Raw genomic sequence first — 57,671 nt, forward strand, 5'->3', positions numbered from 1 at the left:
CGAATTCTACAGCGTTACACGCTGCTGTCAACACCTCATTTCCTGCTTCGATGACTTGAAGCTGACACTTTCGAAATCGTTTAACTCTTTGAATCTCAAGGAGTTTTCCGTTTCGACTGCGCCGGAACTGGGGCGCATTATAGGCAAACAAAATGCGCCGTCCAGCACTATTTTCAAATTTATTCAGATTTCAATGTAATTCGAGCAAACGCCTTCTTGCCAGCCTGACAAACATGCGTGGAGCCCAGCACATATATATAGGAGCGATCCACGACCTCACCATCTATACGCACACCACCCGACCCCAACAAATCACGAGCAACAGCAGAGTTCTTCACCAGCCCGGCCTTATTGAGCACAGCCGCAATAGGCATGTCTTCCGCCGCAACCAATTCAATCTCCGGCAAGTCATCCGGCAACTCACCGTCTTTCATGCGATTACCCGCACCACGGTGCGCATTGGCTGCAGCCTCTGCACCATGGAAACGCTCCACAATCTCTTCAGCCAGCTTGATTTTGATGTCACGTGGATTGGCACCGGCCTCAACCTCAGCCTTAAGGCCATTGATCTCATCCATGGAACGAAAGCTGAGCAGCTCAAAGTAACGCCACATCAATGCATCCGGGATAGACACCAACTTGCTATACATCACCCCCGGTGCTTCTTGGATGCCCACGTAATTACCCAAGGATTTGGACATCTTCTTGACGCCATCCAACCCCTCAAGCAAAGGCATCGTGACAATGCACTGCGCCTCTTGCCCATAACCGCGCTGCAACTCACGACCCATCAGCAAATTGAATTTCTGATCGGTACCGCCCAACTCGACATCCGCTCGCAAGGCAACCGAGTCATACCCTTGCACCAAAGGGTACAAAAACTCGTGAATGGCAATCGGCTGATTCGTGGTATAGCGCTTATCAAAGTCGTCGCGCTCAAGCATGCGCGCTACGGTGTATTGGGACGTCAGACGAATAAAATCCGCAGGCCCCATCTGATCCATCCAGGTAGAGTTGAACGCCACTTCGGTTTTCGATGGATCGAGAATCTTGAAGACCTGGGTCTTGTAGGTTTCGGCGTTGTCGAGTACTTGTTCGCGCGTCAGCGGAGGACGCGTCGCACTCTTACCACTTGGATCACCAATCATCCCCGTAAAGTCACCAATCAGAAAGATGACGTGATGTCCCAATTCCTGAAACTGGCGCAGCTTATTGATCAGTACGGTGTGTCCCAAATGCAGATCGGGTGCAGTAGGGTCAAATCCAGCCTTAATACGCAGCGGTTGGCCACGCTTCAACTTCTCAACCAATTCAGACTCGACCAGTACCTCTTCGGCACCACGCTTGATTAGCGCTAGCTGCTCTTCAACCGACTTCATATCAGACCCGTAAGGCTCAAATTCAAAGGGATCCAACCATACAAGATCACCCGCTAAATACAAGTTCTGGCAGGCGTACGGGTGGCTATCTGTCAGTTAATGTGTGGTCAACTTGCTTCAAGGGCGTTTTGGTTATATTTTATACAGTTATTTCATCTTCACCGTGTCAGTCATCTTTTCCAATTCATCCTTTATCTCAAAGTCAAATTACCTATGACCAGTCAACCGCCTAAAGCGCCACCGCTTTATCCGAAGACCCACCTTCTCGCCGCAAGCGGGATCGCAGCTTTATTGAGTTTGGCGCTGCTGGTGTTTCCCTCCAGCGAAGTAGAAGCCAAACGCACGACTCTAAATCTGGAGCTGGAAACCCCTGCTGAACAACTGACACAAGATCAAGACGCCGCCGAACTCGTTCAGGCCACAAATGAAGCTACACCCGCCCCGTTTACCCAAATAGATCAGCAAGACAGTACGCCCGCTGCGACTGCAAAAGTTGAAGACAAGAAAGAGCCGAGCCACCGCGAAGTAGTTGTCGCCAAAGGTGACACGCTCTCTACGCTTTTTGAGAAGGTGGGCCTTCCCGCCTCATCAGTGCATGAGGTTTTGGCCAGCGACAAACAAGCCAAACAGTTCAGCCAGCTTAAACATGGCCAGAAACTAGAGTTTGAGATGGGCGCAGACGGCCAGCTCAACAACCTGCACAGCCGCGTCAGCGATCTTGAAACAATCACCCTGAGCAAGACGGCAAAAGGGTATTCGTTTCGCCGTGTTACTGCGCAGCCGACAGTGCGCACAGCTTACGTTCACGGCGTAATCAGCAGCTCGCTTTCTGCTTCCGGTCAGCGTGCCGGCCTGCCCCACAGCATGACGATGGATATGGCCAAAGTATTCGGTTATGACATCGACTTTGCCCAAGACATTCGTCCAGGTGACCAGTTTGAGGTTATCTACGAGCAAAAAGTGGTCAACGGGAAAACAGTGGGTACTGGCAACATCTTGTCTGCACGTTTCACCAACCGCGGCAAGACCTATACAGCCGTTCGCTACACCAACAAGCAGGGCATCAGCAATTACTACACGGCTGATGGCAATAGCATGCGCAAGGCATTCATCCGCACACCGGTAGATTTTGCCCGCATCAGCTCACGCTTTTCTTCCGGGCGCAAACACCCGATCCTGAACAAAATTCGTGCTCACAAAGGCGTGGATTATGCTGCTCCACGCGGCACTCCCATCAAGGCCGCTGGCGATGGCAAAGTGTTACTTGCAGGCCGGCGCGGTGGTTACGGCAACACCGTGATCATTCAGCACGGCAACACATATCGCACGCTCTATGGGCACATGCAGGGGTTTGCCAAAGGCGTCAAAACTGGCGGCTCCGTCAAGCAGGGGCAAGTGATTGGCTACATTGGCACCACCGGCCTGTCGACAGGTCCGCACTTGCACTATGAGTTTCAGGTCAACGGCGTCCACGTTGACCCGCTTGGGCAAAAGCTGCCAATGGCTGACCCGATTGCCAAAAATGAACGCGCCCGGTTCATGCAACAGAGCCAACCGTTAATGGCCCGCATGAATCAGGAAAAAGCCACAATGCTTGCTTCGAGCAAGCGCTAAGCCATGGCGCTCTACATAGGGGTAATGTCCGGCACAAGCCTTGATGGCATGGACATCGCCTTGATTGAGTTAGGGGCGAGCATAAAGCTTCTCGCCTCTCACTACACCCCCATGCCTTCGTCATTACGCGCCGAATTACTCGGCCTTTGCACCAGCGGCCCTGACGAAGTTGCACGCTGCGCCATTGCTGAAAATCATTGGGTTGAGCTTGCAGCGCAAGGGGTGCACGCACTTCTCGCACAACAGCAGCTCTCTCCAAAAGACATCCGGGCGATAGGTAGCCATGGCCAGACCATCCGGCACGAACCCGCCCTGGGCTTTACGGTACAAATCGGTAACCCAGCGTTATTGGCCGAGCTAACAGGTATTTGTGTGGTCGGTGATTTCCGTCGCCGGGATGTAGCAGCTGGCGGCCAGGGTGCGCCGCTTGTGCCTGCATTTCACGAAGCCCTGTTCAATAACGAGGGTAGCTATCGAGCCGTATTGAACGTAGGCGGGTTCAGCAACCTAAGCTTGATAACACCTACCGAGCCTGTAGCTGGTTTCGACTGCGGCCCGGGAAATGTCTTGCTGGATGCCTGGATACAAGATACACGCGGCGACCTCTATGACCGCAGCGGCCAGTGGGCGGCCAGCGGCACTGTGGAGCCCATCCTTCTCAAGAGCTTGTTAAGCGATCCATTCTTCAAGACACAGGGTCCGAAAAGCACCGGGCGTGAGGTCTTTAACCTGAATTGGCTGAAGCATCACCTCGTCAGCTTGCCAGCATTCCCCGCTGAAGACATTCAAGCAACCCTGCTCGAACTCACAGCGCTTACGATCGTGAACTCACTGCAAATAGCCCAACCGCGCACCGACGAGCTTCTGGTATGCGGTGGTGGTGCGCACAACACCGCGTTGATGACACGGCTGGCTTCGCTTCTTCCACATACCAAGGTCAATAGCACCCTGATCAAAGGGGTGGATCCCGATTGGGTAGAGGCCATGGCATTTGCATGGCTGGCCCATTGCTGTCTGGAGGGTATTCCCACCAACCGCCCCAGCGTGACGGGTGCACGCGGCATGCGTATCCTCGGCGCTATCTATCCCGCCTGAACACCCACTCCATAAACGGCAGACAGCAAAACGCCGCGTATCGACGCGGCGTTTAGCGTGCTTCTACTACCCGATCAAATCGAGAATGACGAGCCACAACCACAGGTCGTAGTGGCATTCGGGTTCTTGATCACAAAACGCGAACCTTCCAGACCTTCCTGATAGTCCACCTCAGCACCCGCCAGGTACTGGAAGCTCATTGGGTCAACCACCAGGCTCACACCCTCGCGCTCGACGATAGTGTCATCGTCTGCAACGTCCTCATCAAACGTGAAACCGTACTGAAAACCTGAACAACCGCCGCCCGTCACAAATACGCGCAGCTTCAAACGATCATTACCCTCTTCATCGACCAGGCTCTTCACCTTGTGCGCAGCACCTTCGGTGAATTGCAAAGTCATGGGGGTGAAGGATTCGACGCTCATGCTGACTATCTCCCGGCGCTATGCCGCCATAATGCGTGATGACGCGCATTATCCGCTTCTCCTAGAAAAGCGGTCAACTATTCATAAGTAGCAGCGGCAAGCTGGGCACTTACCGCTTGAGCATATCTGCTGGTGTTAAGGCAGCATTCCGGCATGGGACAGGCCCAGACGCTCATCCAGACCAAACAGGATATTCATGTTCTGTACAGCCTGGCCCGACGCCCCCTTGACCAAATTGTCGATGACCGACAACACCACCACCAGATCACCATCCTGCGGGCGGTGAATGGCGATACGGCACACATTGGCGCCTCGCACACTGCGAGTTTCAGGGTGGCTGCCAGCGGGCATCACATCCACAAAAGGCTCATTGGCATAACGCTTTTCAAACAACGCCTGCAGATCCACAGAACGATCGGCAACAGTGGTGTACAACGTGGAATGGATTCCGCGAATCATCGGCGTCAAATGTGGAACAAATGTCAGCCCGACATCTTTACCGGCGGCCCGACGTAGCCCCTGACGTATTTCAGGCAGGTGACGATGCCCTTTAACGGCATAAGCCTTCATGCTTTCGGACGTTTCTGCATACAGGGAACCTACACTAGCGCCTCGACCAGCCCCGCTGACGCCCGATTTACAGTCGGCAATCAACACCGATGTATCGGCAAGGCCAGCTTCCAGCAGAGGTAAAAAACCTAGCTGGGTGGCCGTCGGATAACAACCCGGCACAGCAATCAGACGGGCTTGCCTGATTTGTTCACGATTCACCTCCGGCAAACCATAAACAGCTTCCTTGAGCAGCTCAGGCGCGCCATGCGGCTGACCGTACCATTTAGCCCACTCATCAGCATCTTGCAGACGAAAATCGGCCGACAGGTCGATCACCTTGGTACCTGCCGCAAGCAATTCACCCGCCAAGGCATGAGCCACACCATGCGGCGTCGCGAAAAAAACCACGTCACATGCCGCCAGTGTCTGAGTATCCGGCACGCTAAAGGTAAGGTCGTCGTAATGACCGCGCAGGTTGGGATACATATCGGCAACCGGCAGGCCCGCTTCGGATCGAGAAGTGATCACCACCACTTCAGCCTGCGGATGCTGTGCCAGCAAACGCAGCAATTCGACCCCGGTGTAACCCGTGCCGCCGACAATACCGACCTTGACCATAACCTGCCCCTCAACGAACCCACTGGAAAGCCCTCGATAATAGGGACAGCGCGTCCCTGCGACAACCGCCAAGGTGACTCACAGACGCTCTACTACTACTATTTGATCTACCGTGAACCTGGGAATAACTAAAAATGCTTTATCTATGGCTAAAAGCCTTCCACATCATCAGCATCGTCTGTTGGTTTGCTGGCCTGTTTTACCTGCCTCGCCTGTTTGTTTACCACGCACAAAGCGAAGATTCCGTCAGCAAAGAGCGATTCAGCGTAATGGAGCGCAAGCTGTATCGGGGCATCATGGGACCCGCGATGATCGCCACAATCATTTTTGGCGGCTGGTTGATCAGCCTTAACCCTGGCGGCTACTTCAGCCAGGGCTGGATGCATGCCAAATTGACATTGGTGGTGCTGCTAATCGGCTATCACCATATGTGTGGCGCACAGGTGAAGCGCTTCGCCCGTGGAGAAAATACCCGCAGCCATGTGTACTTCCGCTGGTTCAACGAAGTACCTGTCCTGTTTCTGATCGCTATCGTCATTCTTGTGGTGGTCAAACCGTTCTAACTCATCTCATCTTTCAACGAGGTTATCCGATGTCACTGCCTGCCCTGCTTGAACAACGCTTACGCCTGCCGGTGGTGGCCGCGCCGATGTTTCTGATTTCCAACCCGCAACTGGTACTTGCCTGTTGCCGTAATGGCGTAGTCGGCAGTTTTCCGGCACTGAACCAGCGCGACAGCCTGGGGTTCAAGGCCTGGCTTGAGGAAATCGAAGCAGGCCTTACGCTACTGGATAACCCGGCGCCCTACGCTGTGAACCTGATCGTGCACAACAGCAACCCGCGGCTTGAAGCAGACCTTGCCATTTGCGTCGAGCACAAAGTGCCCATCGTGATCACCAGCCTGGGCGCCGTCAAAGAGGTGGTCGACGCCGTTCACAGCTATGGCGGCGTGGTCTTCCATGATGTCACCACCCGCCGTCACGCCGAAAAGGCCGCGCAAGCAGGTGTAGATGGCTTGATTGCCGTCGCTGCTGGCGCAGGTGGGCATGCGGGCACTTGGAGCCCTTTCGCCCTGGCAGCAGAAATACGCCAGTTCTTCGACAAAACGCTCCTTCTCGCAGGCTGCCTGAACCATGGCCACGAGATATTGGCAGCTCAAACAATCGGCGCCGATTTGGCTTACATGGGCACGCGCTTTATCGGAACCTGCGAAAGCCATGCTCCTGAGGCTTATAAAGAGATGCTGCTCGCATCCCACGCGGCCGATATCATCCACACCCCGGCCGTGTCAGGCGTACCTGCCAGCTTTATGCGGCAAAGTCTTGAAAACGCCGGCTATGACTTGGCGGCGTTGCAAAGCAAAACGGAGTCAGGAAACAAACTGAAACCGCTCAGTGATGAAGCCAAAGCCTGGAAAACCGTGTGGTCGGCAGGTCAGGGCGTAGGCGAAATTTCCGACTTGCCTTCAACAGATGAGCTGATCGCACGCCTGGAAGAAGAATACCGTCAGGCGTTAAGCGAAACTCAACGGCTATCCGAGCATTGGCCGCACCGTTGAAACAGCGAAGCCCGCCACTCGGCGGGCTTTAATTTTTAGCTACCGGACAAGGAAGTAGTAATGCCAGAAATTAGCCTGGAAAAATCACCTCAAACGGTTTACGGCACGCTGGATCCATTGGGGTTCAACGGTCGCATTGGCCGTATGCGAATGCTGGCGTGGACACTGGTGCTCACGGCAATCGCTGGCGCCGTCCTCATCCCGTCCATGCTGATAACCCACATTTCCTACACATTGGGGATCACCTGCAGCCTGACGGTGATGCTGGCCTATTTGATCATCAGCCTGAGAATAAGCGCGCAGCGCCTGCATGACCTCAATTGGTCAGCGTGGATGCTCTTGCTGCATCTTGTGCCCGTCGCGACCCTGATTCTCTCCTTCATGCTGGTATTGATGCCGGGTACAACGGGGCCGAATCAGTATGGTCCGCCACCTCCCCCTAACAGCACTGCAGTCAAAGTCCTGGCCTGGGTTTCGATCACTCTTGCGATCCTTTCAATAATCGCGACAATCCTCGCCTTCACACTTGGCCTCGCGGCCTCGTTCATCAACGCAGCCAGCACCAACAGCCTGTAGACTGCGCTTTTTAATAAACGCGCTAACGCCAGGGACATCATTGTCACCGGACTGAACCGTTGCGATGGAGAACAGCATGACCCGTTACGCTTTGATCACTGGCGCCTCAAGCGGCATTGGCCTGGCCCTGGCAGAAGCCCTAGCCCGTCGCGGGCGCAGTTTGATCCTGGTTGCCCGCCAACGGGATGCACTGGAGGCCATCGCCCTCGAATTCACTCAGCGCTTTGGCGTAGAAGTGCTGATCCGCGCCTGCGATTTGGGTGAGCCGCTGAGGTTGTCGGGCTTCCTGCTGGAGCTGGAAGAAGGTGACAGACAGATTGATTTGCTGATCAATTGCGCGGGGATCGGCACCTGCGGTCCTTTCCTGGCGCACGACTGGAGCGCTGAGCAAGACTTGATCGAACTCAATGTGCTGGCACTTACTCGGCTGTGCCACGCCATCGGCAATATGATGGCGGTACAGGGCGGCGGGCAGATCCTGAACGTTTCATCGATCGCGGCGTATCAGCCGGGTCCTTGGTTGAGCACCTACTTCGCGAGTAAAGCGTATGTACTGCACTTTTCGGAGGGTTTGCGCGAAGAGGTCAAGAAAACCGGGATCAAGGTGTCAGTGCTCTGCCCCGGCATCACCCGCACCGGTTTTTTTGAGGCAGCGAACATGAACGCCGAACCCCTCAAACACAATCGTCATGCACTGAGCCCCGAAGAAGTCGCGCTCTATACCGTACGCGCACTTGAAAAGAACAAGGCCATCATCATGCCGGGCTGGCGAAATCGCTGGCTGACCCGTGTGCCTCGCGTACTGTCGCGCTGGATGACACGCAAAATCGCCGCCTCGGTTAACAAGTCGTACTGTCCTCGTTAAGGTAGCTGGCCGCCCAACGATCCCCTGAGTACACTCAGAACAGACTTCACTTACGGAGATACAGCTTTGGATACTCTGTTCACCAAGATCATCAACCGTGAAATACCCGCGAAGATCATCTACGAAGATGATCAGGTACTGGCCTTTCACGACATTGCGCCACAAGCGCCTGTGCATTTTCTGGTCATTCCGAAAAAACCAATTCGCACCCTCAACGACCTGACCGAAGAAGACAAAGCACTGGCCGGTCATATTTTGTTCACCGCCCAGCGTCTGGCCGTGGAACAAGGCTGCGAGAAGGGTTTTCGCGTTGTCATGAACTGCAATGAAGATGGCGGCCAAACGGTTTACCACATCCATATGCATGTGCTGGGTCAGCGCCAAATGAACTGGCCTCCGGGCTGATTCAGCGACAATCATGCGCGGGAACGCCAAACGCTCCCGCGCTTGCCCATGATCCAACGCAAACCCTGCCTGCCCGATTGGGGTAAACTGGCCGCCGTGATTTTTCCCGGAGGTAAGCATGACTACCCAACGTCACTACTCGCCGATTGACCGCCTTCTGTTACAAGCTGATACCGCAATGCGCACCTTGCTGCCTTTCAGTGGCCAGCCGTATCGCCCCTCGCCTGCCATCGTCAAACCTGAAAACCCTCTGGGGGAACAGGCCACGCGTCATGTGGCGGGCCTCATGCGGATTAACCATACCGGCGAAGTCTGCGCCCAGGCCTTGTATCAGGGCCAGGCCCTGACCGCCAAACTGCCGCATGTGCGCGAAGCCATGGAACATGCCGCTGAAGAAGAAATCGATCACCTGGCCTGGTGCGAACAACGTATTCGCCAACTGGGAAGCCATCCGAGCGTGCTAAACCCGCTGTTTTACGGCATGTCTTTCGGAATTGGCGCGGTGGCGGGTCTGATCAGCGACAAGGTCAGCCTGGGTTTCGTCGCCGCAACCGAAGATCAAGTGTGCAAGCACTTGAACGAACACTTGGCGCAACTGCCGCCCGAGGATGAAAAGTCGCGGGCCATTCTTGAACAAATGCGCATCGACGAAGAACACCATGCTGAATCCGCCCTGGACGCTGGCGGTTATCGTTTCCCGGCACCCGTGAAGTTTGGCATGAGCCTGATGGCAAAAGTCATGACCAAAAGCACCTACCGCATTTAATCGCCCTCGCGCAACGTACGCACAAAAAAGGCGGCTTACCTCACGGTAGCCGCCTTTTTTTGATGCTCGCTGCTTACGACATGTTGCGCGCGTAAAAGATTTCGAGCATTTCGTGCTTCACACGCTCAGTGACCTGAGCGCGCTGCTCGGTCGAAAGGTTGCTCGTGGCATCGCCGAACAGGTAGTTATCCAGTTCGAAGTCCTTGAGCAGCATCTTGGTATGAAACAGGTTCTCTTGGTACACATTCACGTCAGTCATTTGATAACCGTCGCGCGTGTCTTCGGAGAGGTAGTTCTGGATCGAATTGATCTCATGATCGATAAAGTGCTTTTTGCCTTCCACGTCACGGGTAAAGCCGCGCACGCGATAGTCGACCGTCACGATATCCGAATCAAACTGATGGATCAGATAGTTGAGAGCTTTAAGCGGTGAAATAACGCCGCACGTCGACACGTCGATGTCCACACGGAACGTCGCGATGCCGTCCACCGGATGAATCTCCGGATAGGTATGCACCGTGATATGACTTTTGTCGAGGTGACCCAAAATGGTCTCTGGCAGCGGGCCTGGGGATTCTTCGATCTGGCTTTCGGTAGGTGTTACCGGCTGCTCGGAAATCAGAATAGTCACGCTGGCGCCTTGGGGATCGTAATCCTGACGGGCGATGTTCAGGATGTTGGCACCAATGATATCAACCACATCTGTAAGGATCTGCGTCAGGCGTTCTGCGTCGTACTCTTGATTGATGTACTCAACGTATGCCTGCTGGTCTTGCGGGGTTTCCGCATAGCAGATGTCATAGATGTTGAAGCTCAAGGTCTTTGTCAGGTTATTGAACCCGTGGAGCTTGAGTTTGCTTTTCACCGTAATAAAACTCTCTATGTCGATGCGGCTCGGCCGCGTGATCCAGCATGCCCGTCAAGTGCGTGGGACGCACCTGCGTAGGACGGTTAACACCTCTTCGCGATGGCGATTTTGGTTATCTGTTCGGACCCGCCGCCGGGATGATTCCCCGCCACGACCCTTAAAAAAGTGGCGCATTATGCAGACGTCAGCGACTGATCGCCAGAGTCTGCAATGCTTTTATGAAAATTGAATGTCCACTCAGCCCAGTTCGATTATTTCGTAGTCGTGGCTGATGGCGACCCCGGCCGCGCCCAGCATGATCGACGCCGAGCAATACTTCTCGGCAGACAGTTCGATCGCACGTTTGACCTGTGGCTCTTTCAACCCGCGGCCCTTGACCACGAAGTGCAGGTGGATCTTGGTGAACACTTTCGGGTCTTCAGTGGCGCGCTCCGCATCCAGGAACGCCTCGCAGCTTTCGACTGCCTGACGCGATTTCTTGAGAATGCTCACCACATCAAAGTTGCTGCAACCGCCAAGGCCCAGCAGCAGCATCTCCATGGGGCGCACACCCAGGTTCCGGCCGCCGCTTTCTGGAGGCCCGTCCATGACGACGACGTGGCCACTGCCCGATTCGCCCAAAAACATGGCCTCGCCCGCCCATTGAATGCGTGCCTTCATCGCTCAGACTCCACTGTCTTAAAAGGGGCGCCAGCTTATCACAGCGCCTAAATTCGATGACCGACCGCCAGCGAGGGTTTGTCTTACAGCGTTCAAGGAAATTTCTGCATTAGGTAAAGAATTCGTCTGTTAAGCTGGCGCCAATTAGCTGGCGCCAAGCCGGCAAGCGCTCTATATAAAAATAGATCTGACCCTTACCGTGCAGGCTTTACGGGACACAACCATGGTTGCCCTTACTCCCATACCCAAGATCAAAAACCTCGACAAATTTCTGACTCATTGCCAACGCAAGCGTTATCAAGCCAAAAGCAACATCATTTGTGCCGGTGAACGCTCGCAGACGCTGTTCTTCATCGTCAAAGGCTCGGTGACCATCGTGATCGAAGACGACGACGGTCGCGAGATGATCATTGCCTACCTCAATGCAGGGGACTTTATTGGCGAATTGGGGTTATTCGAGCAACCGGGCCTTGAGCAGGCGCGCAGTGCCTGGGTCCGGGCCAAGACGGAATGCGAAGTAGCAGAAATCACTTACGCCAAATTCAGGGAATACGCGCATCAGGAACCTGAAATTCTGTACGCCCTCAGTGGCCAAATAGCTCAACGACTGCGTAACACCACGCGCAAGGTCGGTGATCTGGCGTTTTTTGATGTTACGGGGCGCGTTGCACGCTGCCTGCTTGAATTGTGCAAGCAACCTGACGCAATGACTCATCCTGATGGCATGCAAATCAAAGTCACGCGCCAGGAAATCGGCAGGATTGTCGGTTGTTCGCGGGAGATGGTCGGGCGTGTGCTCAAGGACCTGGAAGAGCAAAACCTGGTCAGCGTCAAAGGCAAGACCATGGTCGTGTTCGGTACGCGTTAAGGCGTGAGCAAGGGCAACAGAATGCCTTGATAGCGGGCCTGTAACTGTTCGAAAAAATCAGGTGCCGCAAAGACCTCATGCAAGGCGATGTGGCTGTCCGCACGGCAACGCTGTTCCAGTAAACACAGCTCATTGAAGCGATTGACCGATGCCACCATCGATTCACGCTCGTCATCCAGCAACAATGCGCCATGAACTAGCCCGACCGGGCGCTGCCCGCCCTGACTTTGACGCCAGCGCTGAGCGGTGCCCACCAGCTTGCGTCCGTTCAGGTTGACGTTGAAACGGCCATCGCAGAAAGCCCCTTCAATTTCTCCCAAGGACGCAATGCCGCCCAATTCGGTCAAAAGATCGCAGATCGGTTGGCACAAACGGCGATAAGCCGTTTCGATTCGTCCCTGATCACCCTCGCTGCGTGGCGGAGCGTAAACCAGGGCGATGTTGACCGTAGACGCCGACTGCGGAACCGGCTCACCGCCCGTCTCACGCAACAGGATCGGCCAGCCGCTGGCAGCCAGTTCAACACTCGCACTCTCGAAGCCGGGCAGTCGAGCCAAACGCTTGGGCATGACCAGCGCCCGATCGGTAGGCTGCCAAAACAGCACCCCGGCCTCACGCTCACCCGCGCAAACCGACGCCAATAAATCCTGTTCGGCTTTGAGGCCGGCTTCGACAGAAAGACGCTGAGTGCTGGTCATGGAAGTCCTTGGAAAACAGAGACCGGGTTTAATCCGCTGTCGAACTCGATAGTGGCGTACCGCGCTCCGGGAAGAACAACCGTTGCAGTTCAGCGCCCGGATTTTCAGCGCGCATGAACGCTTCACCGACCAGGAACGAATACACCTCGCTGATTTCCATCAGCTCGACATCGGCACGGTTCAGAATTCCGCTCTCGGTAATCACCAGTCGATCACGCGGCACACGCGGCAGCAGGTCCAGCGTGGTTTCCAGGCTTACGTCGAACGTATGCAAGTTGCGGTTGTTGATGCCGATCAACGGTGTATCGAGGGTTTTCAACGCACGTTCCAGCTCATCGCCATCATGCACCTCAACCAGCACATCAAGCCCGACACTTTTGGCAACACTGGCCAGCTCGGCCATTTTGACGTCATCCAGCGCGGATACGATCAACAACACGCAGTCCGCACCCAACGCGCGGGCTTCAACGATCTGATAAGGATCGATCATGAAGTCCTTGCGAATGACCGGCAGCTTGCACGCGGCACGCGCCTGCTGCAGGTATGCATCGGCACCTTGAAAGTAATCGATGTCGGTCAGCACTGACAGGCAGGTGGCGCCGCCTTTTTCATAACTTTGCGCAATCTCGGCAGGCACGAAGTGTTCGCAAATGACACCTTTGCTCGGGGATGCCTTTTTGATTTCGGCAATCACGGCCGGTTGTTTCAGCTTGGCTTGCGCCAGCAAAGCGTTGGCAAAGCCCCGGACTGGATCGGCCTGAGCGGCCTGACGTTCAAGCTCAGCCAGACTGATGCGCGTGCTGCGTTCGGCCACTTCCTGAACTTTACGCGCCAGAATTTTTTCCAGAACGGTTGGCACACTCATGCTTCATTCTCCTGCTTGAAAATCGCGGTAAACGCGCCCAGTTCTTCCAGCTTCTCCCGGGCCAGCCCGGTGTGCAGCGCATCGTGCGCCAGCGCCACACCCTCTTTCAGAGTGTAGGCAAGATCGGCTGCGTATAACGCAGCACCGGCATTGAGCACGATCATCTCAGCGGCCTTTTGCCCGGCCTCGGTTTTACGACGCCCCAACGCATCGCGAATCAGCTCCAGCGATTGTTCAGGGCTGTCGACCACCAGACCAAACAGGCTTTGACTCTTGATGCCCAGATCTTCGGGCTGAACCCAATACTCAGTGATCTCACCTTTGCGCAGCTCAGCGACATACGTAGGCGCGGCAAGACTGAACTCGTCCAGCCCGTCCTGCGAATGAACCACCAGCACATGTTTGCTGCCCAGACGCTGCAACACTTCAGCCAATGGACGGCACAATGCCTGATTGAACACGCCGACCACCTGATGCAACACGCCCGCCGGATTCGTAAGCGGGCCGAGCATGTTGAACAAGGTGCGCAGGCCCAAATCGCGACGCGGGATGGCCGCGTGCTTCATGGCGCCATGATGGGATTGAGCAAACATGAAACCGATGCCCACACTGTCGATGCAGCGTGCCACTTGCACCGGGGTCAGGTTCAGGTAAACACCCGCGGCCTCGAGCAAATCGGCACTGCCGCTTTTGCCGGATACGGCGCGATTACCGTGTTTGGCAACGGTGCAACCGGCTGCCGCGATCACCAGCGCGGATGCTGTGGAGACGTTGAAAATATTCGCACCATCGCCGCCGGTGCCAACAATATCCACCACGCCCTCGAGCGTATTGAGTTCAACTTTGTCCGCCAGCTCGCGCATAACAGTAACGGCACCGACGATTTCATCAATGCTTTCACTCTTCATGCGCATGCCCATCATGAAGGCGCCGATCTGCGCCTCGGTGCATTGGCCGGTCATGATGTCGCGCATCACATCGCGCATTTCCTCGGTGCTCAGGTCGAGGTGACCGACGATACGGTTCAGGGCAGTCTTGATATCCATATGAAGTCCTTAGCGCGTGCCGCCGGTTTGTTTAAGAAAATTGGCGAACAGTTCATGACCTTGTTCGGTCAGGATCGATTCAGGGTGAAACTGCACCCCTTCGATGTTGAGGGTTTTATGGCGCAAGCCCATGATCTCGTCGACCGAACCATCGGCATGTTGCGTCCAGGCCGTCAGCTCGAGGCAGTCGGGCAATGTCTCGCGCTTGACCACCAGCGAGTGATAGCGAGTAACGGTCAACGGGTTGTTCAACCCCTGGAACACCCCCGTATCGAGGTGATAAACCGGACTGGTCTTGCCATGCATCACCTGACGCGCTCGCACCACGTCGCCGCCAAAGGCCTGGCCGATGGATTGATGCCCCAGGCACACGCCCAGAATTGGCAATTTGCCCGCAAAGTGCTGGATGGCTTCCAGCGAGATGCCTGCCTCATTCGGCGTGCACGGGCCGGGCGAGACCACAATGCGCTCGGGCTTGAGCGCTTCGATCTCGGCCACGGTCAGCTCATCGTTGCGCACCACCTTGACCTCTGCACCCAGCTCGCCGAGGTACTGCACTACGTTGTACGTAAAAGAGTCGTAATTATCGATCATCAGCAACATGGCTAAGCTCCTCAGGCGTCGGACGCGGGGGTTTGTTCGGCGAGCGCTACGGCACGAAACATCGCGCGGCGTTTATTCAGCGTCTCTTCCCACTCCAGGGCCGGTACCGAGTCAGCGACAATGCCGCCACCCGCTTGCACATGCAATTCACCGTTCTTGATCACCGCCGTACGAATGGCGATGGCCGTGTCCATATTGCCGTTCCAGGCGAAGTAACCGACCGCACCGCCATACACACCACGCTTGACCGGCTCCAGCTCGTCGATGATTTCCATCGCACGGATTTTCGGCGCACCCGACAACGTGCCTGCCGGGAGAATCGCCCGCAGCGCGTCCATCGCCGTCAGACCGCTTTTTAGCTGTCCGGTGACGTTGGAAACGATGTGCATCACGTTGGAGTAACGTTCGATCACCATTTTTTCGGTGAGCTTGACCGAGCCGATTTCAGAGACCCGGCCGGTGTCATTGCGCCCCAGGTCGATCAGCATCAAGTGTTCGGCGATTTCCTTGTCATCGCTGAGCAGGTCTTGCTCCAGCGCCACATCCGCTTCTTCGGTTGCTCCCCGCGGGCGGGTGCCAGCAATCGGGCGCACGGTAATCAGGTTGTCTTCGACCCGCACCAGCACTTCAGGCGAACTGCCCACTACGTGGAAGTCACCGAAGTTGAAAAAGTACATATAAGGTGTCGGATTGAAGCAGCGCAGCGCGCGGTACAAATCAATCGGCGCGGCCTTGAAGTCGATGGACATCCGCTGCGATGGCACAACCTGCATGCAATCGCCCGCCAGGATGTAGTCCTTGATGGTGTCGACGGCTTTCTCGTAGTCGCTCTGGGTAAAGCTGGAGCGGAAAACCGGATCAGCAGCCTGTTGTGCCGTGAAGTCCAGACCGCGGCGCGGCGCAATCGGCTGGCGCAGTTGCTCAAGCAAGGCTTCAAGCCGCGCCTGACCGTCTTCGTACGCATCAGGCTGTGCCGGATCGACCAGCACAATCGCGTGCATCTTGCCTGCCAGGTTGTCGAACACCACCACGGCATCCGACACCATCAACAGGATGTCCGGCACGCCCAGCGGATCAGGGTTCGGGCATTTGCCCAAACGTTTTTCCACATACCGCACACAGTCATAACCGAAGTAGCCCACCAGCCCGCCATTGAAACGCGGCAATCCGGCAATGGTCGGCACGTTGTAACGGGCCTTGAAGGCTTCGACAAACGCCAGCGGATCATCGGCCTCGCAGGACTCGATCTCAACACCGTCGTGGGTCACGCGCACCTGATGGTCGTGTACCCGCAATACGGTGCGGCACGGTAAACCGATGATCGAGTAACGCCCCCACTTCTCGCCGCCCTGCACCGACTCCAGCAAATAGGAGTTGGGCTCATCGGCCAATTTCAAGTAGATCGACAGCGGTGTGTCGAAGTCGGCAAGGGTTTCGCGGGCAAGCGGGATACGGTTATAGCCGGCAGCGGCCAAACGCAGGAATTCTTCACGGATCATGAGGTGCCTCGTGGTCTGAGAGTCAAACAGTCAGGTATGCAAACGTGCCGGATCTCCGGCCAGATTCAAGTCAGGCGCGCCAACGCCAACGGGCCAGGGCCTTGATAACTTTCATCCAGAGTTTGCGAGTGACCACCACGATGGAATCTCTACGAGAGGGGTGAACAGAAGAGCCCAACGGTATCTCAGCCGCCGAATCTAAGCAACCGGCTATCAGCTCCTGCAAATTGCCAATCACCATGTCAGGCGACTCTTCTTCAATCGGGCGACCGTGGTTGTAGCCGTAGTTCAGGGCCACGCAACGCACGCCAGCAGCTTTGGCTGCCAACACGTCATTGCGTGAATCACCGATAAACATCGATTGCTGCGGGGTAACCCCGGCCATTTTCATCACAAACAGCAGCGCGGCGGGATCAGGCTTTTTCTGTGGCAAGGTGTCACCGCCAATGATCCAGCGGAAAAACCGGCCCAGCTTCAACTCATCCAGCAGCGGCGCCACGAAGCGTTCGGGCTTGTTGGTAATCAGGGCCATTTCGACGCCCTGCTTTTGCAGCCACTTGAGGCTTTCACGCACGCCCGGGTAAACCTTGGTGTGCGCATGGCCACCCTCGTAGGCCTCCATGAACACTTCCAACGCCTGCTCAGCCTCGGCATCATCGACGCCCGACGCATCCAGATTGCCTGCCAGCGCCCGGCGCACCAGCATCGGCGCCCCGTTGCCGATCCACATCTTGACGTTTTCGAGCCCGGCAGGCGGACGCCCAAGCGTCTGCAACATGGTTTCCACCGCAGCCGCGAGGTCCGGCACCGAATCAATCAGGGTGCCGTCCAGATCGAACATCACCAGTTTTGGCAGCTGCCCTTGCAGTAGCTGCTCAAAACCGCTCATGGGCGAGCCAACGCAAGCTCGGCGCGCATTTTTTGAATCACTTCTTCGTAATTCGGCGTGTTGAAAATTGCCGAGCCCGCGACAAACGTGTCGGCGCCAGCTTCTGCAATTTCACGGATGTTGCCGACGTTCACCCCCCCATCGATCTCCAGACGGATGTCGCGGCCCGACGCATCGATCAGCGCACGGGCTTCACGCAATTTGTCGAGAGTACCGGGAATGAACTTCTGGCCGCCGAAGCCGGGGTTCACGCTCATCAGCAAAACCATGTCGACCTTGTCCATCACGTACTTGAGCACGTCCAGCGGGGTGGCCGGGTTAAACACCAGGCCCGCCTTGCAACCACCTTCGCGGATCAATTGCAGGGAACGGTCGATGTGCTGCGTGGCTTCAGGGTGGAAGGTGATGTAAGTCGCGCCAGCTTCGATGAAGTCACCGATGATGCGGTCCACCGGGCTGACCATCAAATGCGCGTCGATGGGAGCCGTGATCCCGTACTTGCGCAAGGCCGCGCACACCATCGGGCCGATGGTCAGGTTGGGCACGTAATGATTGTCCATGACATCGAAGTGAACGATGTCAGCACCCGCTGCGAGAACGTTGTCCACCTCTTCGCCAAGACGGGCGAAATCGGCAGAAAGAATCGATGGGGCAATAGCGAAGGGCTGCATGACGCACCTTTTAGTGAGCTAAACACGGTGGCGCGCATTGTATACCGCCGACCGCGACCCGCACACCGCCTCGCAGACGCTACGCGACCGATCGCAGCCTTCGGCGGCGAGTGAGCCCCCAGGGAGCTTCCGGCAATATCTTGCGAACAAAGGCACAAGGCATGCTTTCACAACCCGTCTAGGTTTAAACAACGATCACCACGAGGAAGGCAACGGAATGCCGAAGTCCTACAGCAGCGGGCAACTCTTGAAAGGCCGTAACACCGAGCCCGGCCGTGTTTATTTGCTCACCACCGTTACCGAACAACGCCGCCCGATCTTCAGCGACTTTCACGTGGGACGTCTCGTGGTCAATCAACTCAAGCAGGCGCACGACGATGGCATCGTCAAGTCAATCGCATGGGTTGTGATGCCTGATCATTGCCACTGGCTTGTCGAGTTGCGTCACAAAACGCTGGGAGAAGTGATGTGCAGGGTTAAATCGCGCAGCAGCCTGACCATCAACGAAATGACCTGCGCCAGTGAGCGTGTCTGGCAAAAAGGGTTTTATGACCGCGTCCTGCACGAAGAAGACCTCAAGGCCACCGCCCGCCACCTGATCAAAAACCCGATTCGCGCGCAACTGACTACACGAATTGGGGATTACCCGTTATGGGACGCCTGTTGGGTCTAGGCCTGAACCTGCGCCGTACGCATTTTCTCGCTGCGCCCGCGCAACCACTCAAGGGTCAGCAGCAGTACCACAGAGAATGCGATCAGCAACGTGGCCGCCGCCGCAATGGTCGGGCTGAGGTTTTCGCGAATGCCGCTGAACATCTGGCGTGGCAAGGTCGCTTGCTCAGGCCCGGCCAGAAACAGCGTCACCACCACTTCATCAAATGACGTGGCGAAGGCGAACAAGGCACCAGAAATGACGCCCGGCGCAATCAGCGGCAAGGTCACCCGACGGAACGCCGTCAAGGGCGACGCCCCCAGGCTGGCAGCCGCACGCACCAGGTTGTGATTAAAACCCTGCAATGTCGCAGACACGGTGATGATGACAAATGGCACACCTAACACCGCATGCACCACGATCAACGAGAAGTAACTGTTGCCCAGTCCCAGCGGTGCAAAAAACAGGTAACTGGCCACGCCGATGATGACCACTGGCACCACCATAGGCGATATCACCAGTGCCATGACCAGCGCCTTGCCCGGGAAGTCACCACGGGTGAGACCAATCGCCGCCAACGTACCGAACACCATAGCCAGCACTGTGGCAGCCGGCGCAACGATGACGCTGTTTTTCAGCGCGCGCATCCATTCGGCAGAGGCGAAGAAATCCTGATACCAGTGCAGGGAAAACCCTTGCAGCGGGTACACCAGAAAACTCCCCGAGTTGAAGGACAGCGGAATGATGACCAGCACAGGCAAGATCAGGAACAGCAAAATCAGTGCGCAGAGAATGCGCAAACTGTAAAACCAGATCCGTTCAATGGGAGACATGTACGGGCTCAGCATGGCGTTCTCCTTAATTCAAACGCAGGCGGGTGGCACCCACCAGCCAGTTGTAAATCAGGTACAGCACGACAGTCGCCAGTAGCAGCAAGCCGCCCAGTGCCGTGGCCATGCCCCAGTTGATACTGGTGTTGGTGTAGAACGCCACAAAGTAACTGACCATTTGATCGTTCGGGCTGCCGAGCAAGGCGGGGGTGATGTAGTAGCCAATTGCGATGATGAACACCAGCAAGCAACCAGCCCCCACACCGGCATAAGTTTGTGGGAAATACACACGCCAGAAGCTCGTAAATGGGTGGCATCCCAATGAGATGGCCGCACGCATATAGGTCGGAGAAATACCCTTCATCACGCTGTAAATCGGCAGGATCATAAATGGCAGCAAGATGTGCACCATTGCGATGTACACGCCGGTGCGATTGAACACCAGTTCCATCGGTTTATCGATCAGCCCCATGCTCATCAACGCGCTATTGATCAACCCGCCCGATTGCAGCAACACAATCCAGGCCGCGACCCGCACCAGCACAGACGTCCAGAACGGCAGCAGCACCAGAATCATCAACAGGTTGCTCTGGCGTGCAGGCAAGTTGGCCAGCAGATAGGCCAAAGGGTACGCCAGCACCAGACAGATGCAGGTAATGACCAGCCCCATCCAGAAGGTCCGGGCGAAAATATCCAGATAAATCGCCTGATCCGGAGTAGCGGGAGCCACTTCACCCAAGTCATCAATACGGTGATCGACAGCCGCCAGCAGATAAAACGGCGTCACACTTGAGCTGTTGCGCTTGATCGCCTGCCAATACGCCGGATCACCCCAACGCTCGTCGAGGGCTTCCAGTGCATCTTTATAAGAGTCAGGTGCAACCTTGAAAGGCAGCGCTTTGGCGGTTTTCATCAGCAAACTGCGATAACCGGCCAATTCCATGTTCAGACGTTTCGACAAATCACCCAGGACTTGATTCTTTCGCGCCTCAGCCAAGTCTTCGCTAAGCGCCAGATACACCGGTTCGGCCGGTAAGCCTTTACCATCCCACCCATGCACGGCCACCACAGTGCGTGGCAGACCTTCGACCACTTCCGGGTTGCCGACACTTTTATAAAGCAGCGCTGCAATTGGCACCAAAAACACCAGCAGCAAGAAAATCACCAGAGGCGCAATCAACGCCTGTGCTTTCCAGCGATTCACGCGCTCGGCATGCGCCAGACGCTTCTTCAAGCTGGGGCTGGAGACTTCGTTCAGGGGGATGGCGATGGCCATGGCGAACTCCGCAAATCTTTAAACAAGGGCGGCGCGACCCGATCAGGCGCGCCGCGTGTCAGCGCTGCTTACTTGGCAGCCCAGGCGTTAAAACGCTGCTCCAGTTGCTCACCGTTATCAGCCCAGAAGCTGACATCGATCTGCACTTGATCCTTGATGTTCTCGGGTGCTGTCGGCATGTCCGCTTGTACCGCCTGCGGCAGCAAAGGCATCGCCTCTTTATTGGCCGGGCCATACGCGATGTTTTGCGAGTACATGCTCTGCTGCTGAGGTTGCAGCGTGAACTGCATGAACTTCTTCGCCGCGTCGGCTTTGTCTTTGCTCAAGCCTTTAGGGATGGCCCAGGCGTCAAAGTCGTAAATCCCGCCATTCCAGACAATTTTCAGGTTGCTCTCTTTCTGCACCGCGGCGATACGCCCGTTGTACGCAGAGCTCATCACTACATCGCCTGAAGCCAGGTACTGCGGTGGCTGTGCACCGGCCTCCCACCACTGAATGCTGGGCTTCAGCTCGTCGAGTTTCTTGAAGGCGCGGTTCTGGCCGTCCTTGCTCGCCAACACCTTGTACACGTCCTTGGGCGCAACGCCGTCTGCCATCAAGGCAAATTCCAAGGTGTACTTGGCGCCCTTACGCAACCCGCGCTTGCCGGGGAATGTTTTGGTGTCCCAGAAATCCGCCCAACTGGTCGGCGCTGTTTTCAGCTTGTCGGCGTTGTACGCCATCACAGTCGACCACACGAAGAAACCAGCGCCGCATGACTGAATTGCACCGGAAACGTACTGATCAGGATTGCCGAACAGTGCCGGGTCCAGTTGCTCAAACATGTCTTCATCACAGCCACGGGATAATTCCGGAGACTCAACTTCGACCAGGTCCCACGAGATGCTTTTGGTGTCGACCATGGCCTTGATCTTGGCCATTTCGCCGTTGTATTCACCGGCGATGATTTTGCCGTCGCCCTTGGCTTCCCAAGGCGCGTAGAACGCTTTGACCTGCGCGGCCTTGTTCGCCCCGCCAAACGAGACCACGGTCAGGTCGGTGGCTGCCAACGCACTGGCGGCGCACATCAGGCCCAAGCTCAAGGCCGTGAGTTTCAGTGTTTTATGCATTTTTATTCTCCACAGGGTTGGTGAAGCCGGGGCGATTAATTCGCCTCTAAGAGAGGGTCCAGCGCACGTACGTGTTCAACCTGCCAACCGAGTGGCACCACGTCACCGACGGCCAGCGTCGGGTCCAGTTCGGCAATCGGCTGTTTCACAAAAAAATCGTTCTTACCGCAGACTTCCAGACGCACCCGCACGTGGTCGCCCAGATAGATGAACTCTTCGACGCGCCCCGAGAACCGGTTCACGCAAGCCTCGCTGGCGCCGTTAAGGCTGATGCGTTCCGGTCGGATCGACAGGGTCACGGGCTCGCCGGTACGGCCGACATTCACCGCCAGCGCCTGAACCTTCTCGCCTCGGCTCAGCTCTACCACGCAGCGCTCGCCGTCCTGACTGTGCAGGCGGCCATTGAGGCGATTGTTCTCGCCAATGAAGTTGGCAACAAAGGTGTTCTTGGGTTCTTCATACAAGCAACGCGGCGGGGCGATCTGCTGGATTTCACCTTGATGAAACACCGCCACCCGATCCGACATGGTCAGCGCTTCGCCCTGATCGTGAGTGACGTAGACCACTGTCACGCCAAGGCGCTGGTGCAGGTGCTTGATCTCCATCTGCATGTGCTCGCGCAGCTGTTTATCCAGTGCCCCCAGCGGTTCGTCCATCAACACCAGCTGCGGTTCGAACACCAGCGCCCGCGCCAGCGCAACCCGCTGTTGCTGGCCGCCGGAAAGCTGTGCCGGGTAACGCTGGGCGAAGGCATCGAGCTGCACCATGCTCAGCACGCGCTTGACCCGCTCGCTGATGTCGGTGCGATTGAGGCCGCGCACCGACAACGGGAAACCCAGGTTTTCGGCCACAGTCATGTGCGGGAACAACGCATAGTTCTGAAACACCATGCCGATGTCGCGTTTGTGCGGCGGCACGTTGTTGATAGAACGGCCCCCCAGCTGGATCTCGCCCGCGGTGGGGGTTTCAAACCCTGCGAGCATCATCAAGCTAGTGGTTTTGCCCGACCCAGACGGCCCGAGCAAGGTCAGAAACTCGCCTTTGCGAATGTCCAGGTTAAGGTCTTTAACAATCAGGTTTTCGCCATCGTAGCTTTTCTGCACACCACGAAAGCTGACCAAAATGTCATTCGACCCAGCGCTTGCACCGACCTCACTCATAGCCACACCTTTTTGTTTTGGACTGCTGTAGTCCAAGACTAAAGAAGGCATTACCCCCCAGAAATCGGGGCGCAGGAGAGATTTACATCAGGAGCCTGGAAGATTGCGTGTAGGGCACGCCCTACAAGGATGTCGTGAATAGAACACTGGGTAACGGCGGACACCGCTAGCGGCTGAAACGCCGCTCAAAAACAGTCGCAAACAGGCATGCCCTGCAGCCTCGGCTAAAACGCTCGCAGCTCGTCAGCCGTTACACCAGCTTATGCTCCATTGCGTATTTCACCAGTTCCGCCAACGAGGTGACGTGAAGTTTTTGCATCAGCCGCGCTTTGTGGGTGCTGATGGTTTTGCTGCTCAGGGCCAGTTGCTGGGCGATATCATTCACGTTCACCCCTTGCGCCAGCCGTTCAAACACCGAGAACTCGCGCTCTGACAACAGCGCATGCAGCGGGCGTGAGTCAGTCAGCCCTACTTCAAAGACCATCCGGTCCGCCAGCTCGGGGTCGATGTAGCGCCCGCCCGCCGCGACTTTACGAATGGCCATCAGCAAGAGTGCGGGATCGCTGTCCTTGGTCGCGTAACCCGCCGCGCCGAATTTCAGCGCCCTCGCCGCCATCTGTGCCTCGTCGTGCATCGACAGCACCAGGATCGCGGGCGGGTTATTCAAGGCCCGGATGCGCGGGATCGCTTCCAGCCCGTTCACGCCGGGCATGGAAATGTCCAGCAGCACCACCTCGCACGGCACATGGCGCAGGGTTTCCAGCAATTGCTCGCCATTGCTTGCCTCCCCCACCACCCGCAGGTCCTTGGCCAGGCCGATCAATTGCTTGATCCCTTCCCGCACGATGGTGTGGTCTTCAGCTACCAGTACACGAATCACAGACAGCTCCTCCTCAAGGTCATTGCGGATCCGTGGTCAACGGTACCCGCACACTCAGCGTCGTGCCTTCACCCGGCACACTGTGCACCGACAGCGTGCCGCCCATCATCAATACACGTTCACGCATGCCCACCAGCCCGAAGGACGTCGGCCTGCCCGTGACAGGAATAAAGCCCTGGCCATCATCGCTAATGGTCAGGCACAACGCATGCGCTTCAACGGTCAGGGTTAACTCTACGGTTTGTGCCTGAGCATGACGCATCACGTTGGTCAGCGCCTCCTGCAAAATTCGGAATAGTCCTACTTCCTTGGCCGCACTCAGCGGTGGTAAATGCTCAGGAACCTGCACCAGACATGGAATGTGCGTACGCGCTTCGAAGCGCTGCGCCTGCCATTCGATGGCCGAACTGATACCTGCATCCAGAATTGGCGGCCGCAGCGCAGTGGCCACATCGCGCACCAACTGGAACAACTGGGCGATGAGCTTTTTCATGCTGTTCAAGCGCTCACGCAGGCCAGGGTCCAGATCCGCATAGGCCAGCTCGCACATGGAGGTTTCAAGCTTGAGCACGGTCAACATTTGCCCCAACTCGTCGTGCACTTCTCGGGCAATGCGCGCCTTTTCTTCTTCGCGCACACTTTCAAGGTGCGCCGACAGTTCACGCAACTGCCCGCGAGAACTGTCCAGTTCCAGTTCGATACGCTTGCTTTCGCTGATGTCCCAGACGATGCCGTCCCACACCACAGTGCCATCTTGCAGGCGACGGGTAATGGCCTTGATCTCGGCCCAGCGCTGCTCGCCTTTACGCGTGACAATCCGCCCCTGCCATGACCAATCGCTGTCGCTGTCGAGCGCCTGATCCTGCACACGGTGGTAATCCGCCTTGTCGTCCGGGTGCACAAGGCTGCGCAAACCGACTTCACGTTTACGTAACGTCGCTGGCGAGAACCCGGCCAGACTTTCGCTACCTTCACTGATGTAGGGGAAGTCCAGCTCGCCCGTGAGTAATGAACGCTCCAGACGAAACACCAGCCCTGGGACGTTGGCCGCGATCCCTTGCAGGCGAGCATCACTTTCTTGCAACGCCGCCTGCACACGACGGCGCTCGGTGATGTCATTGAGATACACCACCAAGTATTCAGCGGCCTGAAAGCGCAAAAAACTGAGCGTGACGTCGGCCGGGAAGGTGCTGCCATCCGCACGCACGCAATTTGTTTCAAACCGTTGCGCGCCCTCTTCGCCAGCCCGCGCACGCTTCCATAGCCCCAACCAGCGGTCCATGCTCAGCCCCGGTTCAAAATCACTCAAAGGCCGCTCAAGCAGGGCACCCGGCGCGCACCCTAGCATGTGCTCGGCGGCCAGATTGGCATAGCGCACGTGACTGTCCCAATTGACCCAAAGGATGCCAACCGGGCTGCGGTCAATTGAAAACTGAGTCAGCCGCAATGCCTCGGCACTCGCTGCGCGCAGGGCGATGTCTTCGCGTGCACTCAGCAGCGCCCGTTCCAGTGAGGTTTGCTGGCGACGCTGCCAGAACACAATCGCCATGCTCGCCAGCAGTAAGGTACCGATCAACAGGCTGAAGTTCTGCCAAAAACCGGGAGACGGTCCGGCGTGGGGATACTTGGGCTGCAACCAGCGCGCGTGCAACTGCTCCATGTCCCGCGCCGGAATGGCGTGCAAACCGCGCTCGACGATGCTGGCCAGCTCCGGCCAGTCGCGCCGGGTGGCCACGCGCAGCAAGAGTGGCAAACCAATATCACCTACCACTGCCAATCCTGAGAACTCGGGTTCGCTGGACAAGCGACTGAGCTGCGCTTCATCAATCACGGCGTAAGTGGCTTGCTGGCTCAGCAACAATTGCAAGGCCTGGCGCTCCAGTGGAACACCCTGCAAATTCAGCCCCGGATAGCTGGTTCGCAAGAACTCTGCCGTGGCGCCAGGCATGCGCACGGCCACGCGAGTCTTGCTGTCGAGGCGCTCCAAATCGACAGCGCCGCTGCCGTCGCGCACGCCCACAATCAGCTGCGGGACGCGCATGTAGGGGTCAGAAAATTGCCACAGCCGCAGTCCCGCCGGGGTTTGCATCAGGCCCGGCACCAGGTCAATTTCCCCGTCACGGGCGGCTTTTTCCAAGTGCGCCAGGTCCGGGTAATTGCGCCACAGCAACTCAACGTTAAGTGCCTGCGCCAACCATTTCATCAGTTCAACATTGGCCCCGGACAGCTGCTGCAAGCGCTGGTCAAAGCGCGCGTACGGGGCTTGCAGCACCAACCCGACGCGTAATTCCCGATGCTGCGACAGCCATTGCTGTTGCTCGGCACTCAATTGCGCCGCTGGCACAGGCGCCGCGTGGCCCATCAAGGGCAGCCAAAACCAGCCGATAACCAACAGATAGCAAAAACGTGTCATCTGAACGCTCACACCCTGACAAATACTGATCAACCCTTTAGGCTGCCGGGATTACTTCTGGCCTGGAAAAACTGATGTCTTCTTACCGCCTGGCACTGCCAGCCCTGTGCCTGTCGTTGTTATTGCCCCTGGCGTTTCCTGTTCAGGCGGACGACTCGGCGCCCGTTGCTGAACCCGCCCAACCCAAGCCCGTGGAGCGCGAGCCGCTGCCCGAACGGAGCCAGGAAGACGCGGCCGCGTTGGAGCGGCAACTCCCGCCACACGAGCAGCAACAGCTCCAAGCCGGTGAAGGCAACTTTCTCGCACTGTGGAAGCCCGCCAATAACAGCGACCCCAGCGGTGCGGTGATTATTGTCCCCGGCGCTGGCGAAACCGCAGATTGGCCAATCGTTGTCGGCCCGCTGCGCAACAAGCTGCCGGACGCCCATTGGGCAAGCCTGAGCCTGAGTTTGCCGGACATGCAAAGCGAAGCCAGTCAGGCACGCACCGCAGAACCAGAGAAATTGCCTACACCGCAAGCGCCAGACAGTAGCAGCAAAGACGCCAGCACCACAGCCAAACCTATCGAACAAGCCGCCAGTGTCGGCACTGAAAACCCGGCCCCGGACCTGAAGCCGGTGGCGTCGTTGGAAGAAATGAACAAGGCGGATGCCGAGCGGATTTTCGCCCGTATCGAGGCGGCAATTGCCTTCGCGCAACAACAAAACGCGCGCAGCATCGTACTGCTGGGGCACGGCACAGGCGCGTACTGGGCAGCACGCTACATCGCCGAGAAACAACCGGCGCAAGTGGGCAAGCTGATCATGGTCGCCGCGCAAACACCGGTGCAGGCACCGGCAGACTTGAGCCTGATGACGCCTGGCCTCAAGGTCGCGCTGCTGGACGTGTTCTATAAAGACAACGCGTTACTGCGCAAGGCCGCCCTGCAACGGTTGCAAGCCAGCAAGCGGGTCAATGGCGGGGATTTCACTCAGGTGGCACTGACTGCGATGCCGGGGAACCGCGATGCTGGCCAAGAACAGTTGTATCGCCGGATTCGCGGTTGGCTCAGCCCACAGCCTGTGGATAAGTAACGGTCAAAACCCGCGCCGCTGACGGATCAACGCGTAGGCGTGATGCAGCTCGCGGGTTTTCTCTGTCGCGTCCAGCACCTGCGCCGGGCTGGCGCCTGAACCGGCCACTTTGTCAGGGTGATGACGGCTGAGCAAACGTCGATACGCCCGTTTGATGTGCACCGGGTCGCTCTGATGAGTGACCCCGAGCAGCGTCAGCGACTCCTGATAAGTCCCGCCGCGCGTGGCCAGCGGCCTTTTCTGCGGCTCGTAATCAGCCCCCAGTGCCTGAATCTGTTGCGGGGTCCAGCCCAACCATTTACCCCATAGCCCGATCAACTCACGCTCTTGCGTGTCAACCCGCCCGTCCGCCACGATCATCCGCCAGCAAGCGCGCAACACGCCTTCTGCCGCATGGGGTTGCGCCTTGAGACGCCGCAGGTAACCGCGTAATGAGTCATTGCCGGACTTGCCCCGATTAAACGCAGCGATCGCGCGCTTCTGCGCGGGGGCGCTCATATCGAGCAAGCGCATCTCCTGTCGCGCCTGCTCGATATGCTTATCCACCACGCGCCCGCCGCTTTTGGCCAGACGGCCGAGCAACACGAACAACAGTTCGTCATTGCGCAGCGCAGCACGACCGCCAAGGCGTTCGCGCACATGCGCCCAGCTTTGCAGGTTCAGACGCCGATCCAGCGCCTGCCCCAACAAAGCACCCAACATGGCCCCCGGAATGCTGGCAATCAAAAACCCGCCTCCGGCTCCGATCAGAGTCCCTGGCCACAGCATCTTAGTGAGCGCCCTTAATCAGGCTTTCGACCTCAGCCAAACGCTCGTGCGTGCCTACATCTACCCAATGCCCTTGCAAACGCTCTCCTGTGACATGGCCTGCGGCCATGGCTGTACGTAATAACGGAGCCAACTTGAACGCGCCGGGCTCGCACCCGCGCAACAACGCCGGGCTCAACACGGCAATACCGCTATAGGTCAGTACCTGCGCATCGGGTTGCGCATCCTGAACTTGCGCATCAATCAGGCTGAAATCACCCGTGGGATGATGGGGCGGGTTGTCCACCAGCACCAGATGCGCCAGACCGGCGAGAGGCCGACGCAACGCACCAAAATCGTAGTCAGTCCAGATATCACCGTTCACCACCACGAACGGGTTATCGCCCAACAAAGGCAATGCTTTAAAAATACCGCCACCGGTCTCCAGCGGCTCGCCTTCTGCGGAGTATTGAATGCTCACCCCGAAACGCGAACCGTCGCCCAGATGATCCTCGATCTGCTGACCCAGCCAGGCGTGATTGATCACAATCTCGGTAAACCCTGCCGCCGCGAGCGCACGCAGGTGGTATTCGATCAAGGGCACACCGCCCGCACGAATCAACGGCTTGGGGGTATGCAGGGTCAAAGGCCGTAGGCGCTCACCTTTGCCCGCAGCCAGAATCATCGCCTTCATGCCTGCGCCTCAACCGGTTCAGGCAGGCTGGCAAAAAGCTCACCCAATGCAGACAGCTCCGGGCGGCGGGCCAATACCGCTTCTATATAAGAGAAGAAACGCGGCACATCGGCCAGGTAGCGGGGTTTGCCATCGCGATGGCAAATGCGGGCAAAAATGCCGATCACCTTCAAGTGCCGCTGCACGCCCATCAAGTCGCTGGCACGCAGGAAATCCTGAAACACAGGCTGCACCGGGATCGCCAGGTGGCGCGCATTTTCCCAATACTGGGCCAGCCATTGCAGCACCCGCTCTTCAGGCCAACTGAGGAAGGCATCTTTGAACAGGCACGTGATGTCGTAGGTCACCGGCCCGTACACCGCATCCTGGAAATCCAGCACGCCGGGGTTGGGAATGCTCAGCATCAGGTTGCGCGGCATAAAGTCGCGGTGCACCAGCACCTTGGGCTGAGCCAGCGCGCTGTCGATCAGCAGATCGCTGACCCGCTGCCACTGCGCCTGCTGTTGCTCATCCAACTCAATCCCCAAATGACGGCGAACGTACCATTCAGGGAACAATTCGAGCTCGCGGCGCAATAAAGCCACGTCATAGCTGGGCAACGGTGCGGTCATGGGCAACTGCTGAAAAGCCAGCAATGCTTCGATGGCATCGTCGAACAGCTCATCGGCGTTGCGGTCATTAATGACGTCGAGAAAGGTTTTATTGCCCAAGTCATTGAGCAAAAGAAACCCGCGCTCGAGGTCTTGAGCAAAAATTTCCGGCACATTTATCTCGCTGATACGCAGTAATTCAGCGATATCGACGAAAGGTTTGCAGTTTTCCTGGGGCGGCGGGGCGTCCATGACAATAAAACTGCGCCCCTCACCTTCCCAGCGAAAATACCGCCGAAAACTCGCATCACTGCTGGCCGCAGTCAGCGTGGCCGGGGGTACGGCGCCCCATCCGTTGTTTAAAAACAGGGCTGACAATTGCTCATCGAGCCAAACTTTAAGGTGTTGCAGGCGTACATCTTGGTCAGGCATTACGTGGGTCTCCGACGGCCCTAGCCGTCAAGCGGGTCATGCTTTATTATCCAGCATCTTTTCCAGACCATCGAGAGGCGTGCGGCCCCCACCGCGGGCTGATGGCACGCAGGAAGCCCGGACTAATAAGATGGCATTGAAATCCCCCGCGTTTCGTAAAAAATTTCCGTTGCTGGTAACCGGCAGTTTGCTGGCCATGCAACCTCTAGCCACGCCTTTCGCTGTTGCCGAGGAGCAGTATGACTGTTCTGTGTCGGCTACGGGCGGCTGGGACTGCGCACCGAAAGCGACCACGGCTCAATTGCCGCCGCGTCCGGTTCACAGCGGCAACTCGGTGGGCGCCAGTGGCGAAACCGTCGAGCAGGTCGCTCAGACCCCATTGGTGACAGAAGCCAAAGGCCGTGGTCTGAAAGCGCGCAGTGCTGACTACAGTCACCTCGACTGGGTTCCGCGAGACAAGCTGACCCCCGCACAACTGGCCGAAACCGGCCCGTATTGCGCGGGCGCTTACGTCGAGCCGATCCGTCCGGGCATGAACGACCCGACCAGCAAAAGCGACGCGCCTACCTTTATTGGCGCCAAGGCCTCGCGCTATCAGCAAGAAGAGCAGATCGCGACGCTGGCCGGTGACGTTGTCATGCGTCAGGGCAGCATGCAGATTGAAGCCGACGAAGCCAGCCTGTATCAGGCTGAAAACCGCGGCGAGCTTAACGGCAAAGTCCGCCTGCGCGACAACGGTGCACTGATCGTGGGCGACCACGCCGACGTTCAACTCGACACCGGTGCGGCCAAGGTCGACAACGCGGAATACATCCTGCACAAGTCGCGCATCCGCGGCAGTGCGCTGTACGCCAAGCGTGGCGAAAACGCGATCATCCGCCTCAAGGATGGTACGTACACCACGTGCGAACCGAACAGCAACGCCTGGCAACTCAAGGGCAACAACATCACGTTGAACCCGGCCACCGGTTTCGGTACGGCGACCAACGTGACGTTGCGGGTCAAAGACATTCCGGTCTTCTACACCCCGTACATTTATTTCCCGATCGACGATCGCCGTCAGTCCGGTTTCCTGCCGCCGTCCTTCAGCAGCAGCACCGACACCGGCTTTATGCTCGTGACCCCGTACTACTTCAACCTGGCGCCCAACTACGACGCCACGTTGTACCCGCGCTACATGACCAAACGCGGCTTGTTGATGGAAGGCGAATTCCGCTACCTGACCGAGTCCAGCGAAGGCCAGTTCGGTGCTGCTTATCTGAACGACAAGGATGACAAGCGCAAAGAGCAGACCGACTACAAAGACACCCGCTACATGCTCAACTGGCAGCACAAGGGTGGCCTGGATTCGCGCGTACTGACTGAGGTCGACTACACCAAGATCAGCGATCCTTATTACTTCCAGGATCTGCAAAGTGAGCAGATCGGAGTTGAGAGTCAGGACTTCGTGAACCAGCAGGGTTCTGTGACTTATAGGGGCGACACGTTCAACGCCAAGCTGAACGCCCAAGCCTATCAACTGGCCACAGTGACGCAAATCACGCCTTACGACAAGTTGCCGCAAATCACCTTTAATGGTGCGCTGCCGTATCACCCGGGTGGTGTGAACTTTAGCTACAACACCGAACTGGTACGGTTTGATCGTAACCTTGAAAACGGTGACTTCATCAACGAAGACGGCACAAAATCGCCAAGGCTTGACCGTTACGTAACCGGATTGGCGCGTGCTAACGGTACACGTTTGAACCTTGCGCCGAGCATGAGCCTGCCAATGACAGCAAGCTACGGCTATATCACGCCAACGCTCAAATACATGTACACCCAGTACGATCTGGATCTGGATGGTATCGGCAAAACTCAAATGACGGCTGCGGGGCAGAAATTCAACAGTTCCCAAAACCGCAGCGTTCCAATTGCCAGTATCGACAGTGGCCTGTACTTCGATCGCAACACTCAGTGGTTCGGCACCAACTACCGCCAGACCCTGGAGCCGCGTGCGTTCTACCTATACGTACCAGAACGCGATCAGACTGACATCCCGGTTTTCGACACTGGCGAAAGCACCTTTAGCTACGGCTCGCTGTGGCGTGACAACCGCTTCTCCGGCAGCGACCGTGTCGGTGACGAAAACAAACTGTCGCTGGGCCTGACCAGTCGCTGGATTGAAGAAAACGGCTTTGAGCGTCAACGCATCAGCGTGGGCCAGGCGTATTACTTCAAAGATCGTAAAGTGCAAATGCCGGACATCCCCGAGAACCGCGACGACTCAACGTCTAGCGTTTCGCCGTATGCACTTGAGTACGCCTACCGTTTCAACCGCGACTGGCGCGCTACCGCTGACTACAACTGGGACCCGGAAACCCGTAGCCCACGCTCTGGCAGCGCGATGATGCACTACCAGCCGGAAGACAACCCGAACAAGGTGGTCAACATCGGTTACCGCTATCGCAACGACCAGGTGCGCTACAACCAGTACACCGGTAAGTGGGAAATCGGCGGTGGTGACTTCGGTGTGAAAGGGCAGCCTGGCTATATCAAGGATTACTACAAAATCCAGCAGCACGACTTCTCGGTTATCTGGCCGATCGTGCCACAGTGGAACGTTATCAGCCGCTGGCAGTACGACTACAACCGTAACCGCACGCTGGAAGCCTTTGGCGGCTTCGAGTACGACAACTGCTGTTGGAAACTTCGTCTGATCAACCGTTACTGGGTCGACAACGATGAGTACACCCAAGAAGCCCCGACCAACGAAAAGGGCGACCATGGTCTCTTCCTTCAAATTGTGCTGAAAGGTCTCGGTGGCGTTGTTGGCACCAAAGTAGAGAGCTTCCTCGACAAAGGCATCCAAGGTTATCGTGAACGTGAAGATCAAGCTTTCTGAGTGTTTGCGCCCGCTAGTGCTGGGCGCGTTGTTCCTGGGTACTGCGGCTCACGCCGCGGTTCAACCCCTGGATAGTGTTGTGGCCATCGTCGACAACGACGTGATCATGCAGAGCCAACTGGACCAGCGTGTTCATGAAGTTCAGCAGACCATCGCCAAGCGCAATCAGGGCGTTCCGCCCAAGAGCGTGCTGGATCAGCAAGTGCTGGAGCGCCTGATCGTTGAGAACCTGCAATTGCAGCTCGGCGAACGCATGGGTATTCGTATTACCGATGAAGAGCTGAACGATGCTGTCGCCACCATTGCCCAGCGCAATGGCATGACCGTCGACCAGTTCCGCAAGGCCCTGGCGCACGACGGTCTGTCTTATGAAGACGCCCGTGAGCAGATCCGTCGTGAAATGACGATCAGCCGTGTGCGCCAGCGTCGTGTCGCCGAGCGTATCCAGGTCACGGATCAAGAAGTGCAGAACTTCTTGAAATCCGACCTGGGCAAGATGCAGATGTCCGAAGAGTTCCAGTTGGCCAACATTCTGATTCCAACGCCTGACAGCGCGAATTCGGAAGCCATCCAGAACGCCTATAAGCAAGCGGTTGATGTATATAACCAACTGAAGAAAGGCGCTGACTTCGGCCAGATGGCCATTGCACGCTCCGGCAGCGATACCGCACTGGAAGGCGGCGACATGGGCTGGCGTAAAGCCGCTCAACTGCCACCTCCGTTCGATCGCCTGCTCAGCGAAATGCCGGTTGGCGGGATCACTGAGCCTATCCGGACACCGGGCGGCTTCATCATCCTCAAGCTCAATGACAAGCGCGGTGGCCAGTCTGTGGTTGTGGACGAAGTGCATGTTCGCCACATCCTGATCAAGCCAAGCGAAATCCGCACTGAAGCGCAGACCGAAGCCCTGATCAACAAAATCCACGACCGCATCGAAGCGGGCGAAGATTTTGCCACCCTGGCAAAAACCTACTCCGAAGACCCCGGTTCGGCACTCAACGGTGGCGATTTGAACTGGGTAAACCCCAACTCACTGGTTCCCGAGTTCCGTGCTGCCATGTCCGAGACGGCTCAAGGTGTATTGTCCGAGCCGTTCAAGACTCAATACGGCTGGCATGTGCTTGAAGTACTTGGTCGCCGCGCCACTGACAGCACCTCTCAAGCTCGCGAGCAACAGGCCATGAACGCCTTGCGTAACCGCAAGTACGATGAAGAGCTGCAAAGCTGGTTGCGTCAGATCCGCGACGAAGCCTACGTAGAGATCAAACTGCCCGGCGCGACCTCGGACGAGAGCGCAAGCCAGGCGGCACAGTGAACACCCAGCGGTTTGCACTGACACCCGGCGAACCGGCAGGCATAGGTCCAGACCTGTGCCTGCTGCTCGCTTCGCAACACCAGCCCCACCCCCTGATTGCCATTACCAGCTGCGACCTGCTCTCTGAGCGGGCCGCCCGGCTGGGTGTGGCCGTCAACCTGCTGCCAGTCATGCCGGGGCAGTGGCCCGAGCAACCGGCACCCGCAGGCAGCTTGTATGTATGGGATACCCCGCTCAGCGCACCGGTTACACCCGGTGTACTGGACAAAGCCAATGCCGCCTTTGTGCTGCACACTTTGACCCGTGCGGCTCAAGGCTGCCTGGACGGCGACTTCGCAGGCATGATTACGGCCCCTGTCCATAAGGGCGTCATCAATGAAGCCGGCATCCCGTTTTCCGGCCATACCGAATTTCTCGCCGACCTGACGCGCACCGAGCAAGTGGTAATGATGCTCGCCACCCGCGGCCTTCGCGTGGCGCTTGTCACCACGCACCTGCCGCTGCGTCAGGTTGCAGATGCAATAACCCCCGAACGTCTGATGCGGGTGACGCGTATTCTGCACGCCGACCTGCAACAAAAATTCGGCATTGCCCAACCGCGAATCCTGGTGTGCGGGCTCAACCCTCATGCGGGTGAAGGCGGGCATTTGGGCCATGAAGAAATCGATATTATCGAACCCACCCTGGAGCTTCTGCGCAGCGAGGGCATGGACCTCCGTGGCCCGCTGCCTGCCGACACTCTGTTTACCCCCAAATATCTGGAGCACTGTGACGCAGTGCTGGCGATGTACCACGACCAAGGCCTGCCCGTGCTGAAGTACAAAGGGTTTGGCGCCGCCGTCAACATCACCCTGGGCTTGCCGATCATCCGCACCTCTGTTGACCATGGCACTGCCCTGGATCTGGCGGGCAGCGGCAAGATCGACACCGGCAGCCTGCAAGTCGCCCTGGAAACCGCCTACCAGATGGCCGAGACCCGTTTATGAACGAGCAATACCAACACAAGGCGCGTAAGCGTTTTGGTCAAAACTTCCTGCACGATGCCGGTGTTATTGACCGCATCCTGCGCGCCATCAATGCCAAGGCGGGCGATCGCCTGCTGGAAATCGGCCCGGGCCAGGGCGCATTGACAGAAGGCATCCTCAACAGTGGCGGCCAGCTTGATGTGGTCGAACTGGACAAAGACCTGATCCCGATCCTGAATCAACAGTTCGCAGGCATGAGCAACTTCAACCTGCATCAGGGCGACGCCCTCAAGTTCGACTTCAATACACTGGGCGCGGCGCCCCGCACCCTGCGTGTGGTCGGTAACTTGCCGTACAACATCTCCACACCGCTGATTTTCCACCTGCTGAAAAACGCCGAACTGATCCGCGACATGCACTTCATGCTGCAAAAAGAAGTGGTAGAGCGCATGGCTGCTGGCCCGGGCGGCGGCGACTGGGGTCGGTTATCGATCATGGTTCAGTACCATTGCCGTGTGGAACACCTGTTCAACGTAGGTCCGGGCGCATTCAACCCGCCCCCTAAAGTCGACTCCGCCATTGTGCGCCTGGTGCCACACGAAATCCTGCCGCATCCGGCCAAGGATCATCGTCTGCTGGAGCGCGTCGTGCGCGAAGCCTTCAACCAGCGTCGCAAAACTTTGCGCAATACCCTCAAGGCCTTGCTGAGCAATGCCGAAATCGAAGCCGCCGGGGTCGATGGCAGCAAGCGTCCCGAGCAACTCGACCTGGCAGCATTCGTGCGTCTGGCTGACAAACTGAGCGAGCAAACCGTCGCAGCGCCCGCTGCCGACTGACCGTCCTTACAAATCGGGTACTGGCCGCATCTGGCCTAGTACCCGTGACTTGGCCTAGACTCAGGCATCAGTTTTATCCCGAGCTGTGTCTCTGCTTTCAAGTAAGGCCTTCCGCATGTCCGAACCCCGCTATCAGGTTGACGTCAGCGTCGTCACCCGTTACTTGCCAGAACAATCTCAACCCGAGCAAGACCGCTTCGCCTTCGCCTACACCATAACGGTGAAGAACAACGGCTCAATCCCTGCAAAATTGCTGTCACGGCACTGGATCATCACCGACGGTGACGGGCACACCGAAGAAGTGCGCGGTGCAGGTGTCGTCGGGCAACAACCGGTGATCGAACCGGGTCAGGTGCACACTTACAGCAGCGGCTCCGTGATCACCACAAAAGTCGGCACCATGCAGGGCAGCTACCTGATGCAGGCGCAAGACGATCATCAGTTCAAGGCCATCATTGCGCCCTTCCGCCTTGCTGTCCCCGGAGCGCTGCACTGATGGCGGTGTATGCAGTCGGTGACCTTCAAGGTTGCCTGCAACCGCTCAAGTGTCTGTTAGAGCGGGTTGCGTTCGATCCTGCAAAAGACACCCTGTGGCTGGTGGGCGACCTCGTTAACCGGGGACCCGAGTCGTTGGAGACGCTGCGCTTTCTGTATGGCATGCGTGAATCACTGGTTTGCGTGCTGGGCAACCACGACCTGCACTTGCTTGCGGTCGGCAACAATATTGAGCGCCTGAAAAAGGGTGACACGCTTCGCGAAATCCTCGAGGCACCGGACTGTGACCAATTGCTGGACTGGCTGCGCCAGCAACCTCTGTTGCATTACGACCTCGAACGAAATACCGCACTGGTTCATGCCGGTATTCCCCCGCAATGGAGCCTGAAAAAAGCCCTCAAATATGCGAGCGAAGTGGAACACGCATTGCGCGATGACAGCCTTTTGGGCCCTTTTCTCGATGGCATGTATGGCAATGAGCCTGCCAAATGGGACAGTGACCTGACGGGCATTGAACGCCTGCGGGTTATTACCAACTACTTCACCCGCATGCGGTTTTGCACCCGCGACGGCAAACTCGACCTTAAAAGCAAAGAAGGCGTGGGCAGCGCTCCGCCCGGTTATGCACCGTGGTTCAGCTATAAAGAACGCAAAACCCAGGACCTCAAAATCATCTTCGGTCACTGGGCTGCACTCGAAGGCAACTGCAAGGAGCCCGGCATCTACGCACTCGACACTGGCTGCGTATGGGGCGGCGCCATGACCCTGCTCAACGTCGACAACGGGCAGCGCTTGAGCTGCGACTGCGATGACCTGCACCTTAAAGCCCCTGCCAGCCCACAACCGTCTCCCCAACCTTTGGGCGTCACAACCCCACGCCCGTAGTCAGGCCAGAGGAATTTCCCATGACCGATTTCAAACGTATCACTCCCGAACAGGCCCACACACTGCGTCAAAAAGGCGCCGTAGTAGTCGACATTCGCGACCCGCAGACTTATGCCGCCGGGCATATCACTGGCGCAACGCGCTTGGATAACCACTCGCTTCACGATTTCATTGCCAAGGCAGATCTGGATGCACCGTTGATCGTCGCTTGCTACCACGGTAATTCCAGTCAGAGCGCGGCGGCGTATCTGGTAGGCCAGGGATTCAGTGAGGTGTACAGCCTCGACGGTGGTTTCGAACTGTGGCGTGCGACTTATCCGGGCGAAACCGACCAAAGCGCTGAGGAATAATTTTTTAATACACGCCAAGCCCACGTATTCAGTGGGCTGGCGCCCTGCCTGACCAACGGTCAAACACAACAATTCGCGCATCTCGCCTTGACCTCTCCCAGAACCAACTATCCTTTAGCTCAGGCCATCCGAATCTGGGGAGAGCCGGTACACCGGCGTGAGGATCATCAGTAGTAACTTCAAAGGGTTAGCCCCTTTGATGGTGTCCTGGGGGGTACACAGCAACTGCAACGTTGCCGCATGCCAGCACTCGAACTGACCGATCAATCGCCGGCTCCACGTATCGAGCGAGGTGACGTCATGAGTATTTTTAGCCACTTCCAACAGCGCTTTGAATCCACGCGCCAGGAAGAACTTACGCTCCAGGAATACCTTGAGCTGTGCAAAAACGATAAAAGCGCATACGCCTCGGCTGCCGAACGGCTGCTGTTGGCCATTGGTGAACCGCAACTGCTGGACACCTCGACTGACTCTCGCCTCTCGCGAATCTTTTCCAACAAAGTGATTCGCCGCTACCCGGCTTTTGCCGACTTCCACGGAATGGAAGAGTGCATTGAGCAAATCGTTTCCTACTTCCGCCATGCAGCCCAAGGGTTGGAAGAAAAGAAACAAATCCTCTACTTGCTGGGCCCGGTGGGCGGCGGCAAGTCGTCCCTGGCTGAAAAGCTCAAGCAATTGATCGAGAAAGTCCCTTTTTACGCCATCAAGGGTTCGCCAGTTTTCGAGTCGCCGCTTGGCCTGTTCAACGCCACGGAAGATGGCGCGATTCTTGAAGAAGACTTCGGGATCTCCAAGCGTTACCTGAGCACCATCATGTCGCCCTGGGCCACCAAGCGCCTGGCTGAATTTGGCGGCGATATCAGCCAGTTCCGGGTGGTCAAACTCTACCCGTCAATCCTTAACCAGATTGCAGTGGCCAAAACCGAACCCGGCGATGAAAACAACCAGGACATTTCGGCACTGGTGGGCAAGGTCGATATCCGCAAGCTAGAAGAATTCCCGCAAAACGATGCCGACGCCTACAGCTATTCGGGCGCGCTGTGCCGGGCCAACCAGGGTCTGATGGAATTCGTCGAAATGTTCAAGGCACCGATCAAGGTGCTGCACCCATTGCTCACGGCTACTCAGGAAGGCAACTACAACAGTACCGAAGGACTGGGGGCGATTCCTTTTACCGGGGTTCTGCTGGCGCACTCCAACGAATCGGAGTGGCATACCTTCCGTAACAACAAAAACAACGAAGCGTTTATCGATCGGATTTACATCGTAAAAGTGCCGTACTGCCTGCGGGTCAGTGACGAAGTCAAAATCTACGACAAACTGCTTTATAACAGCTCGCTGGCCAAAGCCCATTGCGCACCTGACACCCTGAAGATGCTCGCGCAGTTCACGGTGCTGTCACGCCTCAAAGAACCTGAAAACTCCAACATCTACTCCAAAATGCGTGTCTATGACGGCGAAAACCTCAAAGACACCGATCCGAAAGCCAAATCCATTCAGGAGTACCGTGACAGCGCTGGCGTCGACGAAGGCATGAACGGTTTGTCGACCCGATTTGCCTTCAAAATCCTGTCCAAAGTCTTCAACTTCGACCCGCACGAAATCGCTGCCAACCCGGTGCACTTGCTCTACGTGCTTGAACAACAGATCGAACAGGAACAGTTCCAGCCAGAAACCCGCGAGCGTTATCTGCGCTTCCTGAAAGAGTACCTGGCGCCCCGGTACATCGAGTTCATCGGCAAGGAAATTCAGACCGCTTACCTGGAGTCCTACAGCGAATACGGGCAAAACATTTTCGACCGCTACGTTCTGTACGCCGATTTCTGGATTCAGGATCAGGAATACCGTGACCCCGAAACCGGCGAAATCCTCAACCGCATCGCCCTTAACGAAGAACTGGAGAAAATCGAAAAACCGGCTGGCATCAGCAACCCGAAAGATTTCCGCAACGAAATCGTCAACTTCGTCCTGCGTGCCCGCGCCAACAACAATGGCAAAAACCCGACATGGCTCAGCTACGAAAAACTGCGGGTGGTCATCGAGAAGAAAATGTTCTCCAACACTGAGGACCTGCTGCCGGTCATCAGCTTCAACGCCAAGGCGAGCAAAGAGGATCAACAAAAACACAACGACTTCGTGACCCGAATGGTTGAACGCGGTTACACCGACAAACAAGTACGACTGCTCTCCGAGTGGTACCTGCGGGTCAGAAAATCGCAGTGAGGCAGCGGCAAGCGCCCGGCTACACGCTGCTAGCGCCCGACGAAACTCCCGAACCCGGGAGCTCGCGGTGGCTTGCAGCGTGCAGCTCACCTCTTGAAGCGGCCCGGAGGGCTTATGAGCTATGTGATCGATCGACGCCTTAATGGCAAGAACAAGAGCACGGTAAACCGCCAACGTTTTCTGCGGCGCTATCGCGACCACATTAAAAAGGCCGTCGAAGAAGCCGTGGGCCGGCGTTCCATTACCGACATGGAACATGGCGAACAGATCAGCATTCCCGGTCGCGATATTGACGAGCCGGTGCTGCACCACGGGCGCGGCGGCAAACAAACGGTCGTGCATCCGGGTAATAAGGAGTTCACCAGCGGCGAACACATTCAACGCCCGCAAGGCGGGTCCGGGGGCGGAGGCGGCCCGGGCAAGGCAGGCAATTCCGGCGAAGGCATGGATGAGTTTGTGTTTCAAATCACCCAGGAAGAATTCCTCGAATTCATGTTCGAAGACCTCGAACTGCCAAACCTAGTCAAACGCCACCTGACGGGCACCGACACGTTTAAAACCGTGCGTGCTGGCATCAGCAACGAGGGTAACCCCTCACGAATCAACATCATCCGTACCTTGCGTTCCGCCCATGCCCGGCGCATTGCCCTGACCGGCAGCAGCCGCGCACGGCTCAAAGAAGCAAAAATCGAACTTGAGCGTTTAAAACGCGAAGAACCTGACAATTTCGGCGATATCAAAGACATCGAAGCTGAAATCGAAAAGCTCAGCGCCCGCATTCATCGTGTCCCGTTTCTCGATACTTTCGACCTCAAGTACAACTTGCTGGTTAAACACCCCAACCCGAGCTCGAAGGCGGTGATGTTCTGCCTGATGGACGTTTCAGGCTCCATGACGCAAGCCACCAAGGACATCGCCAAGCGATTCTTTATCTTGCTGTACCTGTTCCTGAAACGAAATTACGACAAAATCGAAGTAGTGTTCATTCGCCACCACACCAGTGCCCGGGAGGTAGATGAAGAGGAGTTTTTCTATTCGCGCGAGACCGGCGGCACCATTGTCTCCAGCGCACTCAAGTTGATGCAGGAGATCATGGCCGAGCGATATCCCACTAACGAATGGAACATTTATGCCGCCCAGGCTTCCGACGGCGACAACTGGAACGACGACTCACCCATTTGCCGTGACATTTTGATCAACCAGATCATGCCATTCGTGCAGTACTACACTTATGTGGAAATTACCCCGCGCGAACATCAGGCGCTCTGGTACGAATATGAGCGTATCAACGAGGCTTTTCCCGACACCTTCGCTCAACAGCAACTGGTCTCGGCCGGCGATATTTACCCGGTCTTCCGTGAACTCTTCCAGCGCAGGTTAGTGACATGACCGCCAAAGAGAATAAACGCCACCCCATCTCCACTGGCTCCGAGTGGACCTTTGAACTGATCCAGGCCTACGACCGGGAAATCGGTCGCCTGGCCGAACGGTATGCACTGGACACCTACCCCAACCAGATTGAAGTCATCACCGCCGAGCAGATGATGGACGCCTACGCCTCTGTCGGGATGCCATTGGGCTATCACCATTGGTCCTACGGCAAACATTTCTTGAGTACCGAAAAGTCCTACAGCCGCGGGCAAATGGGGCTGGCGTATGAAATCGTCATCAACTCAGACCCGTGCATCGCTTACCTGATGGAAGAGAACACCATCTGCATGCAAGCCCTGGTGGTGGCCCATGCCTGCTATGGCCACAACAGCTTCTTCAAGGGTAATTACCTGTTCCGAACCTGGACTGACGCCAGTTCGATCATTGATTACCTGGTGTTCGCCAAGCAATACATCATGCAGTGCGAAGAGCGCCACGGTATCGACGCGGTGGAAGACTTGCTGGACTCTTGCCATGCACTGATGAATTACGGCGTAGACCGCTACAAACGGCCTTATCCGATTTCGGCCGAAGAAGAGCGTCGTCGTCAGAAGGAGCGCGAAGAGCACCTGCAAAAACAGATCAATGATTTGTGGCGCACCATCCCCAAGAACGCTGACAAATTCAACGAAAAGGACAACGCACGTTTTCCGGACGAACCTCAGGAAAACATCCTGTATTTCATCGAGAAACACGCGCCGCTGCTGGAACCCTGGCAACGCGAAGTGGTGCGTATCGTACGCAAAATCGCCCAGTACTTTTACCCACAGCGCCAAACCCAGGTCATGAACGAAGGCTGGGCAACTTTTTGGCATTACACCCTGATGAACGATCTTTACGATGAGGGGCTGGTGACGGACGGCTTCATGATGGAGTTCCTGACCTCGCACACCAGCGTGGTGTTTCAACCGGGTTTTGACAGCCCCTACTACAGCGGGATCAACCCGTATGCCTTGGGTTTCGCGATGTACCGCGATATCCGGCGCATGTGCGAAGAACCCACCGAGGAAGATCGTCGCTGGTTCCCCGAGTTGGCGGGCAGCGACTGGTTATCGAGCATCAAGTTCGCCATGAGCAGCTTCAAAGACGAAAGCTTCATCCTGCAATACCTGTCCCCCAAGGTTATTCGCGACCTCAAGCTGTTCAGCATCATGGATGACGATCAGAAAGACGATTTACTCGTACCCGCTATCCACGATGAAAACGGCTACAGGATCATTCGCGAAACCCTGGCAGCGCAGTACAACCTGGGGAATCGCGAGCCTAACGTGCAAATCTGGAGTATCGACCGTCGCGGCGATCGCTCGCTTACCCTGCGCCATCAACAGCATGACCGCAAACCGCTGGGCGACTCCACTGACGAGGTACTTAAACACCTGCACCGCCTGTGGGGCTTTGATATTCACCTCGAAACCCTGCAAGGGGATCAAGTGATGAAGGTCCATCATGTCCCGCCAAAAAGTGAACATGGCGATGCTGAATACGGACGTTTGGATTTGAGCGCCATTCACTTGTGATAGACGTGAACCTCCGTTTGCGCGACGCAGCGGTTATCCTGTCGCGCTAACGGAGGTTTTTTATGCAGATTTATAAAGTCGGCGGTGCAGTCCGCGATCGCTTGCTTGGCAAACCCGTCACAGACATCGACTGGGTCGTAGTAGGCGCGAGTGCCGAACAAATGCTGGCCAAGGGCTTTCGTCCCGTAGGCTCCGACTTCCCGGTCTTTCTCCATCCTAAAACCGGAGAGGAATACGCCCTCGCCCGCACCGAGCGCAAAAGCGGACACGGTTATGGGGGCTTTGTATTTCATGCCAGCCCTGACGTAACCCTCGAAGAGGATTTGATCCGCCGCGATCTGACCATCAATGCGATGGCCGAAGATGATGCGGGCAATATTACTGACCCCTACCACGGCCAACGAGATCTGGAAGCACGCATATTGCGCCATGTTTCTCCAGCATTCGCCGAAGATCCCCTGCGGGTGCTGCGCGTTGCGCGCTTCGCTGCACGTTATGCCGGGCTCGGGTTCAGGGTGGCAGACGAAACACTGGAACTGATGCGTCAACTGTCAGCCTCAGGCGAACTCCAAGCGCTAACACCGGAACGTTGCTGGAAGGAAATATCCCGCGCCCTGATGGAAGACCATCCCCACGTTTTTATTGAAGTACTCAGACGTTGCGGCGCACTTGAAGTGCTATTGCCCGAAGTCCAGGCATTATTCGGCGTACCGCAACCGCCAGCTCACCACCCTGAAATCGACAGTGGCATTCACACCCTGAGCGTGCTTGAACAAGCTGCGCGGCATCACCAGCCTTTGACCGTACGCTGGGCGTGCTTGCTGCATGACGTGGGAAAAGGCCTTACGCCGGAATCGAAATGGCCACGCCATATCGCCCATGAGCACACCGGATTGCGCCTGATCAAAGCCGTAAACGAGCGGTTCAAAGCACCTCGCGATTGTCAGGAACTTGCATTGCTGGTCGGCGAATACCACACCCACGGGCATCGGGCCTTTGAGCTGAAGGCCTCGACCTTACTGGAATTGCTGCAACGATTTGACGTTTACCGTCGTCCTCAACGCTTCGAGGAATTTATCGTCGCTTGTGAGATGGACGCCAAGGGTCGCTTGGGGCTTGAAGAACGGCCATACCCTCAGGCTGACTATTTGCGTGGCGCCGCGAAAGCAGCCCAGGCAGTCGACATCCAGCCGCTGCTGGCACAGGGGTTCAAGGGCCCGGCGCTGGGCGAAGCCCTTAAGCGCGAACGGCTCAGCGCTTTACAAGCCTACAAAGACGCGACCCAAAAGCCAGCATCGCCCACAGCCTAACCGCTTGCGAACTGCAGCTGCTGCGCTGCCACCACTCGGTTGTGAGCGGCGGCAGCGCATTTACAGCAGCCTCAAAGCATCTCTTTCGGTGTCAATTGCTCGCCACGCCATTCAAACGCCGCGGGGGCAAGCACTTGATCAATCTGAGCCTCTGCCCAGATCTGACCAAGTGTCATGCCCACACTCGGATGTAGCTTGTCAGGGGCGATCAGCGAAAGCGGCCACAGCACAAAGGCATTTCTGAGTATCTCGGCGCGCGGCAAGACCAAACCGTCAAAATCGCCCACCCAGTCACCGTAAAACAACACGTCAATATCGAGCGGCAAACCTTTGCGATCCTGCGCGTATCGTCCGTTATCGGCTTCGATCAGCTTCAAACGTCGGGTCAAATCCGCCAATGGTAAATCTGTGTTGGCCACCACCACCAGATTGAAGAAAGGCCCGCTTTTTATTCCCACAGGCTGACTTTCAAACACTGCCGAACACTGCATGTTTTGCAGGAAGCCAGCCAGCGCATCGAGCCCCGCATGCAAATGCTTTTCGCGCTCGACATTACTGCCCAGCCCGAGAAAAACCTGAGTTAGCGACATCCGCGCTCAATCTCCACGCCCACCCCTGTGGCGGCCGCGACAGCGCCCGGCTTGGTCAACTTGAGGTGAAGCCAGGGAATATTAAATTCACTCATCAGCACTTCAGCCAGACGCTCGGCAAAAGTTTCTACCAATTGGTATTGGGTCTGCTCGGCAAAAGCCTGGATTCTGGCCGAGACACTGGCGTAATCCAGCGCCAGAGTCAGATCATCCCCTGCTGCGGCCGGGCGGTTATCCCACGCAAAACTCAGATCAAGGCGCAAACACTGACGGATGCCACGCTCCCAGTCATAGGCACCGATTACGGTGTCAACTTCCAGGCCTTCGATAAACACTCTGTCCAAGCACTTTTCTCCGCAGCACGACAAGGGCGCAATGCGCCGTTAGAATCAGGGCGTCCTCGCCCGGAATAGTTAGCATGTTTTGGTTACTGGCGATTATCGCCTACCTGCTTGGCTCGCTGTCCTTCGCCATTTTGCTCAGCCGCCTGACGGGTCATCCCGACCCGCGAATGAGTGGCTCAGGCAATGCTGGCGCGACCAATATGTTACGTCTGGCCGGTAAAAAACTGGCCGTCCTGACCTTGCTCGGTGACCTGTGCAAAGGCCTGCTGCCCGTCCTGCTCGCCAACCAACTCAACCTGCCACTCCAGCAACAAGCCTGGATTGGTGTCTGTGCCGTCATCGGGCACATGTATCCGCTGTACTTCCGATTTCGGGGCGGCAAAGGTGTCGCGACCGCTGCCGGCATGTTGCTAGGGCTTTACCCCCCCGCCGCCTTGCTGGCTGTCCTGGCCTGGTTGCTGACCTTCCAGCTAACCCGTACCAGTTCACTTGCTGCGCTGATTGCCACACCCTTGACCCTGCCTTTACTGGCCTGGCAAGAGCCTGCCGCGCTGCTGCCCATGTGCGGATTAACCGCACTGATTGTCTGGCGCCACCGCGGCAATTTACGCGACCTGATGGCCGGGCGCGAACGGCATTTCTGATTCGCCTGCATGAAAATGCCTCATGACGGTCTGAAAACGTCTGAACACCCCCATCACAACGGCTTCAACTGCTCCATCGGCCAGCGCGCCTGCACACTGATTGCCAGGCTTTCATGCTGCCCCGCCTGCAAGCGCTGACACCCGGCAAAAGCGATCATCGCGCCGTTGTCGGTACAGAACTCAGGGCGCGCATAAAACACCTGACCGTTCATGCCACCGAGCATGGTCTCCAGCGAAGCGCGCAACGCCTTGTTTGCACTCACACCACCCGCAATCACCAGACGCTTCATGCCTGCTTGCTTGAGGGCACGCTTGCACTTGATGGTGAGTGTTTCGACCACCGCTTGCTGAAACGCCAAGGCGATGTCACTGCGAGCCTGCTCGTTGTCGTCACCCGCTGCCACACAGCGCTGCCAAGTGTTCAAAGCAAAGGTCTTGAGGCCACTGAAACTGAAATCCAGACCAGGGCGGTCGGTCATGGGCCGCGGGAAGACAAAGCGTCCCGCCACACCCTGCGTCGCAAGACGGGCGATCTCGGGACCACCCGGGTAGTTGAGCCCCATCATCTTCGCTGTTTTGTCGAAGGCTTCGCCCGCGGCATCATCCAGCGTCTCACCAAGCAACGCGTATTGACCAATGCCATCCACACGAACGAGCTGCGTATGGCCACCGGAAACCAACAAAGCGACGAACGGAAACTCGGGGGGCTGCTCTTCCAGCATCGGCGCCAGTAGATGGCCTTCCATGTGGTGCACGCCCAACGCAGGGATACCCCATGCGAACGCTAACGCTTGAGCGCAGGAAGCCCCGACCAGCAAGGCCCCGACCAGACCCGGGCCTGCCGTGTAGGCAATCGCATCGATTTCTGTAGGCACACAGTCAGCTTCAGCCAGCACCTGACGAATCAGGGGCAGCATGCGCTTGACGTGATCCCGTGAGGCCAGCTCCGGCACCACGCCGCCATAGGCGCGGTGCAGGTCGATCTGGCTGAACAGTGCATCGGCCAAAAGCCCGCGTTCACTGTCGTATAGCGCGACGCCGGTTTCGTCGCAGGAGGTTTCTAATCCCAGTACTAGCATGGGTTTGCGCCTTGTAGAGGCTAAATTCGAAGGCGCGCATAATAGTCGCCACCACCGCCCCCGGCCAGCGGTTTTCGATCAGAGGCTTTGCATTCCGGGCGATGAGGGGTTAACATCCGCAACCCTTAAAAACCGACGTCTTCCAACGCGATTTTGCCTTGAGACGTTGACCCCGGTAATGAATGAAGGTAGCTCTGGATGCCAGCCGTCAAAGTAAAAGAGAACGAACCCTTCGACGTAGCTCTGCGTCGTTTCAAGCGCTCCTGCGAAAAAGCCGGTGTACTGGCTGAAGTTCGCAGCCGCGAATTTTACGAGAAGCCGACTTCCGAGCGTAAGCGCAAAGCAGCAGCCGCTGTTAAGCGTCACGCGAAGAAAGTTCAGCGCGAGCAGCGCCGCGCCGTTCGTCTGTACTAATACACAGACGTTCGTTGCAAGCTTCTGCCAAGCCCGGCCTAAAGCCGGGCCGTAGGCAGTTGCAGCAAGTTACATGCTTTACCGTCAAGGCCGCAGATGCGACCGCGACAAACTGCTACATCACGTCAGACCTGGCCTTTAAGCCAGCGGTGCACGTCTTTACTGACGAGCCTTCAAGGCTACCGACGAGCACACACCTCTGATTTTCCTAAAAGACGATCAGCCCAAGGCATTTCTCCCATGCCTGCTTATGAGCTATCCGAGACCAGCCATTGGTCACTGCCGGACTCAGAGCGTGATATTTCGAACCCATTTACTCTGATTTAAATACGAGTCTGCGGAGCTTCGACAGATACACTTCCCGAGATGATTGAGCAGACGTCACACGTACGAGCAGCGCTTTCGCCTGCACGCCGCCACGACCAAACCTTTCTATACGGCTTTTTTTGCGCTGAGATGACGAGAACGCCATGGCCGGGTTAATCCCCCAGAGCTTTATTGACGACCTTCTGAACCGCACCGATATCGTCGATGTCGTCAGCTCGCGCGTGCAAATGAAGAAAGCAGGCAAGAATTACACCGCCTGCTGCCCCTTCCACAAAGAAAAAACACCGTCTTTCAGCGTCAGCCCTGACAAGCAGTTTTATTATTGCTTCGGTTGCGGCGCAGGCGGCAATGCCCTCGGCTTCATCATGGACCACGACAACCTGGACTTCCCCCAGGCTGTCGAAGAACTGGCCAAAGCCGCGGGCATGGAGATTCCCAGAGAGGAAAGCGGTCGCTCGCACAAACCGCGACAGCCGACCGACTCGCCGCTCTACCCGCTGCTGACCGCCGCCGCCGACTTTTACCGCCAGGCCCTGAAAAGCCACCCGGCGCGCAAGGCTGCCGTGGATTACTTGAAAGGCCGCGGCCTGACCGGCGAAATCGCCCGGGACTTCGGCCTCGGGTTTGCACCGCCCGGCTGGGACAACCTCTACAAGCACTTGAGCAGCGACACACTGCAGCAAAAAGCCATGATCGATGCAGGCTTGCTTGTAGAGAACGCGGAAACCGGCAAACGCTACGATCGCTTTCGCGATCGCGTGATGTTTCCGATTCGCGACAGCCGTGGCCGCATCATCGCATTTGGCGGTCGCGTGCTTGGCGATGACAAACCCAAATACCTGAACTCCCCAGAAACACCTGTATTCCACAAAGGGCAGGAACTGTACGGGCTGTTCGAAGCACGCAAATTCAATCGCAGCCTCGACGAAATCATCGTGGTTGAAGGCTATATGGACGTCATTGCCCTCGCCCAACAAGGCCTGCGCAATGCCGTCGCAACACTGGGCACCGCGACCAGCGAAGAACACATGAAACGTCTTTTTCGCGTCGTACCCAGCGTATTGTTTTGCTTTGATGGCGATCAAGCTGGCCGCAACGCCGCCTGGCGCGCCCTGGAAGCTACGCTGCCCTGCCTGCAAGACGGCCGGCGCGCCCGTTTCCTGTTTCTGCCCGAAGGCGAAGATCCCGACACGCTGGTGCGCTCTGAAGGCACCGATGCGTTCAAGGCACGAATTAACCAGCACGCGCAGCCGCTGGCCGATTATTTCTTCCAGCAACTGACCGAAGAAACCGATCCGCGCTCGCTCGAAGGCCGGGCCCACATGGCCACGCTGGCAGCACCGCTTATCGACAAAGTGCCTGGCGCCAACCTGCGCAACCTGATGCGCCAACACTTGAGCGAGATCACAGGCCTTAACAGCGAAGCGGTCAGCCAACTGGCTCAAAGCGCCCCACCGCCCTCGCAGCCCGCCTACGATCCCGGCATTGATTACGATGCCATGCCCGACTACAGCGACTTCCAGCAGCCGGACACGTACCTCCCCCAACAGGAATGGACACCGAAAAAATCGGGCGCCGGTGGTAAAAAATGGGAAAACAAACCTTGGGACAAAAAAGGCAAGCGCGGCGGCGAGCGTGAGCAGGCCTGGATTCCGGTCGGCGTTGAACCTCCGACCTTAACCGCCCTGCGAACCTTACTGCACCATCCGCAACTGGCCAAGAAAGTAGAAGACGCAGGCCACTTTGCAGCTGAAGACCAGACGAACAACCAGCTATTGATCGCGCTGGTCGAGGCCGTACAGAAGAATCCTAAGCTAAGCTCTATACAGTTGTTGTCCCGCTGGCACGGCACTGAACAGGGTCGTTTGCTGCAAAGACTGCTGGAAAAGGAATGGCTAATTGACGCCGATAACCTTGAACAACAGTTTTTCGACACCATAACTAGCTTGTCAGCTCGCCAACGTGAGCGAAACCTGGAACAACTTCTTCGAAAAGCACGTCAAGGCGAGCTAAGTAGCGAGGAGAAAAATCAGTTACGCGACCTTCTGAGTCGCAATAATCCCGCATCAAACCCGACCTCAACTGGCGCGTGAGGTCATAGCTAAGGTATAATCCTCGGCTTGTTTTTTGCCCGCCAAGACCTTCAGTGGATAGGGTGTTATGTCCGGAAAAGCGCAACAGCAGTCTCGTATCAAAGAGTTGATCACCCTCGGCCGTGAGCAGAAGTATCTGACTTACGCAGAGGTCAACGACCACCTGCCCGAAGATATTTCAGATCCGGAGCAAGTGGAAGACATCATCCGCATGATTAATGACATGGGGATCCCCGTACACGAGAGTGCTCCGGATGCGGACGCCCTTATGTTGGCCGATGCTGACACCGACGAAGCCGCTGCTGAAGAAGCAGCTGCAGCGTTGGCGGCAGTAGAAACCGATATTGGTCGCACTACCGACCCAGTGCGCATGTATATGCGTGAAATGGGCACGGTAGAACTGCTGACACGCGAAGGCGAAATTGAAATCGCCAAGCGTATCGAAGAAGGCATCCGTGAAGTGATGGGCGCAATCGCGCACTTCCCTGGCACGGTTGACCATATTCTCTCCGAGTACACTCGCGTCACCACCGAAGGTGGTCGCCTTTCTGACGTCCTGAGCGGTTATATCGACCCGGACGATGGAATTACGCCGCCTGCAGCCGAGGTTCCACCTCCTGTCGATCCTAAAACGGCCAAGGCCGAAGGTGATGACGAAGAGGAAGAGAAGGACGACGCTACCGATGACGAGGAAGAGGTCGAAAGCGGCCCCGATCCAATCATCGCAGCACAGCGCTTCGGCGCCGTTTCCGATCAGATGGAAATTACTCGCAAGGCACTGAAAAAGCACGGTCGCGACAGCAAGCAGGCAATTGCCGAGCTGGTTGCCCTGGCTGAGCTGTTCATGCCGATCAAGCTGGTGCCGAAGCAATTCGAAGGCCTGGTTGAACGTGTTCGTAGCGCTCTGGAGCGTCTGCGTGCACAAGAGCGGGCCATCATGCAGCTGTGTGTACGTGATGCACGCATGCCGCGTACCGACTTCCTTCGTCTGTTCCCGGGCAATGAAGTCGACGAAAGCTGGAGCGACGCGCTGGCCAAAGGCAAAAGCAAATACGCTGAAGCCATTGCCCGCTTGCAACCGGACATCATCCGTTGCCAGCAAAAGCTGTCTGCTCTGGAAGCCGAAACCGGCCTGAAGATTGCCGAGATCAAGGACATCAACCGTCGCATGTCGATCGGTGAGGCCAAGGCCCGCCGCGCGAAGAAAGAGATGGTTGAAGCCAACTTGCGTCTGGTGATCTCCATCGCCAAGAAGTACACCAACCGTGGTTTGCAGTTCCTCGATTTGATCCAGGAAGGCAACATCGGCTTGATGAAAGCGGTAGACAAGTTTGAATACCGCCGCGGCTACAAATTCTCGACCTATGCCACCTGGTGGATCCGTCAGGCGATCACTCGCTCGATTGCCGACCAGGCACGCACCATCCGTATTCCGGTGCACATGATCGAGACGATCAACAAGCTCAACCGTATTTCCCGCCAAATGCTGCAGGAAATGGGTCGCGAACCGACCCCGGAAGAGCTGGGCGAACGCATGGAAATGCCTGAGGACAAAATCCGCAAGGTATTGAAGATCGCTAAAGAGCCGATCTCCATGGAAACCCCGATCGGTGATGACGAAGACTCCCATCTGGGTGACTTCATCGAAGACTCGACCATGCAGTCGCCAATCGATGTTGCCACCGTTGAGAGCCTTAAAGAAGCGACACGCGATGTACTCGGCGGCCTTACAGCACGTGAAGCCAAAGTACTGCGCATGCGTTTCGGTATCGACATGAATACCGACCACACCCTTGAGGAGGTTGGTAAGCAGTTCGACGTTACCCGTGAACGGATTCGTCAGATCGAAGCCAAAGCGTTGCGCAAGCTGCGCCACCCGACGAGAAGCGAGCACCTGCGCTCCTTCCTCGACGAGTGATACCAAAACCCCCGGCCCTGCCGGGGGTTTTGCTTTATACCTACGCAACCTTTCCAGCGCCTGACGTCCATATCCCACAGCCCGTCTACACTCGTCACATTCGCGAGTAGAACGAGCCCCGCATGCCACGACTGCCTGCTTTCATCCTCTTGCTGCTAATCGCTTTTTCTACAGCGGCCAACGCCCTGACGTTGACCGACGAGGAGCAACAGTGGCTCGCCCACCATCCCGAACTGCGCCTTGGGGTTGATGCATCATGGCCACCTTTTGAGTTCCGCGACGAAAAAGGCCTCTACACCGGACTGGCCGCTGATTACGTGGAGCTGATCAGAAACCGTCTGGGCGTGAGCATCAAGCCGGTTGAGCCCTACGATTGGAGTAACGTCCTTGAACTCGCCAAAGAAGGGAATCTCGACTGGCTACCCGGCATCATGTCGACCCCTGAGCGCCAGAAAAGCCTGGCCTTCACACGTCCTTATCTCGACTTCCCGATTGTCATCCTCGCGCACAAAGGCGGCCCCGCCCCAAAAAACATTGATGAGCTGTACGGGCTTAAAATCGCCGTGGTCGAAAACTATGCCCCGCACGAGCTGCTTCATGCCCAACACCCGGACCTGAATCTTGTCGCCCTGCCCAATGTCAGCTCCGCGTTGCAGGCACTGGCGACCGATCAAGTAGATGCTATGGTCGGCGACTTGGCATCCAGTGTCTGGAGCCTGCGCCAGCTCAAGCTGGATGGGTTGTACGTCAGTGGCGAAACACCTTATCGCTATCAACTGGCGATGGCCGTACCCAAAGAGCAAACCATCCTGCTACGCCTGCTGGACAAAGTCATGGCCGACATGAGCCCCGCAGAGGTAGAAGCCATTCAAGCGCGCTGGATCGGCAGCGCGGGCAATTATCAGGGGTTATGGCGCGGTTTTTTACTGTACGTGCTGCCGGGCATCTTGCTGCTCGTTACCGTATTGATCGTGGTCGTGCGCATCAACAGGCGCTTGAGCTCCGAAATAGCCCGTCGGGTTGCCCTCGAACAGGAACTGCGCAGCAGCGAATACCGCTACAGAGGCCTGGTAGAAAGTCTGTCAGCCATCGCCTGGGAGGCCCAACTGGAGGATTACAGCTACACCTATGTGTCCCCCCAGGCCGAAACGCTCATTGGCTACCCGCTGGCAGAGTGGCTGACGCCTGGCTTCTGGGAGCGAATCGTCCACCCCGATGACTTGCCCCGTGCCAAAGCGTTCTGCGAGGGTGAAATCAAGGCCGGACGCGATCACAGCATCGACTACCGCGTCATCACCGCAGAGGGCAAAACACTGTGGCTACGCGACATCATTACCCTCACCACTTATAACCAGACGCCCGTACTGCGCGGGTTGATGATCAACATCAGCGAAACCAAACAAACCGAAGAAGCCCTTCGCCTCTCTGAAGAGAAATTTGCCAAAGCCTTTCACGCGTCGCCAGACGGATTGTTGTTGAGCAGGCAAAGTGATGGCTTGCTTATCGAAATCAACGAAGGCTTCAGCCGCTTGACTGGCTACGACAAAGCCAGCGCGCTGAAGCGTTCGTCTCTGGACCTCAACATTTGGGTCGACGTGCATCAGCGCAGTGAGTTGCTCGCGCTGCTGACCCAGAACGGATTTGTGCGTGATTTCAGGTGCCACCTACGGCACAAAAGCGGACGCATCCGCCTCTGCGAAGTGTCTAGCCGACCGCTAAAAATTGGCGATGAAGACTGCATGCTGACCATTGCGCGGGACATCACAGAACGCCAACAGATGCAGGAGAAACTCCTGCAAACAGCCACCGTATTTGAAAGTACCGCTGAAGGCATTTTGTTCACCGATCCGGCGCAAACAATCACCGCCGTCAACCGTGCATTCACTGAAATAACAGGCTACAGCGAGGCCGAAGCCTTGGGCCAAACACCCCGGATTCTGGCCTCCAGTCAGCACGACAGCGCATTCTTTGCCGCCATGTGGCATCAGTTGTCCGGAGAAGGTCACTGGCAAGGGGAGATTTATAACAAACGCAAGAACGGAGAGGTCTACCCCTCCTGGATGACAATCAGCGCGGTGCACAACCCCGAAAATATCGTCACTCACTTTGTGGCCGTATTCGCCGACATTTCCAGCCTCAAGCACGCACAGGCGCGTCTGGACCATCAAGTTCATCACGACCCGCTGACCGGCCTGCCCAACCGCTTATTGTTCGAAAGCAGACTTGACCAGATCATCAACCAGCAAAAGGCGGAAGGCCAACACGCGGCGGTACTGTTTCTAGACCTTGATCGCTTTAAAAACATCAACGACAGCTTGGGCCACCCGGTTGGCGATCTGTTGCTCAAAGGCATTACCGTACGCCTCAAGGTTCAGTTACGCGACATTGATACCGTCGCCCGCCTCGGCGGCGATGAGTTCATTATATTGCTACCCGGCCTCCAGCAGCCCCGCGATGCAGAGGTGATTGCCAACAAGCTGCTGGCCTGCTTCAGCGCACCGTTTCCCGCCGGCGAACACGAACTGTTTATCAGCGCCAGCATCGGCATCAGTGTGTACCCGCATGACGGCACGGACGTGGCCACACTGGTTAAAAACGCCGACGCCGCCATGTACCGCTCCAAGCTAAAAGGACGCAACCGCGTAGAGCGCTATACCCATGACCTTACGTCACAGGCGAGAGAACGAGTGATCCTCGAACAAGAGCTGCGACGCGCACTGGAGCGCAATGAACTATCACTGTTCTACCAACCCAAAATCAGCCTACCCGACCTGGGCCTGGTCGGTGCCGAGGCCCTGATTCGCTGGACCCACCCCACGCTGGGCGTCATTGCGCCAGAGCGCTTCATTCACTTGGCGGAAGAAAACGGCATGATCATCCAGGTGGGCGACTGGGTGCTGGAGCGTGCCTGCATGCAATTGAATGAATGGAACCAGGCATACGAACCATTTGGCCCCGTGTCCGTGAACCTTGCCGGTGCTCAACTGCATCAACCCCGACTTGTAGCCCGTATCCGGCAACTGCTGAAGAAATACAGCCTCACGCCTGGCTGCCTGCAATTGGAAATTACCGAAAACTTCATCATGAACCAGACCGAAGAAGCGCTGGACGTCCTGCACCAGCTCAAGCGGTTAGGCGTGCAACTGGCCATTGATGACTTCGGCACCGGATACTCCTCACTCAGCTACCTCAAACGCCTGCCACTGGACACCTTGAAAATAGACCAGTCATTCGTCCGCGGCTTACCCCACGACCCCAATGACGAAGCCATCGTGCGCGCCATCATTGCGTTAGGTCACAGCATGCAATTCACCGTCATTGCCGAAGGCGTTGAGAACGAAGCCCAGCAAGACTTCTTGGCCAAAGCAGGCTGCGAGCAGATTCAGGGGTATATCGTCAGCGTGCCTTTATCAGCGGAAGAATTTGCAGCGACCTTTCTTCGTATCTCTATTTCGGATTTTTCGGATAGCACTGCCGAGAAACCATCGTTATAATCCGCGACCTACTGAGGGCCTATAGCTCAGTTGGTTAGAGCAGGGGACTCATAATCCCTTGGTCGTAGGTTCGAGTCCTACTGGGCCCACCATACTCAAAGCCGCGCACTGCGCGGCTTTCGTGTTTCTGGCATTGGAACGCCTCACTGTCCACGTTCTGCCTCACTGGACGCCCCGCCCCTCAAGCGCTGTACCATGAGCGTCCACTTTGATGATGCCACTGGAGCTTCTCTTGCCAGACTCTCGCCCGCCCGTGCTGGATGAAATCGATCGTCAGTTGATTGCCGCCCTGCAGCTCAATGCCCGTGAAAGTGTCGCCATGTTGGCGCGTCAATTGGGGATCGCGCGCACCACCGTGACGTCTCGGCTGTCGCGTTTGGAAAGAAACAACATCATCACCGGTTACGGGGTTCGACTGGGGCAGCGCTTGATTGATGGCGGGCTGCAAGCGTATGTCGGGATCACTGTGCGGCCACGCTCAGGCAAGGATGTGGTCAGACGCCTGAGCGCGATGGCGCAGGTGCAGCAGTTGTGCGCCGTCAGTGGCGAGTTCGATTATGTCGCTTGGCTGCGCAGCGATTCGCCTGAACGACTGGATCAATTGCTGGACCAGATCGGCAGTGTTGAGGGCGTTGAGAAAACCACAACGTCGATCATTCTCAGCAGCAAAGTCGACCGCGGCTAAGTGGCTACGCCCAACTCATACAACACTTTGCACACAACCTTCGTCAGATTGTCCAAAGACAATACGAAACGACGACACTTTGCGTCTTAAGAACGTGTTCTGCACTCCTTATGATGGTGCCTGTCTTTTCCTATACTCAGCGTAAAGCGCGGGTCGCCAGCAAGGTCAGCCATGAATAAGAACAATCGCCACCCTAATGACGGCAAAAAACCGATCACCATTTTCGGCCCAGACTTCCCTTTTGCCTTCGACGACTGGATCGAACACCCCGCAGGTCTGGGCAGTATTCCCACGCATAAACTGGGCGCAGAAGTCGCGATTGTGGGTGCAGGGATGGCGGGAATGGTCGCCGCGTATGAGCTGATGAAACTCGGCCTCAAGCCTGTGGTGTACGAGGCCTCAAAAATGGGGGGCCGTTTGCGCTCACAAGCGTTTGAAGGCAGTGAAGGCGTCATCGCTGAGTTGGGCGGCATGCGCTTTCCGGTGTCCTCAACGGCCTTCTACCACTATGTCGACAAGCTCGGGCTTGAGACCAAACCCTTCCCCAACCCACTGACACCCGCCTCCGGCAGCACTGTGATCGACCTCGAAGGCCAAACCTTCTACGCACAGAAACTATCTGATCTGCCTGCGTTGTTTCAGGAAGTGGCTGACGCATGGGCGGACGCACTGGAAGAAGGGTCGCAATTTGGCGACATCCAACAGGCAATCCGCGACCGCGATGTGCCGCGCTTGAAAGCGTTGTGGAATACCCTTGTCCCACTGTGGGACGACCGCACCTTTTATGACTTTGTCGCCACCTCCAAAGCCTTTGCCAAACTCTCGTTCCAACACCGCGAAGTGTTTGGTCAGGTCGGGTTTGGCACAGGTGGCTGGGACTCTGACTTCCCGAATTCAATGCTCGAAATCTTCCGCGTGGTCATGACCAACTGCGATGACCATCAACACCTGGTGGTTGGCGGGGTTGAGCAGGTGCCGCTGGGGATCTGGCGTCACGCGCCGCAGCGCTGTGCGCACTGGCCTGAAGGCACCAGCCTCAGTTCGCTGCACCACGGTGCTCCGCGCACAGGGGTCAAGGCGATTTCCCGTACAGAAGACGGTCAGTTTTCTGTCACTGATAACCTCGGCGTGACCCGCCCATTCGAGGCCGTGTTGGTCACGTGCCAAAGCTGGTTACTGACGACCCAGATCGAGTGCGAAGAAGCGCTGTTCTCGCAAAAAATGTGGATGGCCCTCGACCGCACGCGTTACATGCAATCGTCCAAAACCTTCGTCATGGTCGACCGCCCGTTCTGGAAAGACAAAGACCCCGACACCGGCCGCGACGTGATGAGCATGACCCTCACCGACCGCCTGACCCGTGGTACTTATTTGTTCGATAACGGCGACGACAAACCGGGCGTTATTTGTCTGTCGTACTCATGGATGAGCGATGCGCTGAAAATGCTTCCGCACCCTGTCGAAAAGCGCGTGAAGCTGGCCTTGGACTCGTTGAA

At 56.9% G+C, this 57,671-nt stretch carries 54 protein-coding genes and 1 tRNA gene (1 of these 55 running past the window's edge); 31 read left to right on the plus strand and 24 right to left on the minus strand.

All coding sequences use genetic code 11. The features are described from left to right. A partial coding sequence (locus tag HBN68_RS22000) for a hypothetical protein (protein ID WP_222932966.1) occupies positions 1 to 199 on the plus strand: 199 nt, incomplete at its 5' end. Here the strand turns inward: HBN68_RS22000 and tyrS are convergent. After that, positions 180 to 1,379: a tyrosine--tRNA ligase gene (gene tyrS / locus HBN68_RS00005; RefSeq protein WP_094992871.1), complete on the minus strand. Its 1,200-nt coding sequence runs from the start codon at positions 1,377 to 1,379 to the stop codon at positions 180 to 182. The genes HBN68_RS22000 and tyrS overlap by 20 nt on opposite strands. Before the next feature lie 213 nt (positions 1,380 to 1,592). Between tyrS and HBN68_RS00010 the strand changes: the two genes are divergently transcribed. Further along, positions 1,593 to 2,993 carry a peptidoglycan DD-metalloendopeptidase family protein gene (locus HBN68_RS00010; RefSeq protein WP_169962541.1) on the plus strand — a complete coding sequence of 467 codons (1,401 nt, stop codon included), beginning with the start codon at positions 1,593 to 1,595 and terminating at the stop codon, positions 2,991 to 2,993. A 3-nt stretch (positions 2,994 to 2,996) separates the two neighbouring features. Next, positions 2,997 to 4,088 carry an anhydro-N-acetylmuramic acid kinase gene (locus HBN68_RS00015; protein ID WP_094992869.1) on the plus strand — a complete coding sequence of 364 codons (1,092 nt, stop codon included), beginning with the start codon at positions 2,997 to 2,999 and terminating at the stop codon, positions 4,086 to 4,088. A gap of 74 nt (positions 4,089 to 4,162) precedes the next feature. On the opposite strand, the gene erpA is transcribed toward HBN68_RS00015, so the two are convergent. Continuing rightward, positions 4,163 to 4,513 carry an iron-sulfur cluster insertion protein ErpA gene (gene erpA, locus HBN68_RS00020; protein WP_169961977.1) on the minus strand — a complete coding sequence of 117 codons (351 nt, stop codon included), beginning with the start codon at positions 4,511 to 4,513 and terminating at the stop codon, positions 4,163 to 4,165. Between the two features lie 135 nt (positions 4,514 to 4,648). Further along, positions 4,649 to 5,683, minus strand: a complete 1,035-nt coding sequence (argC, locus tag HBN68_RS00025) for an N-acetyl-gamma-glutamyl-phosphate reductase (protein ID WP_169961979.1) — start codon at positions 5,681 to 5,683, stop codon at positions 4,649 to 4,651. A 134-nt stretch (positions 5,684 to 5,817) separates the two neighbouring features. Between argC and hemJ the strand changes: the two genes are divergently transcribed. The 6 genes from hemJ to coq7 all read left to right on the plus strand — a co-directional run bounded on the left by hemJ (position 5,818) and on the right by coq7 (position 9,853). After that, the gene (gene hemJ / locus HBN68_RS00030) at positions 5,818 to 6,246 is read left to right on the plus strand and encodes a protoporphyrinogen oxidase HemJ (protein ID WP_169961981.1); all 429 of its coding nucleotides are present in this window, start codon (positions 5,818 to 5,820) and stop codon (positions 6,244 to 6,246) included. A 29-nt stretch (positions 6,247 to 6,275) separates the two neighbouring features. Then, positions 6,276 to 7,241: a nitronate monooxygenase family protein gene (locus tag HBN68_RS00035; RefSeq protein WP_094992865.1), complete on the plus strand. Its 966-nt coding sequence runs from the start codon at positions 6,276 to 6,278 to the stop codon at positions 7,239 to 7,241. A gap of 60 nt (positions 7,242 to 7,301) precedes the next feature. Beyond that, positions 7,302 to 7,817, plus strand: coding sequence for a DUF805 domain-containing protein (locus HBN68_RS00040; RefSeq protein ID WP_169961983.1), 516 nt, complete (start codon positions 7,302 to 7,304; stop codon positions 7,815 to 7,817). A gap of 76 nt (positions 7,818 to 7,893) precedes the next feature. After that, the gene (locus HBN68_RS00045) at positions 7,894 to 8,682 is read left to right on the plus strand and encodes an SDR family oxidoreductase (protein WP_094992863.1); all 789 of its coding nucleotides are present in this window, start codon (positions 7,894 to 7,896) and stop codon (positions 8,680 to 8,682) included. 66 nt (positions 8,683 to 8,748) lie between these two features. Next, a complete protein-coding gene (locus tag HBN68_RS00050) occupies positions 8,749 to 9,087 on the plus strand; it encodes a histidine triad nucleotide-binding protein (RefSeq protein ID WP_005792015.1) in 339 nt (112 codons plus the stop codon). 118 nt (positions 9,088 to 9,205) lie between these two features. After that, on the plus strand, positions 9,206 to 9,853 hold the full coding sequence (gene coq7, locus HBN68_RS00055) for a 2-polyprenyl-3-methyl-6-methoxy-1,4-benzoquinone monooxygenase (RefSeq protein WP_094992862.1): 648 nt from the start codon (positions 9,206 to 9,208) through the stop codon (positions 9,851 to 9,853). A 73-nt stretch (positions 9,854 to 9,926) separates the two neighbouring features. On the opposite strand, the gene speD is transcribed toward coq7, so the two are convergent. Both speD and HBN68_RS00065 read right to left on the minus strand, forming a co-directional pair. Then, positions 9,927 to 10,718: an adenosylmethionine decarboxylase gene (gene speD / locus HBN68_RS00060; RefSeq protein WP_047277964.1), complete on the minus strand. Its 792-nt coding sequence runs from the start codon at positions 10,716 to 10,718 to the stop codon at positions 9,927 to 9,929. Between the two features lie 240 nt (positions 10,719 to 10,958). Next, entirely contained in the window at positions 10,959 to 11,381 is a 423-nt protein-coding gene (locus tag HBN68_RS00065; RefSeq protein WP_094992861.1) for an OsmC family protein, read from the minus strand. Between the two features lie 223 nt (positions 11,382 to 11,604). Here HBN68_RS00065 and crp point away from each other — a divergent pair, with 223 nt between their 5' ends. Then, positions 11,605 to 12,249 carry a cAMP-activated global transcriptional regulator CRP gene (gene crp / locus HBN68_RS00070; protein WP_094992860.1) on the plus strand — a complete coding sequence of 215 codons (645 nt, stop codon included), beginning with the start codon at positions 11,605 to 11,607 and terminating at the stop codon, positions 12,247 to 12,249. Here the strand turns inward: crp and HBN68_RS00075 are convergent. The 7 genes from HBN68_RS00075 to rpe form a co-directional block, all read right to left on the minus strand. Next, on the minus strand, positions 12,246 to 12,947 hold the full coding sequence (locus HBN68_RS00075) for a lipoate--protein ligase family protein (RefSeq protein WP_094992859.1): 702 nt from the start codon (positions 12,945 to 12,947) through the stop codon (positions 12,246 to 12,248). The genes crp and HBN68_RS00075 overlap by 4 nt on opposite strands. A gap of 28 nt (positions 12,948 to 12,975) precedes the next feature. Beyond that, positions 12,976 to 13,812, minus strand: coding sequence for an indole-3-glycerol phosphate synthase TrpC (trpC, locus tag HBN68_RS00080; protein ID WP_169961985.1), 837 nt, complete (start codon positions 13,810 to 13,812; stop codon positions 12,976 to 12,978). Continuing rightward, positions 13,809 to 14,858, minus strand: a complete 1,050-nt coding sequence (trpD, locus tag HBN68_RS00085; protein WP_094992857.1) for an anthranilate phosphoribosyltransferase — start codon at positions 14,856 to 14,858, stop codon at positions 13,809 to 13,811. The genes trpC and trpD overlap by 4 nt, the downstream gene beginning before the upstream one ends. Before the next feature lie 9 nt (positions 14,859 to 14,867). Further along, entirely contained in the window at positions 14,868 to 15,461 is a 594-nt protein-coding gene (locus HBN68_RS00090; RefSeq protein ID WP_094992856.1) for an aminodeoxychorismate/anthranilate synthase component II, read from the minus strand. An 11-nt stretch (positions 15,462 to 15,472) separates the two neighbouring features. Next, entirely contained in the window at positions 15,473 to 16,960 is a 1,488-nt protein-coding gene (gene trpE, locus HBN68_RS00095; protein ID WP_169961987.1) for an anthranilate synthase component I, read from the minus strand. A gap of 70 nt (positions 16,961 to 17,030) precedes the next feature. Next, entirely contained in the window at positions 17,031 to 17,849 is an 819-nt protein-coding gene (locus HBN68_RS00100; RefSeq protein WP_094992854.1) for a phosphoglycolate phosphatase, read from the minus strand. Continuing rightward, the gene (gene rpe, locus HBN68_RS00105; RefSeq protein WP_094992853.1) at positions 17,846 to 18,520 is read right to left on the minus strand and encodes a ribulose-phosphate 3-epimerase; all 675 of its coding nucleotides are present in this window, start codon (positions 18,518 to 18,520) and stop codon (positions 17,846 to 17,848) included. Before rpe ends, HBN68_RS00100 begins: the two co-directional genes overlap by 4 nt. Before the next feature lie 217 nt (positions 18,521 to 18,737). Here rpe and HBN68_RS00110 point away from each other — a divergent pair, with 217 nt between their 5' ends. Next, positions 18,738 to 19,193, plus strand: coding sequence for a transposase (locus HBN68_RS00110; RefSeq protein WP_169961989.1), 456 nt, complete (start codon positions 18,738 to 18,740; stop codon positions 19,191 to 19,193). On the opposite strand, the gene HBN68_RS00115 is transcribed toward HBN68_RS00110, so the two are convergent. The 6 genes from HBN68_RS00115 to HBN68_RS00140 all read right to left on the minus strand — a co-directional run bounded on the left by HBN68_RS00115 (position 19,190) and on the right by HBN68_RS00140 (position 26,840). Then, positions 19,190 to 20,020 (minus strand): ABC transporter permease, encoded by an 831-nt coding sequence (locus HBN68_RS00115; RefSeq protein WP_169961991.1) that lies wholly within the window; start codon positions 20,018 to 20,020, stop codon positions 19,190 to 19,192. The two genes, HBN68_RS00110 and HBN68_RS00115, sit on opposite strands and share 4 nt — an antisense overlap. A 10-nt stretch (positions 20,021 to 20,030) precedes the next feature. Then, complete coding sequence (locus HBN68_RS00120) at positions 20,031 to 21,278, minus strand: ABC transporter permease (protein WP_169961993.1); 1,248 nt, start codon at positions 21,276 to 21,278, stop codon at positions 20,031 to 20,033. 68 nt (positions 21,279 to 21,346) lie between these two features. After that, positions 21,347 to 22,387, minus strand: a complete 1,041-nt coding sequence (locus HBN68_RS00125) for an ABC transporter substrate-binding protein (RefSeq protein ID WP_169961995.1) — start codon at positions 22,385 to 22,387, stop codon at positions 21,347 to 21,349. Positions 22,388 to 22,422: 35 nt separating this feature from the next. Further along, entirely contained in the window at positions 22,423 to 23,547 is a 1,125-nt protein-coding gene (locus HBN68_RS00130) for an ABC transporter ATP-binding protein (RefSeq protein ID WP_094992848.1), read from the minus strand. Positions 23,548 to 23,797: 250 nt separating this feature from the next. Then, the gene (locus HBN68_RS00135) at positions 23,798 to 24,427 is read right to left on the minus strand and encodes a response regulator transcription factor (protein ID WP_094992847.1); all 630 of its coding nucleotides are present in this window, start codon (positions 24,425 to 24,427) and stop codon (positions 23,798 to 23,800) included. 19 nt (positions 24,428 to 24,446) lie between these two features. Further along, positions 24,447 to 26,840, minus strand: a complete 2,394-nt coding sequence (locus tag HBN68_RS00140; protein ID WP_094992846.1) for a sensor histidine kinase — start codon at positions 26,838 to 26,840, stop codon at positions 24,447 to 24,449. Positions 26,841 to 26,914: 74 nt separating this feature from the next. Between HBN68_RS00140 and HBN68_RS00145 the strand changes: the two genes are divergently transcribed. After that, positions 26,915 to 27,913 (plus strand): alpha/beta hydrolase family protein, encoded by a 999-nt coding sequence (locus HBN68_RS00145; protein WP_094992845.1) that lies wholly within the window; start codon positions 26,915 to 26,917, stop codon positions 27,911 to 27,913. A gap of 3 nt (positions 27,914 to 27,916) precedes the next feature. Here HBN68_RS00145 and HBN68_RS00150 read toward each other — a convergent pair whose 3' ends face one another. Genes HBN68_RS00150 through HBN68_RS00160 form a run of 3 tightly spaced genes read right to left on the minus strand, consistent with a single transcriptional unit; the run spans position 27,917 to position 30,376 of the window. Continuing rightward, positions 27,917 to 28,681: a TerB family tellurite resistance protein gene (locus tag HBN68_RS00150; RefSeq protein WP_169961998.1), complete on the minus strand. Its 765-nt coding sequence runs from the start codon at positions 28,679 to 28,681 to the stop codon at positions 27,917 to 27,919. Position 28,682: 1 nt separating this feature from the next. After that, positions 28,683 to 29,354 carry an N-acetylmuramate alpha-1-phosphate uridylyltransferase MurU gene (gene murU / locus HBN68_RS00155; protein ID WP_094992843.1) on the minus strand — a complete coding sequence of 224 codons (672 nt, stop codon included), beginning with the start codon at positions 29,352 to 29,354 and terminating at the stop codon, positions 28,683 to 28,685. Then, on the minus strand, positions 29,351 to 30,376 hold the full coding sequence (locus HBN68_RS00160) for a phosphotransferase (RefSeq protein ID WP_169962000.1): 1,026 nt from the start codon (positions 30,374 to 30,376) through the stop codon (positions 29,351 to 29,353). Before HBN68_RS00160 ends, murU begins: the two co-directional genes overlap by 4 nt. Before the next feature lie 130 nt (positions 30,377 to 30,506). Between HBN68_RS00160 and HBN68_RS00165 the strand changes: the two genes are divergently transcribed. The 11 genes from HBN68_RS00165 to HBN68_RS00215 all read left to right on the plus strand — a co-directional run bounded on the left by HBN68_RS00165 (position 30,507) and on the right by HBN68_RS00215 (position 44,587). After that, positions 30,507 to 33,260: an LPS-assembly protein LptD gene (locus HBN68_RS00165; RefSeq protein ID WP_169962002.1), complete on the plus strand. Its 2,754-nt coding sequence runs from the start codon at positions 30,507 to 30,509 to the stop codon at positions 33,258 to 33,260. After that, complete coding sequence (gene surA / locus HBN68_RS00170; protein ID WP_169962004.1) at positions 33,235 to 34,575, plus strand: peptidylprolyl isomerase SurA; 1,341 nt, start codon at positions 33,235 to 33,237, stop codon at positions 34,573 to 34,575. The genes HBN68_RS00165 and surA overlap by 26 nt, the downstream gene beginning before the upstream one ends. After that, positions 34,572 to 35,561 (plus strand): 4-hydroxythreonine-4-phosphate dehydrogenase PdxA, encoded by a 990-nt coding sequence (gene pdxA, locus HBN68_RS00175; RefSeq protein WP_169962007.1) that lies wholly within the window; start codon positions 34,572 to 34,574, stop codon positions 35,559 to 35,561. The genes surA and pdxA overlap by 4 nt, the downstream gene beginning before the upstream one ends. Further along, positions 35,558 to 36,376: a 16S rRNA (adenine(1518)-N(6)/adenine(1519)-N(6))-dimethyltransferase RsmA gene (gene rsmA / locus HBN68_RS00180; protein ID WP_169962009.1), complete on the plus strand. Its 819-nt coding sequence runs from the start codon at positions 35,558 to 35,560 to the stop codon at positions 36,374 to 36,376. Before pdxA ends, rsmA begins: the two co-directional genes overlap by 4 nt. 115 nt (positions 36,377 to 36,491) lie before the next feature. Next, entirely contained in the window at positions 36,492 to 36,872 is a 381-nt protein-coding gene (apaG, locus tag HBN68_RS00185) for a Co2+/Mg2+ efflux protein ApaG (protein ID WP_094992838.1), read from the plus strand. Beyond that, positions 36,872 to 37,756, plus strand: coding sequence for a symmetrical bis(5'-nucleosyl)-tetraphosphatase (locus tag HBN68_RS00190; protein ID WP_094992837.1), 885 nt, complete (start codon positions 36,872 to 36,874; stop codon positions 37,754 to 37,756). The genes apaG and HBN68_RS00190 overlap by 1 nt, the downstream gene beginning before the upstream one ends. A 20-nt stretch (positions 37,757 to 37,776) precedes the next feature. After that, complete coding sequence (gene glpE, locus HBN68_RS00195; RefSeq protein WP_169962011.1) at positions 37,777 to 38,106, plus strand: thiosulfate sulfurtransferase GlpE; 330 nt, start codon at positions 37,777 to 37,779, stop codon at positions 38,104 to 38,106. 300 nt (positions 38,107 to 38,406) lie between these two features. Further along, complete coding sequence (locus HBN68_RS00200) at positions 38,407 to 40,329, plus strand: PrkA family serine protein kinase (protein ID WP_094992835.1); 1,923 nt, start codon at positions 38,407 to 38,409, stop codon at positions 40,327 to 40,329. Positions 40,330 to 40,443: 114 nt separating this feature from the next. Further along, positions 40,444 to 41,718 carry a YeaH/YhbH family protein gene (locus HBN68_RS00205; protein ID WP_070411368.1) on the plus strand — a complete coding sequence of 425 codons (1,275 nt, stop codon included), beginning with the start codon at positions 40,444 to 40,446 and terminating at the stop codon, positions 41,716 to 41,718. After that, positions 41,715 to 43,277: a SpoVR family protein gene (locus HBN68_RS00210; protein WP_169962013.1), complete on the plus strand. Its 1,563-nt coding sequence runs from the start codon at positions 41,715 to 41,717 to the stop codon at positions 43,275 to 43,277. Before HBN68_RS00205 ends, HBN68_RS00210 begins: the two co-directional genes overlap by 4 nt. 62 nt (positions 43,278 to 43,339) lie before the next feature. Further along, complete coding sequence (locus tag HBN68_RS00215; RefSeq protein WP_169962016.1) at positions 43,340 to 44,587, plus strand: multifunctional CCA addition/repair protein; 1,248 nt, start codon at positions 43,340 to 43,342, stop codon at positions 44,585 to 44,587. A gap of 71 nt (positions 44,588 to 44,658) precedes the next feature. Here HBN68_RS00215 and folK read toward each other — a convergent pair whose 3' ends face one another. Together folK and folB are read right to left on the minus strand one after the other, a co-directional pair. Beyond that, entirely contained in the window at positions 44,659 to 45,177 is a 519-nt protein-coding gene (gene folK, locus HBN68_RS00220) for a 2-amino-4-hydroxy-6-hydroxymethyldihydropteridine diphosphokinase (protein WP_094992832.1), read from the minus strand. Beyond that, positions 45,168 to 45,521, minus strand: a complete 354-nt coding sequence (gene folB / locus HBN68_RS00225; protein WP_094992831.1) for a dihydroneopterin aldolase — start codon at positions 45,519 to 45,521, stop codon at positions 45,168 to 45,170. The genes folK and folB overlap by 10 nt, the downstream gene beginning before the upstream one ends. A 74-nt stretch (positions 45,522 to 45,595) precedes the next feature. Between folB and plsY the strand changes: the two genes are divergently transcribed. Beyond that, on the plus strand, positions 45,596 to 46,165 hold the full coding sequence (gene plsY / locus HBN68_RS00230) for a glycerol-3-phosphate 1-O-acyltransferase PlsY (protein ID WP_094992830.1): 570 nt from the start codon (positions 45,596 to 45,598) through the stop codon (positions 46,163 to 46,165). A 53-nt stretch (positions 46,166 to 46,218) separates the two neighbouring features. On the opposite strand, the gene tsaD is transcribed toward plsY, so the two are convergent. Beyond that, positions 46,219 to 47,244, minus strand: coding sequence for a tRNA (adenosine(37)-N6)-threonylcarbamoyltransferase complex transferase subunit TsaD (tsaD, locus tag HBN68_RS00235; RefSeq protein WP_169962018.1), 1,026 nt, complete (start codon positions 47,242 to 47,244; stop codon positions 46,219 to 46,221). 198 nt (positions 47,245 to 47,442) lie between these two features. On the opposite strand from tsaD, the gene rpsU reads away from it, so the two are divergent. The 7 genes from rpsU to HBN68_RS00270 form a co-directional block, all read left to right on the plus strand. Beyond that, the gene (rpsU, locus tag HBN68_RS00240) at positions 47,443 to 47,658 is read left to right on the plus strand and encodes a 30S ribosomal protein S21 (RefSeq protein WP_002551877.1); all 216 of its coding nucleotides are present in this window, start codon (positions 47,443 to 47,445) and stop codon (positions 47,656 to 47,658) included. Positions 47,659 to 48,128: 470 nt separating this feature from the next. Next, complete coding sequence (gene dnaG, locus HBN68_RS00245) at positions 48,129 to 50,078, plus strand: DNA primase (protein WP_169962020.1); 1,950 nt, start codon at positions 48,129 to 48,131, stop codon at positions 50,076 to 50,078. Between the two features lie 67 nt (positions 50,079 to 50,145). Beyond that, entirely contained in the window at positions 50,146 to 51,996 is a 1,851-nt protein-coding gene (gene rpoD / locus HBN68_RS00250) for an RNA polymerase sigma factor RpoD (RefSeq protein ID WP_047278039.1), read from the plus strand. 122 nt (positions 51,997 to 52,118) lie between these two features. Further along, positions 52,119 to 55,490, plus strand: coding sequence for an EAL domain-containing protein (locus tag HBN68_RS00255; protein WP_169962022.1), 3,372 nt, complete (start codon positions 52,119 to 52,121; stop codon positions 55,488 to 55,490). Positions 55,491 to 55,505: 15 nt separating this feature from the next. Then, positions 55,506 to 55,582: transfer RNA gene (locus HBN68_RS00260), tRNA-Ile, on the plus strand. A gap of 140 nt (positions 55,583 to 55,722) precedes the next feature. Then, positions 55,723 to 56,175, plus strand: a complete 453-nt coding sequence (locus tag HBN68_RS00265) for an Lrp/AsnC family transcriptional regulator (protein ID WP_094992875.1) — start codon at positions 55,723 to 55,725, stop codon at positions 56,173 to 56,175. Between the two features lie 171 nt (positions 56,176 to 56,346). Beyond that, a protein-coding gene (locus tag HBN68_RS00270) for an NAD(P)/FAD-dependent oxidoreductase (protein WP_169962024.1) crosses the window boundary here: on the plus strand, positions 56,347 to 57,671 show its 5' portion. The gene runs 358 nt beyond the window's last position; 1,325 of the gene's 1,683 nt are visible here — the first part of the coding sequence; its start codon is at positions 56,347 to 56,349; its stop codon lies off the right edge, out of view.

The organism is Pseudomonas sp. WS 5078 (assembly GCF_012985745.1).
GTDB lineage: Bacteria > Pseudomonadota > Gammaproteobacteria > Pseudomonadales > Pseudomonadaceae > Aquipseudomonas > Aquipseudomonas lundensis_A.

Excerpts from the sequence above, each read along its gene's own strand:
- tyrS (WP_094992871.1), bottom strand. The coding sequence starts at position 1,379 with ATGAAGTCGGTTGAAGAGCAGCTAGCGCTAATCAAGCGTGGTGCCGAA.
- HBN68_RS00010 (WP_169962541.1), top strand. The coding sequence starts at position 1,593 with ATGACCAGTCAACCGCCTAAAGCGCCACCGCTTTATCCGAAGACCCAC.
- HBN68_RS00015 (WP_094992869.1), top strand. The coding sequence starts at position 2,997 with ATGGCGCTCTACATAGGGGTAATGTCCGGCACAAGCCTTGATGGCATG.
- erpA (WP_169961977.1), bottom strand. The coding sequence starts at position 4,513 with ATGAGCGTCGAATCCTTCACCCCCATGACTTTGCAATTCACCGAAGGT.
- argC (WP_169961979.1), bottom strand. The coding sequence starts at position 5,683 with ATGGTCAAGGTCGGTATTGTCGGCGGCACGGGTTACACCGGGGTCGAA.
- hemJ (WP_169961981.1), top strand. The coding sequence starts at position 5,818 with ATGCTTTATCTATGGCTAAAAGCCTTCCACATCATCAGCATCGTCTGT.
- HBN68_RS00035 (WP_094992865.1), top strand. The coding sequence starts at position 6,276 with ATGTCACTGCCTGCCCTGCTTGAACAACGCTTACGCCTGCCGGTGGTG.
- HBN68_RS00040 (WP_169961983.1), top strand. The coding sequence starts at position 7,302 with ATGCCAGAAATTAGCCTGGAAAAATCACCTCAAACGGTTTACGGCACG.
- HBN68_RS00045 (WP_094992863.1), top strand. The coding sequence starts at position 7,894 with ATGACCCGTTACGCTTTGATCACTGGCGCCTCAAGCGGCATTGGCCTG.
- coq7 (WP_094992862.1), top strand. The coding sequence starts at position 9,206 with ATGACTACCCAACGTCACTACTCGCCGATTGACCGCCTTCTGTTACAA.
- HBN68_RS00065 (WP_094992861.1), bottom strand. The coding sequence starts at position 11,381 with ATGAAGGCACGCATTCAATGGGCGGGCGAGGCCATGTTTTTGGGCGAA.
- crp (WP_094992860.1), top strand. The coding sequence starts at position 11,605 with ATGGTTGCCCTTACTCCCATACCCAAGATCAAAAACCTCGACAAATTT.
- HBN68_RS00075 (WP_094992859.1), bottom strand. The coding sequence starts at position 12,947 with ATGACCAGCACTCAGCGTCTTTCTGTCGAAGCCGGCCTCAAAGCCGAA.
- trpC (WP_169961985.1), bottom strand. The coding sequence starts at position 13,812 with ATGAGTGTGCCAACCGTTCTGGAAAAAATTCTGGCGCGTAAAGTTCAG.
- trpD (WP_094992857.1), bottom strand. The coding sequence starts at position 14,858 with ATGGATATCAAGACTGCCCTGAACCGTATCGTCGGTCACCTCGACCTG.
- HBN68_RS00090 (WP_094992856.1), bottom strand. The coding sequence starts at position 15,461 with ATGTTGCTGATGATCGATAATTACGACTCTTTTACGTACAACGTAGTG.
- trpE (WP_169961987.1), bottom strand. The coding sequence starts at position 16,960 with ATGATCCGTGAAGAATTCCTGCGTTTGGCCGCTGCCGGCTATAACCGT.
- HBN68_RS00100 (WP_094992854.1), bottom strand. The coding sequence starts at position 17,849 with ATGAGCGGTTTTGAGCAGCTACTGCAAGGGCAGCTGCCAAAACTGGTG.
- rpe (WP_094992853.1), bottom strand. The coding sequence starts at position 18,520 with ATGCAGCCCTTCGCTATTGCCCCATCGATTCTTTCTGCCGATTTCGCC.
- HBN68_RS00110 (WP_169961989.1), top strand. The coding sequence starts at position 18,738 with ATGCCGAAGTCCTACAGCAGCGGGCAACTCTTGAAAGGCCGTAACACC.
- HBN68_RS00115 (WP_169961991.1), bottom strand. The coding sequence starts at position 20,020 with ATGCTGAGCCCGTACATGTCTCCCATTGAACGGATCTGGTTTTACAGT.
- HBN68_RS00120 (WP_169961993.1), bottom strand. The coding sequence starts at position 21,278 with ATGGCCATCGCCATCCCCCTGAACGAAGTCTCCAGCCCCAGCTTGAAG.
- HBN68_RS00125 (WP_169961995.1), bottom strand. The coding sequence starts at position 22,387 with ATGCATAAAACACTGAAACTCACGGCCTTGAGCTTGGGCCTGATGTGC.
- HBN68_RS00130 (WP_094992848.1), bottom strand. The coding sequence starts at position 23,547 with ATGAGTGAGGTCGGTGCAAGCGCTGGGTCGAATGACATTTTGGTCAGC.
- HBN68_RS00140 (WP_094992846.1), bottom strand. The coding sequence starts at position 26,840 with ATGACACGTTTTTGCTATCTGTTGGTTATCGGCTGGTTTTGGCTGCCC.
- HBN68_RS00145 (WP_094992845.1), top strand. The coding sequence starts at position 26,915 with ATGTCTTCTTACCGCCTGGCACTGCCAGCCCTGTGCCTGTCGTTGTTA.
- HBN68_RS00150 (WP_169961998.1), bottom strand. The coding sequence starts at position 28,681 with ATGCTGTGGCCAGGGACTCTGATCGGAGCCGGAGGCGGGTTTTTGATT.
- murU (WP_094992843.1), bottom strand. The coding sequence starts at position 29,354 with ATGAAGGCGATGATTCTGGCTGCGGGCAAAGGTGAGCGCCTACGGCCT.
- HBN68_RS00160 (WP_169962000.1), bottom strand. The coding sequence starts at position 30,376 with ATGCCTGACCAAGATGTACGCCTGCAACACCTTAAAGTTTGGCTCGAT.
- HBN68_RS00165 (WP_169962002.1), top strand. The coding sequence starts at position 30,507 with ATGGCATTGAAATCCCCCGCGTTTCGTAAAAAATTTCCGTTGCTGGTA.
- rsmA (WP_169962009.1), top strand. The coding sequence starts at position 35,558 with ATGAACGAGCAATACCAACACAAGGCGCGTAAGCGTTTTGGTCAAAAC.
- apaG (WP_094992838.1), top strand. The coding sequence starts at position 36,492 with ATGTCCGAACCCCGCTATCAGGTTGACGTCAGCGTCGTCACCCGTTAC.
- HBN68_RS00190 (WP_094992837.1), top strand. The coding sequence starts at position 36,872 with ATGGCGGTGTATGCAGTCGGTGACCTTCAAGGTTGCCTGCAACCGCTC.
- glpE (WP_169962011.1), top strand. The coding sequence starts at position 37,777 with ATGACCGATTTCAAACGTATCACTCCCGAACAGGCCCACACACTGCGT.
- HBN68_RS00200 (WP_094992835.1), top strand. The coding sequence starts at position 38,407 with ATGAGTATTTTTAGCCACTTCCAACAGCGCTTTGAATCCACGCGCCAG.
- HBN68_RS00205 (WP_070411368.1), top strand. The coding sequence starts at position 40,444 with ATGAGCTATGTGATCGATCGACGCCTTAATGGCAAGAACAAGAGCACG.
- HBN68_RS00210 (WP_169962013.1), top strand. The coding sequence starts at position 41,715 with ATGACCGCCAAAGAGAATAAACGCCACCCCATCTCCACTGGCTCCGAG.
- HBN68_RS00215 (WP_169962016.1), top strand. The coding sequence starts at position 43,340 with ATGCAGATTTATAAAGTCGGCGGTGCAGTCCGCGATCGCTTGCTTGGC.
- folK (WP_094992832.1), bottom strand. The coding sequence starts at position 45,177 with ATGTCGCTAACTCAGGTTTTTCTCGGGCTGGGCAGTAATGTCGAGCGC.
- plsY (WP_094992830.1), top strand. The coding sequence starts at position 45,596 with ATGTTTTGGTTACTGGCGATTATCGCCTACCTGCTTGGCTCGCTGTCC.
- tsaD (WP_169962018.1), bottom strand. The coding sequence starts at position 47,244 with ATGCTAGTACTGGGATTAGAAACCTCCTGCGACGAAACCGGCGTCGCG.
- rpsU (WP_002551877.1), top strand. The coding sequence starts at position 47,443 with ATGCCAGCCGTCAAAGTAAAAGAGAACGAACCCTTCGACGTAGCTCTG.
- dnaG (WP_169962020.1), top strand. The coding sequence starts at position 48,129 with ATGGCCGGGTTAATCCCCCAGAGCTTTATTGACGACCTTCTGAACCGC.
- rpoD (WP_047278039.1), top strand. The coding sequence starts at position 50,146 with ATGTCCGGAAAAGCGCAACAGCAGTCTCGTATCAAAGAGTTGATCACC.
- HBN68_RS00255 (WP_169962022.1), top strand. The coding sequence starts at position 52,119 with ATGCCACGACTGCCTGCTTTCATCCTCTTGCTGCTAATCGCTTTTTCT.